This window comes from Candidatus Avelusimicrobium sp. (genome assembly GCF_051874775.1).
Lineage (GTDB): Bacteria > Elusimicrobiota > Elusimicrobia > Elusimicrobiales > Elusimicrobiaceae > Avelusimicrobium.
Genome location: NZ_JBJEGE010000008.1, coordinates 1 through 57,671 on the forward strand (window position 1 = coordinate 1; position 57,671 = coordinate 57,671).

A 57,671-nucleotide genomic window follows, 5' to 3' on the forward strand; every position below is an offset into this window, starting at 1 on the left:
GGTCAGCGCGTCTTTAACAGCTTTAAACGAGTTCAAATTTTTGATTTCCGCACGCGTGCCAAATTTTTCCTGTCCGACGGGGCGCAGCGACACGTTTACATCTACACGCAGTTCGCCTTTTTCCATATCGCAGTTGGACGCTCCCACCCAACGCATCAACCGTTTGATTTCGGTCAGATACGCGTATGCTTCGTCCGGAGAACGCAAGTCCGGCCTAGACACGATTTCCAGAAGAGGGCTTCCGGCGCGGTTATAGTCCACCAGCGAATAGTCCGCAAAGTGCGAGGATTTCGCCGCATCTTCTTCCAAATGGGCGTGGTGAATGCCGATTTTCTTTTTCTGCAAGTTATCCTTCGGTCCAAAAGTAATTTCAATATATCCCGCGCCGTTAATCGGTTCGTCATACTGGGTAATCTGGTAGCCTTTAGGCAAATCCGGATAGAAATAATGCTTGCGCGAAAAAGTGGAACGGGTATTGACGGCGCAGTTCATACTGAGCCCTGCACGCACGGCAAGCGCCAGCGCACCCTCGGTTAACACCGGCATTACGCCGGGGTGTCCCGTGCAAACGGGGCAGACGGCGGTATTGGGCTTGGTATCCTCGCCCACACCGTTGGGACAAGAGCAAAACAATTTAGTTTTGCTGGCGAGCTGGACGTGTATCTCCAGCCCGATAACGGGTTCAAATTGGGTTGTCACGATATTCTTCTCCTAAATTATTATAATATCAAATATGGTTCATCTTTTTAAGCCCACTTCGTACCGCGGCGGCGCGGCAATGGCCGTAGGCGCCACGCTGGCGTGGAAAATAGTATCGTTCGCCAACGCCCTCTTGGTGGCGTTGTATTTCGGCGCGGACCGAGCAACGGACGTCTACTTTTACCTAATTATGGCAACAGGCTTCGGGCTGACGTTTCTACAGCGTATGAATGCGGCGGCGGTCATTCCCGAAGCAATGACGCTAGACGCCCAAACAACCGGCGGAGGACGCCCCCTCCTAAACGGATTTTTATATTTTTATTTACTGATTACACTTGCGTTAGGAGCGGCGGGAATTTTCTTTCCCGTGAAAGTAATGGAAGCGCTTTCTCTTTTCAGTATAGAGGAATTGGTGCGGGAACGGAATTTGCTGACGTGGAGCTTTTGGATGTTCGGCCTGCAGCTGCTGACAGCATATTTAATCGCAGTGTTGGAAATGTACCGCAGGTTTGCCTCCTCGCTTTTTACACCGCTTAACGCCCTGTTGCCGCTAGCGTGTCTGGTGCTGTTAGGCCGGACGGAGGGAATCGTCAGTATGGTATACGGTTTTGTGGCGGCAAACGCCGTTCAAATCATCGTATTTTTATGGATTTTAAAAAAAGAACTGTCGTGGAATTTTTTCCTGCAGCCGAAACGGCCCTCACACGTATTTGTCAAAAACCTCATCAGCAACCAGCTCATTGAGTTAGCCAATATCGCTGCCGGTGTACTGCCGCTATATTTGTTAAGCGGACTTTCGGCGGGACTTGTCAGCGCGCTCAACTATGCCAAACAACTGGCAGAATCCCCCACCGAAATTTTAACGCTGCGCGTAACCAACGTATCAAAAATCCAACTGACCGAAAGCGCCGCTAAAAACGACACGAACCAACTAAATGCGGACTTTTTGTCCACATTGCACTTTTTGCTTTTTCTCTTAACCCCGCTGGCGGTTTTCACGGCATTTTATGCACCGGAAATCGTCACGCTGTTTTTTAAACGCGGCGAATTTGATGCGCAAGACGTCCGTCAGGCCGCCGCTTTCCTGCGCCCGCTGTTGGGACTAATGCTGTTCATGGGACCAATCCTGATGCAAAACAATGTTGTGGCGGCGGGACGGAAACTGAAAGAATTTCTGCCGTATGCGCTCTCGGGCATTGTACTGTTTATTGTGCTGACGCCGCCTAGTGTGCGCGCGTGGGGCGCATTTGCGTTTCCGTATGTACAAGTAGGGTGCTGTTTTGTGGGGCTGTATTTGAATTATTTATTCTTTAGCAAGTATTGCCCGTATATATCTTACGGGCCGTCCCTGCGCCGGGCGGCGCGGCTGCTGGCAGTCAACGTGATTGCGCTGTTTCCGTCGGCCGTGTACGCGTTTTTCGGGGCGGGTACAAATCCGTTTGTAACCGTACTCATCGGCGGAGTAATCTTTTTGGCGGGGCTGTTTTGGCTGACGCGCCGCAGCGGCGATTGGGACGATTTCCTCCGCCAGCTATTTGAGCGGGTTTAACGGAAACAACACAAGCGGCGCAGGAATTTTACCGCTTTGTCATATGGCAAGCCGCACCGCAAACATAAGGATAGAAAACTAACCCGCAGGCGCAGCTTCCAAGGCCAATTCCGGCGGGCGAAAAGAGGAACTTTCAAATCGTCTTTATGCGCTTTCAGCAAAGCCCGCTGCGTTTTGTTTAAACCGAATTTTTCCATAAAACTCGTCAAACAAATAAACCGTACGCGTTCAAAGCCGGGGGCCAGCTCGTTATATCGGCACGTGTTTACCAGGTGTTTTTTGGCTTGCAAAAAACCTTCGAATAACCCTTCAAAACGATTGACTCCAGACGAGCTTTGCGACAGAGGTCGCGCCTGGCGGTAGTAATATTTGGCTCCCGGCGCAAGGGCGAGCGTTTGGGCTCCGGCCAGTAATTGTATAGACGGTAAAATATCATCGCCCGTGCGCAAAGAAGGAAAAGTAAGCCCGGCTTTATTTGCCAAATCCCGGCTGAAAAGTTTACCGCATAACGCAAGAGCAGCTGAAAAGTTTTCAAACACCCGGGCGCGCGTAACTCCCGCTAAAACGCGTTCATTCCAAAAAGTTCCTTCCGGCCCAAAAGAGTTTTCCTTATCTTCCGTAAAGCGGCACATCGGCGCGATAACCAAGTCCGCCACCGTTTGTTCCCGCACCACCCATAAAGAGGAAAAATACTCGGGAGATAACACATCATCCGAATCCACAAACGCAAGATATTCCCCCTGGGCGCGTTCCAATCCGTTTTTCCGCGCCGCGGCGACACCTTGATTGGATTGTTTCACATACAGCCAATTCGGGTACCGTTCTAGAAATGATTTACAAATATCGCCGCTGGCGTCCGAAGAACCGTCATTTACTACAATAACTTCTAACGGCGCAAAGGTTTGCGCCGCAACACTTTGGAGGCATTCTTCCAAATACGCTTCCACATTGTAAACGGGAATAATTACGCTGATTTGCGGGCGTTTAGACATAAATTTTCATACGCGTCGATATAGTCTTTCAGCGAAAAACGCTTTATCACCTGCCGCGCATTTTTGGCAAATTGGGCGCGGAGCGGTTCGTTTGTCATCAGTTCGGCTAATTTTTCGGCAAGCTCATCGGTATTGTCCGGCGTAACTAAAAAACCGTCTACCCCGTCGCGGATAATTACATCTGGCCCCGTACAGGAAAAACTAACGGCGGGCACCCCCGCGGCCATTGCTTCCAAAAGCACCATCGGAAAACCTTCCGCACGGGAGGACATTGCATAAACCTGTGCGTGGCGGTAGACTGCATTCACTTCCTTTACGGGCGGAACAAACTGCACACAATGCTGTATATCCAACGTATCAGCCAAGCTTTTTAAATTGTTCTCTTCCGGACCCGTACCGATGATAAGCAGTTTCCAGTTTGAAAATCCGCTGCATACGCGCCGCCACGCTTTAAGCAAGCGGTCAAACCCTTTTTGGTGCGCCAAACGCCCTACCGCTACCACATATTGATACCGTGCCGGCATAAACTCCGGTCGTGGCAAAAAACATTGTTTGATCGGTAATGCGGGATTATAAATCACCTGCGGTTTCCATTTGGGATGAGAACGCGTAATAAATTTACGGTCCCGCTCCGATAAAACTGTAACAGCGTGTGCACGGGCAAGCAAAAAATTACGCAAAATTTGCCATTTACGGGAATAAGTTAAATAGCGCACGTCCAAATGATCGGCATAAATGTACGGTGTGCGTAAAAGAAGGCACGCAGCTAACACGCTAACCGTCATAAAGCTGATTACAACGTCCGGTCGTGTTTGACGCAAAGCACACGTCATTTTCCACAGACGCACAACCCCGCCCAAAAAACCCGCTTTTTTAAACGTAGGTAAATTTACGCGTGCCCGGGTTACACCTTCGGGTACATCATAAAAATCCGGCACCGAATCGTCTAACGTAAGAAGCGTTACCGCGTGGCCGCACAGGACAAGTCCGCCGGACAAATACGTCATCACACGTTCTGCCCCGCCTCCGCCCAACGTTCCAATTACACACGTGATGCGCACGCAAGGTCTCCCGTGTTAAATGAAATTTAAAAACGCGCGGACAAACTCCGCAAATGGGAATTTATCTTTCAGTTTCCCAGCTTCCACTGCAATACCTACGCGGCGGCCCCAGTTAACCATCATTTCGTCCAACGCGATAGTAAACGGTTCTTCTTCGCCCGCGTTGACGATGACGCCGTTTACGCCGTTAATAATCAGTTCCGTAACAGGGGTTGATTCACACGCCACACACGGCAGTTTGCTGGCCATAGCGTCCAGCAAAATATCTGTACGAGAGGGGTTTACCGCCGGATAGGCGAAAATGTCGGCGTTACGCAACAAACTGTACGCGTCGGCGGATTCCGGCACGATTTCCGTACTGGCTTCCAACCCGTGCTTTGCGATAAATTTTTTAAGTGCGGTTTTAGCCGTTCCGTCACCCACAATGGTTAAATGCCAAGACGTATGGGCCGGAGCCAACCGCGCCCATGTTTTTAACAGCATGTCAAAACCGCTATCTTTGGCCAGCTTGCCGACGGCCACAATGTTGTTTTCTTTTTTAAAGCAGGCGGGTTTGTTGTAGTTGTAATGCTCCACCCACACGGCGGGCCCGGCCACTTCGGTTACTTTTAAACCCGTGTAATTTTTCTTGTTGAGAGGTTTATCCGTCGTTTTAATAACAAGCACTTGTTTGGCTTTTTTCAGCAGGGCTTTTTTGGTTTTAACGGCTTTGTCCTCTTTAAAATTCTCTTCTTCCGCATAGACGAACGGGATTTTAGCTTCCGCAGCACATTCACACGCGGCTAAATTCATCAGCGAGATAACAAACTCCACGCCCTCTTTTACAAGCGTTGCGGCCAATGTTTTGGGTTTGGCCGCTGCGGCATATTCTTTGAGCGTTACGCCGGACGCGCATTTTACTTTCCCTTTCACGGCGCGCACAGTTACTTCGTGCCCTGCGTGTTGCAATTCTTCGGCCAGTTTTACGCCCAGGCGCGAAGCGGTAAATTCTTTATTTCCCCCGATAAATACTGCTATTTTCATCCTCTTATCCTCCCTGATCGGACGTTCCCGTCCGCTATATGGTATTGTACATAATAATACGCCGTCTCCCAAGTGCAAAGGCATAAAAAAACCGCCCGTTCGGGCGGTAAGTATTAAAATCTTGCGGGGACTGGATTTGAACCAGTGATCTCAAGGTTATGGGCCTTGCGAGATACCAGGCTTCTCTACCCCGCACTTTATTATAGCAGTTTGGACAAGCAAATGCAATGATTTTCCGCGCAACACCCAAAATCGGACTCTTAAAATAATGAAATAAGGGCAAAAGGTAAAAACACTTTCCCCGTTCCCGTTTTGTATACGGCTAAATCATTGTCAAAATTTCACGCGCGGTATCCGCAATAAAATCCGGACGGAAACTTTCTAATAGTTCCCGCGAGCGGAATCCCCACGTAACCGCACACACGCGCACGCCGGCGTTTTTTGCCGTTTGCATATCCACATCCGAATCTCCGACATATAAAACCTCTTCTTTGCGCGCGCCGGCAGAAAGCAGAATTTCGTTCACAATATCCGGATCCGGCTTGACGGGAAATCCTTGGCGTTGGCCCAGCACTTCCAGAAATTTAATTTGCGGGAAAAAATATTTTACAAGCCGCTGCGTTGCGCTCTGGTATTTGTTGGACGCCACGGCCAGTAAAACGCCGCGGGCCTGCAACGCTTCCAACAGTTCTGTCACACCGGCGTAAATGTACGTCTTATCCCATAAATGTTCATCATAATACTCAAAAAACGCGTCACGCATACGCTCCACATTATCGGCGGTTTTGGCACCGTCCGGCAAGGCGCGTTCCAGCAATTTGGTCACGCCGTTGCCCACAAATTGCACACACTCTTCTTCCGCGCGGCGGGGGAAGCCCAACGCTCCCAACGCGTGGTTGGCCGCGGCGGCCAAATCGGCAATGGTATTTAAAAGCGTACCGTCTAAATCAAAAATGACAACCTTCATATCTCTCCTAAAAACGCCCACGGCGGCGCATGGACACAGCTTATAAATTCTGCCGGAAAAAATCCGCCAACCGTTGTTTGTATTCAAATCCGCCCACTTCGGCACATTTATTGTGTTTAGCCCCAGGCACCAACCAGATATTCTTGGGTTTTCCGGCATTCTTATAAAGCAGTTTTGCCTGTGCGGCTGGCACTAAATTATCATACCGTCCGTGAATAATAAACACCGGACGCGGAGCAATTTTGGGAATATTGTATTTGGGACTGTAACGTTCGGGATTCACGCCCAAATATTTGCGAATATAGTGCAGGATAATCGGAATCAGCGGGAAATACGGCACGTGATGATGCACCCACGCCCAACGCGATACAACGCGCCTAAACGAATAATACGACGCTTCCGCCGCTACACACGAAATTTCCGGATTGCGCGCGGCTTCGCAAATAGCCACCATCCCCCCCATAGAAAGACCGTACAGACCGATTTTTTCGCAAAATTGCGGACGCGTTTCTTTTAAAAAACGCACAGCAGCCGCCACGTCTTTGAGTTCCAAATATCCTATCGAACTCGTCTTTCCGCCGCTTTCGCCGAGCGCGCGGAAATCAAAGTAAAACAAGTTAAAACCCAAATCGCGCAAGAAATGCGTATTCTTTAAAATATCGGCGCGGTTCATTCCCCAGCCGTGCATCAGAATAATCGTTTTATTTGAGTCTGATTCACTGGTGATAAACCAACCTTTCAGCTGAACCTTATCCTCGGTTTTAAAACATACATTTTCGTAAGGCAGGCCAAACTGGTCCGGCCACGCGTCAAGCGGCTTGCGTTTGGAAACGGGGTGAAGTACATTCTTGGCTGCGCGCATACAAAACCATACAACCAATAAAGAAACAATTCCCAGCGTACCCAGTCCACCCAGTACGGCGTAAAGCAGCGAATTCATACTTTCTCCTTACAAAATTAATTTAAAATTTCTTTGGCGGCATACGGAAGATGTTCAGCCACGTCTGTGGCCAGTACCCCTCCGTCCGTTAATTTCCGCGCAGCTAAATCGCCCGCAAGCCCGTGGACGTAGACGCCGCACACCGCCGCGGAAAATGCAGACTGTAAATCAAATCCATCCGCCCTTCCAAGCTGTGCCCACAAACCGGCAATCACGCCCGCCAGTACGTCTCCCGTTCCGGCCTTGGCAAGAGCGGGTCCTCCGGTAGTGTTTTGACGCATTTCAAAAGACTCATTTGACAAACTCCTGCACACCAACGTTCCCGCACCTTTTAAAAGGCATACGCCGCCCGTTTGACGGGATAAGGTTTGCACTTGTTGCTCGCGCGATTTTTCATCCCGCGCAATATCCGTTTTCAAAAGCCGCGCCATTTCCCCCGCGTGAGGCGTATAAATGACGGGCTGCCTGTGCAACGAAAGCCTATTTTGTGCGGCCAAGCAATTAAGAGCGTCTGCATCCGCCACCAATGGCAAATCCAGTTCTGCAAGCAAGCGGGAAAGGAGCGGACTCGTTCCCATACCGGATCCGGTCACGGCCAAAGACAGTTTCCGCTTGGAACAAAACGACTGCAGTTCATCAAACGCTTCCACAGCCAGCTCGCCAGAATCCGTTTCAGCTAGCGGCAGTGTAATGACTTCCGGCAAAGCAGCAGCAAAAGACGGCTGCATACTTTTGGGAAGCGCCCAAAACACAAGCCCCGCCCCGGATAGCAGCGCGCTTTTGGCACATAAAAAACCCGCACCGCACATCGTGCGCGAGCCCGCCACCACCAATACGCGGCCAAACGAACCTTTGTTGGCGTCCTGCGGACGAACGGGCCAGAGAGAGCGGACTTCTTCACACGTTATTTTTTTAATCACGGTACACCACCGCCGAAGCCATCGCATAATATTCGGTATGCGACAGCGAAATTAAAACACAAAGACCGTCAAAACGGCGGTCGTTTACGTACACCTTGGGACGGCCGCTTTCCAAATTGACAACAGAAATACTTTTTAACGTAACACCACCAAAAGGAAGTGCTTTATAAACAGCTTCTTTGGCCGCGAACCGGACTGCCAAATGTTGGTACCGGTTTTTGCGCGCCAAACAGTATGCAATTTCTTCTTCCGAAAAAATGCGTGCAAGCGCGGCTGGCTTTTCGGCAAACGCTTTAATACGTTCCACTTCTATTAAATCCGTTCCCAAGCCGATGATTTCCATATTATTCCACCGTTACGCTCTTGGCCAGGTTACGCGGCTGGTCAATATCGCACCCCAGCCGTTTGGCAATCCAATACGCCAAAAATTGCAAGGGCACCACGTTAAGTACGGGCTGTAAAAAATCGCTCGCCTGCGGGACGAGGATAACTTTATCCGCCACATCTTTGGCCTGCTTGGCTCCTTGCTCTGTGGTAACGGCCACCACAAACGCGCCGCGGGCGCGGCATTCCTGGCAGGCGGAAAGCATTTTTTCAAACAGGCTGTCGTACGGCATGAGCATAAACACAGGGGTGCCTTTATCGATAATCGAAATCGGCCCGTGTTTGATTTCTCCCGCCGCAAAACCTTCCGCACTGCGGTAAGAAACTTCTTTTAATTTAAGCGCGCCTTCCAACGCGATTGGGAAGTTTACGTTGCGGCCCAAGAATATAAAGCGGTCCGCTTTGTAAATTTTGCGCGTTAAGTGGCGGACGGTATATTCGTCTTTTACCGCTTCGCTCATGGCTTTGGGCAGCGCCATCAGCTCTTTATAAAGTTTGTCAAATACGTTTTGGCTGAGGTTCCCGTTGGCGTTGCCCAGGAAAATCGCCAGCGCGTACATCGACGTAATCTGGCTGGTAAACGCCTTGGTGGACGCCACGCTGATTTCCGGCCCGCAGTGGGTAAAGAATGTGCTGTCGCACGTGCGCGTAAGCGTAGAACCCAGCACGTTGCAAATGGCAAGCGTACGAAACCCGAGCGACTTGGCTTTTTTTAACGCGCCGATGGTATCGGCCGTTTCGCCCGACTGGCTGATGGCAATTGCCAACGTATCCACGCGGTGCGGAACAGTGCGGTATTTGTATTCGCTCGCCAGGTCCACGCTGACGGGGATTCCGGCAAACTGTTCGATATAATACTTGCCGACAAGCCCCGCATGATACGCCGTACCGCAGGCAATAATATGGATGTTCTGAAGCCCGCGCAGCGCTTCCGTATTCAGCCCCAGAATTTTGCCAAAGTCGGCCCGCGCGGTGCGCAGGGTGTCTTCAATGGCTTGGGGCTGGTCGTAAATTTCTTTCAGCATAAAATGCGGATATCCGCCTTTTTCGGCGGTTTGCTGATCCCAAGAAATTTTAACGGGTTTTGGCTTTTTGACTTTGCCGTCCTTGCCAAGCACCGTTGCGCCGTCCACGCGCAGCACGGCGATTTCGCCGTCTTCCAGGAACAACACTTTGTTCGTATGTTTTAAGAAAGCGGGAACATCGGAGGCTAAAAAATTCTCATTCTCACCAAGACCCACCACCATTGGGCTTTGGTTTTTTACGCCTACCAAAAGCCCCGGGGTACGCGCCCACAAGACACCGTATGCAAATGCACCGGAAATTTCCGCATTTGTTTTTTGCACGGCTTTAATAAGCAGTTCCGCGTCGGTTTCGGCGGAAACGTGTTTTAAATTTTCTTCAATTAAATGTGCGATGACCTCGGTATCCGTTTCGCTTTTAAAACGGTGGCCAAGCGAATGCAGCTTGTCTCGCAAGGTAAGATAATTTTCAATGATTCCGTTATGTACAACGACGATGTCTCCCGAGCAGTCGGTATGCGGGTGTGAGTTTTCCTCGCTCGGTTTGCCGTGTGTGGCCCAGCGCGTGTGGCCGATACCCGTAGAACCTTTGGGGTTAGCCAAAAGTGCGGCTTTTTCCAATTCCGCCACTTTGCCTACCGCACGGACCGTTACAAGACTTCCGTTTTGCAAAATGGAAATACCGGCAGAATCGTACCCGCGGTATTCCAATTTTTTAAGACCGTCTATGATGTAAGGAACACTATTATTGTTCCCCACATATCCGATAATTCCACACATAGACGCCCCTTATAAAAGCTCTTTCATTTCGCTTACGGCCGCGGGCAGCCCCGCAAACACCGATCGCGTGATGATAGAAAATCCGATATTCATACACGCTATACCGCCAATGTCCGCCACCGCCAGCACGTTGTGATAATCAAGCCCGTGCCCTGCGTGAACTTCAAGCCCCAGCTCTTTAGCGAGCAAAGTTGACAGTGCCAAATCCTGCAAGAGTTTACGGGAGGCTTTGGCCGTCACCGCTTCGCTGTAGTCGCGCGTACAGAGTTCTACAATATCCGCCCCCAGTTTGGCCGCCGTGCGGATATCCGCCGCCGCCGGGCTGACAAACAAACTAACTAAAATTTTCTTTTTATGGAGTTTTTCAATCATCTCCATCAACCGTTTTTGCACTTTAGGTGTAAATTTCAGACCGCCAGTAGTAGTTATTTCACCGGCTTCTTCCGGCACAATACAAACAGAAAACGGTTTGTATTTAAGCGCGGCTTTCTCCATTTCCGGCGTATAGGAACATTCCAGATGAATTTGTTGGGGAAAAGTTTTGCACAAACGAGCCACGTCTTTTTCGTTAATGTGGCGCTGGTCTTTACGCAAATGGACAACAATGTAATCCGCCCCCGTATCCAAACACACCGCTGCGGCATCCACCGGATCCGGATACGACGCACGGCGCGCTTGGCGCAAGGTTGCAATATGGTCAATGTTAACGCCTAATTTTAAAGTCATTTAAAAACCTCCGTTTTTTCCCGGTACAAAGTCTCCACTTCCGTCATTACGAGGTCCACCAGTTTTTCTTCTTCCCCTTCCACTAAAATACGCAGTTTAGGTTCAGTACCGCTGTAGCGCACAATGACGCGGCCTTTACCGTTCATCTGCTTTTCAATTTTCGCTACCCCGGGCAAAAAACCATCCAACGATTCAAGCGGCGGCTTTTGGGAAACGGTAATAGCTTTTAATTTGCTCGGATAACGCGTCCATTGGTCAAAAAACCAGCTGACGGGTTTGCCCGAACGTTTAATAAATTGCAAAAATTGCAAGGCGGACAGCACACCGTCGCCCGTATTGGCAAATTCCCGAAAAATAATATGGCCGGATGTTTCCCCCCCCACGCAGAGGCCGCCTTTTTCAAGCGCTTCGGAAACATACTTGTCACCCACGGTAGTCAGTTCCACATCCACCCCGTGTTCTTTTAAATAATTGATGCAGCCTAGATTGGCCATAATGGTCAGCACCGCTTTATTGCCGCGCAAACGGCCGGATTCTTTCATACACAACGCGGAAGAAGCGATAATGTTATCTCCGTCTAATTGGCGGCCTTTTTCATCGGATGCTATTACGCGGTCCGCATCGCCGTCAAAACTAAACCCGACAAACGCGTTCTCTTTTACCGTCAGCTGCCGCATAAATTCGGTATGCAATGCACCGACGTTTTTATTGATATTCGTGCCGTCCGGCTTGGCTGCAGTAACGGTCACATTCATTCCCAGCCCCGCAAACACGTTAACGGCCACGCTGTAACTGGCGCCGTTGGCGCAATCCAACACTACTTTGGTGCCTTTTAACAAGTCCGCGTCCACAGTGGACATTAAAAATTGTTCGTACAATTTGATGAGAGACTTATCTGTGGAAAAAGTTCCCTTGGGTTCGGGAACAGAGGTTAACGATTCAATTTCAGATTCAATGGAATTTTCCAATTCTTCCGGCAATTTGGTACCGGTGTTGGTAAAGAACTTGATGCCGTTAAATTCGGCAGGATTATGGCTGGCGGAAATAACAACGCCGCACAAACTGCCCGTTTGTTTCACAAGGTACGCCACTGCCGGAGTGGGAGCAATCCCCACACTGATGACGTTTGCACCGCTGGCGCGGATACCTTTTTCAAGCGCCGCCAAAATGACAGGGCCGGACGCGCGGGAATCCTGCGCGATGATAACTTGGGGTTTTAGATGCTCGCTTTGGGCGTATTTTTGCAGTTGCTTTAATGCGGCATACCCCAATTTTTGGATGAAATCATCCACCAACGGAAACTCGCCTGCTACGGCGCGTACGCCGTCAGTTCCGAAGTATTTTCCCATAATACACTTCCTTTTGCGCGCGGGTTTGGCAAAACGACCCCAAACGGGCGTGCGGTAGTTTCCCGCAAGAGCGGTGAAACTCAGTCAAAAAGTTCCGCTTGTTTAGCTTCCGGACGGACGTCCTTCGGCGCCTTCGGTTCCTCTTTGGCGGGTTCTGCCGTTTCGGGCTCGGGCGAAGCGTCCTCTTTCACCGCGGGTTTTAAGCCCAAAATGTCGTTAATTTCGGCAGCGTCCACTACTTCTTTCTCAAGCAGTACGGCCACCAATTTATCGAACGCGGCGCGGTGGGAAACAATAATTTCCTTTGCGCGTGCGTAGGACGACTTAATCAAATTCATAATTTCTTCGTCAATCGTGCGGGCGAGTTCTTCCGAATACGTGGTGTGGCGGGATAAATCGCGCCCCAAAAACACTTCGCTTTCTTCGCCGCTGGGCAGTGCAATCGGCCCGAGTTTTTCACTCATTCCAAGCTCCACCACCATCTTGCGGGCGTAAGCCATGGTTTTGTTCAAATCGTCGCTCGCGCCGGAGGTAATTTCCCCGAACACGATTTCTTCCGCCGCGCGGCCCGCCAAAAGAATACACAATTTGTCCAACAGTTCGGATTTGCTCGTTAAAAATTTATCTTCAAGCGGCAGCTGAAGCGTATAACCGAGCGCCTGCCCGCGGGGAATAATGGTTACTTTATGCACCGGATCCGAATGGTTCGTCATCCGCGCGACTACGGTATGGCCCACTTCGTGCGCGGCGATGACTTCGCGCTCGTGCTTGGAAATAATGCGGCTTTTTTTCTGCGGCCCCGCGATAACGCGTTCTACCGCTTCGTCCATATCAATTTTCTCCACCGCTTCTTTATCGGCGCGGGCAGCCAAAATGGCGGCTTCATTGATCACGTTGGCAAGGTCTGCCCCTACAAACCCGGGGGTGCCTTTAGCAACCACTTTCAAATCTACATCATCCGCCAGTTTTACTTTTTTGGCGTGCACTTTCAAAATATCTTCGCGGCCCTTTAAATCCGGCGCAGGTACGGAAATGTGACGGTCAAAACGGCCCGGGCGGATTAACGCGGGGTCTAATACATCAGGGCGGTTGGTGGACGCCATCAAAATAATGCCTTGTTTACTTTCAAAACCGTCCAGTTCAATCAGCAGCTGGTTTAAGGTTTGTTCGCGTTCGTCATGCCCGCCGCCGATACCGGCAAAGCGGCGTCTGCCGACGGCGTCTAATTCATCAATAAAAATAATGGCGGGAGAATTCTTTTTGGCTTGGTCGAACAAGTCGCGCACGCGCGCCGCGCCCACGCCCACGAACATTTCCACAAACTCGGAAGCGGAAGCCGAGAAAAACGCCACTCCGGCTTCGCCCGCTACAGCTTTGGCCAAAAGGGTTTTACCCGTCCCGGGGGCGCCGTACAACAGCACGCCTTTGGGCAGCTTGCCGCCGAGCTTTTGAAATTTTTTCGGATTTTTCAAGAATTTGATAACATCCTGCAGTTCTTCTTTGGCTTCTTCGCAGCCGGCCACATCTTTAAACGTAACGGTGTTTTTAGACGGGTCCTGCATTTTGGCCTTGGAACGGGCAAAATTCATTGCACTTTTGCCGTCGCTTCGCTGCGGACGCAAAAAGATGAACCACCACAACCCGATGAGCAGTACAATCCACAGAATATTAAATAAGATATTGCCAATCCAACTTTTATCCGCTTCGGCTTTGTAAGCAATTTTGGCCGCAGAGAGTTCCTGCACCAAAGAAGGGTCCTCCATCCGTACGGTTTTGAACGGGACAAACTGGCCCTGCTCGTTTTTGTACATACCGGAGATGACTCCCGACGACACCGTCAAATCCGATACCTCTGCTGATGCCACTTTCTGTTTAAAAGCGGAATAATCCAATACGGCTTGTTTTGCCGACGGCTTATTAAATAAAAACACGGCCACCGCAAACACCGCAATCCACGCGGCGATTTGGCCAAAAGAAATGATTCTGCGGCTGTTCGGATTCTTGTTCTTCATTATTTTCTAAATACTCCGATATAAGGAAGGTTGCGGTAAAGCTCGTTATAATCCAAGCCGTACCCGATAACAAATTCGTTCTCCACGGTAAAACCGACGTATTTGGGATGCACTTCGGCTTTACGGTTGCAGGGTTTGTCCAACAGACAGCAAATTTCGATACTGGCCGCTCCGCGGTTTCTTAAATTACCCAGCAGATACTCAAGCGTCAGCCCCGTATCCACAATATCCTCCACCACCACAACGTGGCGGCCTTTAATGCTCTCGCGCAAATCGAGCATGGTGCGCACCTGGCCGGTGCTGGACGTGCCGGAATAAGACGACAAACACATAAAATCCATATTGCAGTCCACGCTGATGTTTTTCATTAAGTCAGAATAAAACAAAATACATCCGCGCAAAATACCGACAAACAGCGGCTGTTTTCCGCGGTAATCGGCAGAAATTTGGCGGCCCAGTTCGGCCACTCTTTTAGCGAGTTGTTCTTCAGAAAATAATACACGTTCTAAAACCGGATTTTCAGGCATAAGCCCTCCAATGGAGAATATATATAATAGGATAGCTTATTTTAGGCCGGAAATAAAGCGAAAAGGTGCCGCTGCGGGGCTTACCCTTTTTCCCAACCCGCTGTTACCACTTCTTAATTTAGATATACTCCCGCACTGTACCACACCGTATGAAAAATGAAACTCCCCCTGCGCAGCAGGAGGAGTCGTAAGATGAAAAGCATTCTGAGAATTTACCTAAATAATCTGAGTACATTTTTGAGTACATTTACATGATAAAAAATACTATGGTTGCAAATATACGGATTGTTGTCGGGATAGGTCAAAAACTCCTCATAATGGAAATGTTGGAAAGGATCATTCGTCTGTTTTTTATCAAATTTCCTCTCCTGCTCGTTCCAACGGTATTGGTTGTTTCGTTCGTGAGCGCCGCGGCGAAAGCGGCTGTAGCGCTTATTCACGTTAACGATTGTCAGACTATCAGCCAGTAGCATCAATACAGAATCCTTTAATTCGTCTACAAACATAAGAAAAAGATCCTCTCCATCAAACTTGATACCAATTTCCGCTTCCGGAATCCAACTGCCTTCGTCGCTAATCTCGCCGCCGCCCAGAAATTTCATATTCTTCTGAAAAACAGCTCTGGTAAATAATGGTTCATTGGTATTCGTCGAATAAAAGGAGGAAGCCACATCATTTACACGCTTTAATTGCCGGATATCACGCTGGCAAGTACCCTCAATATTCTTCAACGGCATGTTTTGGCAGCCAGCAAAAAGGGACGCGTTGGGCACCCTATTTCTAGGGCACAAGGAGCCATATCGGCCTAAACAGTCGCGGAGAGATTCTGCCTGTCTTGCCGACACAGGATCTCCTGTATTTAGATAGATGTCCAAATCGGACAAGGTCCAATCACGTTTCACGGACGATCTAGCGCTGTACTGGCATGTGGCCCTCGGGGAGGACTTAGCGATAGACAACGCTCGGGCTCCTATTTTTGCTAGACTTTCCGTCCAGGTAGTTACAAAACCCATAGTTTGGAGATCAATATCTATAGCACGCTGGGTATCCACAATATCATATCCTTTCGGTACGTCTCCCGAAAATACTTTGTCCCAGAAGTTCCTTTTGTACTCTACCCAATTATTCGCAAGCATCGGCGCCAAAGAGTTATTCAGCTCATAAACACATACAATTCCCACTCCCAGGAACACGCCAAGGTATGTTCCGAGAGCCGCTGCACTCGAACTACCGATTGCAGCCACACTCTCGGCAGCAGACACGGCTATAGCCCGAAGCTCTGCCGCTGTAAACTGCAGCCCTGCTTTTGCAAGCATTGAGGAGGAAAATACCAAGGAGGCGGCCGCACTTGGGGCATACTCAAGACACAGTGCAACTTGCCGGATTTCAGACGGGTGCAACACAAATTTTGGTGCGGCAAGCGCAACCGAAGCAGACATGTATGTCGAAGTATGAGTTGCTCCGGTAGACGCAGTTTCTTCTGATTTATTATCTATGTTGGCATACGATTCAAGGGCATTCGCCGCAGCGAACGCCACCCAGCCCCGTTTGTCGTACAAGTATTTTGTGATCAATCCTTTTTCTGTCGGTTCCACTTTGTCTGCCAAAAACATAAAGGCCGAGTTTATAATGGCCGGATGAATATACGCTGATTTCTTAGGGTCATCACTTCCCTTTGCGGCCATTACCTCAATAGCAGCAATTAAACTTTTCTTATCCAGTTGAGATAAAGAATAGATCTTTGCTTCCATGTCAGCAGTCTTTGTGATCACATGGAAATATTCACTAAAATCTGGCATATCAGTAGAATCAGTCCCCTTAATCTTTATACTGGACTTAGAATCTTCTTTTTTCTCTTTTTCCGCTCTTTCCCGTTTGCTCTGTTTTTCTTTCTCCATCTGTTTTTCTTTCTTAAGTGTTTCACAAGAAATAGGCTTTCCATATATGTTAACACACAGACTTCTTGCTATCGGCACATCCGGAATCAGGTCGCCAAGCTGATTAACAGCAGATTCGAACTGCAGGGCTTCCTCTACCTTACCGTCGCGCAAGAGGGCTAGAGCCTTGTTTGTCAAACGGTCGGTAACTTGTGCTATGGTTCTGACTACTTTTTTGTCTTTCTGATATTCTCCGTTAGCATTCCTCACAGCATCAATAACGCGAAAGATGCAGTCTAGATCAACCCATTGGCTAGCAGTTGCATCATGAAGCATTTTTTCGATGGGACATTTTCTTTGCATCGCACGTTCGATATCAGCAGCTGACTGTGCAAAAGCAGGCGAAACCGTCTGAAACAACAAACTACAAATAAGACTAAGAGCGATAACTCTTTTCATAAGTTCTCCTTTGAGATATATTTTGGCCTATATTTTGGATATTTCTTTGGTAGTTTAACAATATCATACAAATTTTTCAAGGGAACAATAGACCCACCGGCACAATAGGTCTTAAGGCTATTGTTCTTTTGTGCCTTACCTATCTGCCCATTATAACAATCATTTCCAAAAGGCCCTCGGCTTCGGCGGCGGAAATTTGGCGGCCCAGTTCGGCCGCTCTTTTAGCGAGTTGTTCTTCAGAAAATAATACACGTTCTAAAACCGGATTTTCAGGCATAAGCCCTCCAATGGAGAATATATATAATAGGATGGCTTATTTTAGGCCGTCTGGGAAGAGGAAAAAACCGACTTACAATTTAGGAAGGAGCATTGTCTTAGAATCCCCTGTTCCTATAATTAATACAACCACTAACAAGTCTATTAAGGTAAAACCCAATTTATTGGATCCTGAAATACTATAACCAGACTCCGGATTACGGCCTTCTGGAGTGACGCTAAGCGCAAAAAGCGTCAGTTTATAATGAGACCAACGCGTAAAACCAAGAGTTTGATACCTAGCAATATCCCCCGTATGCGTCGTCATTCCGTGAGGACGTAACACGGAATCTGCCGTTTAAAACAACAGATCCCGTATTACAACCCCGTATAACTACCTTACGGGGCAGGCTCTTACGGGGTAACAATCGGAATTATCCCCATGTTATCAAAACAAGGTCAAGCCCTTCCAAGCCGCTGTGGAGGACGCCCCTCTTTCCAAACGGTCTATTACTCCGCCTAAAAGGCAGCGTTTCTCCCAAACATCGCATCCGGCAAAAGGAGCTAACGTCTTCACGACGAAAAGACCTATTTCCCTTTCGGCACAAAGACCCGTGGTTTTCCGAACAAAACTTGATATAATACAAAGAATATCAAGGAGATAAAGATGAAATTATTATCATTTATTTTAGCCCTTTTGTTCAGCGCCGCGCCCGTGTTCGCCATCCGGCCGCACGTAACCATTCCGCCGGAATCCATAAAACTTCCGCCGATCCCTATAAACCTTTCCGCACCAAAAAAAAGAGTGCAACCTCCCCAAAAAGACACGACATGGGAACAAGCGCTGCAGAAACTGGCCGAACGCCAGAACCCCAAAAACTGGAAAGAAATTTCCTGGCAGGATTTTTTACAGCAAAACAAACACACCAAAGGAGTGGAAACCGTTTCCACCCACTTGGATATTAAATGCACGGAAAACATCTGCCAGCTGCTCCCTGCTGCCATTCCCATCGACCTGCTGCAACAAACCGGCAACAGCGAAGTGGATTATAAAAAAATACTGGAGGGACACAATTTAATCTTTGTGGCGGAAGGGATGAACCATAACACCAAACGCGCACCGCAGGAAATGGCAAAAATTCTGCGGGCGGTACGGGAAAAAAATCCCAGCGCCAAAATTTTGTTTGCCGCGGAATTTTTGGAGTGGCAGAATTACGATAACCTGCCCGCTCTCACACAAGCACTTGCGCAAATACCGGAAGTGGACGAACAAATCCAAGACGCTCAAACAGCATTAGAGGATTTGAACTCAAGCTATCAACTTTTGTCCGACGAAGGCAAAACCCTATTAAAAAAGCAGTATGACCAACAAACACAAGAACTTGCCGCCGTACGGCAGCTGGAAAAAGAGTGGGAAAGAGAACTAATCTCCCTCCAAATAGCAGCCGATTTGGAACGGGAACCGTTACTTAAAAAGGCGGGCGAGAAATCCGAGCTATATTTCCCCGAAGAGTATGCCCCTGCCTTCAAAGCCGCAGACGAATTGGGCATAGACCAACTGGCGCTTGACGATGATATACCCGGCATTATAGAAAATCAAGTTGCCGCGAAAGTAGGTGAATTTGTGGTATGGACAACGCCGAAAGACAAGGTTCCAACCTGGAGATACATTACAAAAAGACGTGAATCTGCGGAGATAAAACGTTTCTATGCTTTACAGCAAGTATTAAGCGTATCCCCCTGGGGGATACGGGAACGGAACCGTGAATGGGCACGCCGCATTAAAGCGGTATTGCCTGCGTACGACATTCTCCTCGTATACGCCGGGAATGGTCATTTAGCCAACACCTACTATATGGATTTGCAGCCCATGCTGGAACAGAAAATATTTATGAACATTACGCTCTACCCCATGGAAGAATTGCCGCAAGAGCTGGCGCAAGCCTACGCCCAACGCCATCACGCCACGGAAAGGCACGGAATTACGCAAGACCAACAATTGTGGAATACAAAGAAAAACGGCTTGAGCAACATCCATGCAGAAGATCTGATAGATGAAAGTCATTCCACCCAGTCCCAATGGAATGATGCCGCAAAACCCTTTTGGATTTGGGAGAACGGAAACGATCAAGAAATAGTAACGCGGTGCAACCCCGAAAAGGCAGAACTGTTGAACGCGGAAATAGAACGGCAAATGCAGGAATTTCCATACAAATGTGCCGCAAGCACTTTAGCAGTTTACCTTCCGGCCGAATAATTGACAAACGTAAAAGCCCTCCGGCGGGAGGGTTTTTTATTCCTTCGTCTACCCCCTCTGCTGTGCCGAAGGCATGACATAAATTATCCGAATATAACTAGAAGCCTTTTTATTCTTCGTCGTATTCTTGGCCGGATTGAATACTATACTCACAGATATATCAACAACAATATCATACAAATTTTTCAAGGGAACAATAGACCCACCGGCACAATAGGTCTTAAGGCTATTGTTCTTTTGTGCCTTACCTATCTGCCCATTATAACAATAATTTCCAAAAGGCAAAGCGCCGCAATAACGCCGTACTGCAGTATAAGAAATGATACAGCAGTGTAACGCTGAAAGCTAAACGCGTTGGCAAAACCCATACCGGACGCCTAGCGGCCGAACAGCTTGTCTACTTCCTTCATTTTCAGCTGCGCCACGCAAGGGCGGCCGTGCGGACAGTGCATACCGTCTTTGCACTTCTTCATATTTTCCAAAAGGCCCTCGGCTTCGGCGGCGGAAATTTGGTCGTGCGCTTTAATGGCCTTTTTGCACGCCAGCATTGCCACCATTTTACGTTTTAAACTTTCGGTGGATTTGGCGGGGTCGCCTATTACCTGCGCCAGCGAAACGATAAACGCCTTCATATCGTCCTCTTTAAACCGTATGATGTGCGGCATGGAACGCACGAGTACGGTGCGCGCGGAAAAAGACTCCAGTTCAAATCCGGCCGTCTTTAGCCACTCCGCCCAAGATAATAAAGTTTCGGCATTGGACGGCATCAAATCCACGTGAATAGGGAAAAGCAATTTTTGTACCTGAATATCATGATGTTCAAACGCGTCCAGATAATGCTCAAAAAGAACGCGCTCCTGCGCGGCGTGCTGGTCAATCAGCACGAGGCCAAGCGGGTTTTCAAACAGCAAATAACTTTTTTGAAGCTGCCCTAAATAATGGTACGGCCCCTGATACCAAGACGGGTCTCCCTCCGCGCAAATTTCCGTTTGCACGGAAGACTCGGGCCTTGTTTGGCTCACAGCTTGCTCCGCGCGGTTCTCCTCCGCTGCTGGAGGACGGGCCACATAATCTGCGGGTTCTTCGGTTTCCCGAATAAAACAGACGGGTTTTACAAAGTCCGGCCGGACAGCTCCATCAACGGAAGCTACTTCGTCAGGCAAGGAAGAAGAAACGGGAGCAAACGCCTCTTCGGATAAAAACGTATTTCCCGTTTGAACCTCCGGCTGCGGCTTGGGCGTACGGACGGAAAACAACCGTTCCGCCGCCGCAGAAACATTAGAAGGCAGTTCAATGCGCGGCGCAGCCGCCGGAACATCCACGGGACGCGCGTTTTGAAAAATGGTTTCCCCCGCCGCGTGCATTACAAAGCCGAACACTTTATTTTCGTTTACAAAGCGGATGTCGCGTTTTTGCGGGTGGATGTTTACGTCAAAATCGGCGGGAGAAAGCGTCATATATACGATAAATGCCGGATGACGGTCTTTCGGGCGGACGTTTTGGTAAGCCTTATAAACGGCCTGTTGGACGGTTTTGGAATCAATCGGACGGCGGTTTACGAATACAAACTGCATATCGCGCACGGAAACCAACTTATCCGCCGGAGTAAGAAACAACTTTAGCCCCATTTCGTCAAACTCTTGAAATACCAGACTTTGGCTGACTTCTTCCCCCAAAATGGCGTTGGCGCGCGCGGGTACGGCTTCTTCCAGCGGCCCCGCATGGGCGGGCAGATTATATACTTCGCGCCCGTTTACCGTTACGCGGTACGACACCCCCAAATTGGCAAGTGCGCTCTCTTCAATTACCTTTAACAGACAGGCGCGCTCGTATGAATCGCTTTTTAAAAACTTAAGGCGGGCGGGCGTATTGTAAAATAGACTACGGATTTCCACCGTCGTTCCTTTAATAGAAGGTGCCGGACTTTTTAATACCACTTTGCCGCCGTGCAGTTCAAGACGGTTTCCGCTAGCCCCTTCTTGACAGCTGGTCAGCGTCATCTTTGAAACAGCTGCCACGGAATAGAGCGCCTCACCGCGAAACCCGAACGTATGCAGGTTTGCCAAATCGTCAAACGCGCGGATTTTGCTGGTTGCGTGACGCAAAACGCTCAACTCCAAATCTTCCGCGCTCATTCCACAGCCATTGTCGTTAATGCGGATAAGGTCTTTACCCGAACCTTGAATATCCACATTAATGCACGTGGCCCCTGCGTCCACCGCGTTTTCAAGCAGCTCTTTAAGCACTCCCGCGGGACGCTCAATCACTTCTCCGGCAGCAATTTTTCCGGCAGTTCTTTCATCCAATACGCGTATGTTATTCATTGATGCGTTTCTTCCATTCACAAATTAACTGCAGGGCGGCCAGCGGAGTCAGCTTATCCGGATCTGCCATTTTAATTTCTTCCACAATGGGCGAAGAAAACAAATCTTTAACCATATCCTGTTCTTTGGCGGAAATTTTTACACCTTGTTTGGCTTCCAAATCTTTCAGCACTTTTTTGGCGCGCAGCGTACACGCCGCCGGAAGCCCTGCAATTTCGGCTACATGAATTCCATACGAACGGTCGGCCGCACCGGCTAAAATTTGGTACAAAAACGCCAAACGGCTTTCGCCGGATACATCCTTGTATTCCTTGGCGTCCACGTGCCAGTTACTCACACTTTCGTATTTGTTTGCCAAATCCACCAATTCAAAATAATGCGTGGCAAACAGCACCTTCGGTCCGCCAGACGGTTTATATAAGTATTCCACAATTGCCCAAGCAATGGAAATACCGTCAAAGGTAGAGGTTCCGCGGCCAACTTCGTCAAGCAAAATTAAGCTGCGCGGCGTCATAGAAACTAAAATGTGCGCGGTTTCGTTCATTTCCACCATAAAAGTGGAATTTCCTCTACTAAGAGCATCGTGCGCACCGATACGCGTCATAATTTTATCCACCACACCTACGCGCGCCGCAGACGCCGGCACAAAAGCTCCCATTTGCGCCATAATAACGATAATGGCCGTCTGTTTTAAAAATACGCTCTTGCCGCCCATATTGGGGCCGGTAATCAGCATAATCTGATTCTTCGGCGTACCGATTTTCAGTCCGTTGGCTACAAAACTGCCGGAGGGGAGCGTCGCCTCCACCAGCGGGTGACGTCCGTTTTCGTAATGCAATTCGGTACCGTGATCCACTACCGGACGGGTATAATTGCCTTTCATCGCGCACAGCGCAAGCGACATATATACATCCAGCTCCGACACAATCTGCGCAAACGCTTTAACGTGGTTAATCCGTGCCGCACACGCCTTACGTACTTCATCAAAAAGAGAACTTTCCAAGCGGTTGATTTTCTGTTCCGCGTTTAAAATTCGGTCTTCTAGATTTTTTAATTCTTCGGTAATAAACCGCTCCGCATTTACGAGCGTCTGCTTGCGTACCCAGTTAAACGGCACTTTGGTGATATGACTTTTGGTGACTTCAAAATAAAAGCCAAATACGGAATTAACCCCTACTTTCATAGTGGGAATACCCGTTTTTTCGCGTTCGCGCGCGCACATTTCTTCCATTGTGTGTCTGCCGTTTTGTTTTAGCGATCGCAGTTCGTCCAATTCAGCATTGTACCCCGCACGAATAACGTTCCCATCTGAAAGTTTTAACGGCGGATTTTCGTCTATCGCGTCATAAAGGACACGGGACATTTCCCGCAGTACGGGCAGATTTTCTTCAAACAGCGCGCGCAAATGCGGTGCAATAGCACCGTACGTTTCAAACCAGCGCGCCAGCGAATCCACATTCAAGAGAGACTGCCTAAGCCCCGACAAATCACGCGGGGAGGCCGTACCGGTGGCAGTGCGCGTCATAATGCGTTCCACATCGGATATATTTTCCAATAGTGCCGATAAATCCGCTAATGCGGACGGGTCTTTTACAAATCCTTCCACACAGTCCTGCCGCTGGGAAATTTCCGCCGGATCCATCAGCGGATGCAAAATCCATTCCTTAAGTTTGCGGCTGCCCACAGCGGTGCGGGTACGGTCCAACAAAGCCCACAGGCTGCCGCGGCGGCTGCCTTCCTGACTTTTGACAAGTTCCAATGAAACCACGGCGTTCTCGTCAATTTGCAAGCTATCCTTAAGCTCCCGATAAGATGGAATTAAAACGGTTTTAAAACTGGGCTCCGTTATATTTAAATACTTCATTGTTTGCAGTGCGCAGGCAAGAGCTTTCTTCTTATCTCCCCACGCGCTCAAAGCGGGCCAGTTGGAAGGCAAGTCAAAATTTCCGTCAAAGGGGGGTTGTTCGGTCAGAGTCAGGCTGGCGGGCAGAACAACTTTATTTTTAAGTTGTTCAAGCGAGGCTTTATCTCCCACCACTTCGGACGGATTAATCGCCGCCAAAGCGGCGGCTAAATTGGTGAGCGTGGAATCTTTATCGTTCTGGTTGACCCAAAATTCGCCGGTGGAAACCTCCACACACGACAAGGCCCATCCCCGCGCATGGACAGAAAGACAAACCAAATAGTTCGCTTGATTTGCATCCAACAGAGAGTCCTCCATCAGCGTCCCGGGGGTAATCACACGCGTGACTTTACGTTCAAACAGTTTGGTATTTTTATCCATTACCGAGCTGGTTTGTTCGCAAATTCCAATTTTCTTTCCGGCATTAAGAAGCCGTACAATGTAGTTGTTCGCAGCGTGGAAAGGAATTCCGCACATCGGCACCCCGTGACGTGCCGTGAGCGTAAGCCCCAACAGAGCACTTACTTCGCGGGCTTGCTCATCAAACATTTCGTAAAAATCACCTAACCGGAAGAACAAAATAATACCAGGATACTTAGCCCGAATATCATAGTATTGTTTCATTAAAGGGGTAGAATTCGTCTTTTGCATAGGGATATTCTAGCAATTTTAGCCCGATATTGTACGACCGCGCAAGGATAACAGACGGATATGGAGCCAACAAAAATTTTTCAACAAAATAAAAATGAAAAAATGACACGAAACATTTTTTTTGTTATAATATTTGTACCTAGTTGTTTAAGTAATAATTAGGACCGGAGGCCGCAAGGTTTCCGGCTTTTGATGCGATTTAGGTAGGATGGCTGAGCGGTCAAAAGCAACGGTCTGTAAAACCGTCGGGCTACGCCCTACATAGGTTCGAATCCTATTCCTACCACCATTTAAACCACCCGAAAGGGTGGTTTTTTTACGGCTTAGAATGCAGGCAAACTGCTTTGCCCGCGTTAGGATTTGAAAGATGGAGCGACATTTTTGTTTGAAAGCTACGCCCGAAAAGCAAAAACCGCGAGTCCGTCTGACAGAAAAATACCGCCAAGTATTTTACCGGAAGGCAAATCCTATTCCTACCAGTATTTTTCTTACTCACACACTTTCTTTCATTGTTCTTGGCTTTTTCGGGTACCCCGGACGCGCCCATTAACAGTACACGATCAGCCGCCAACACCTAGAAAAAAACTGTTTTATGTTAAAAAAATTTACCGCAGTCTGCCCAATCACACTGTCAGAAACTTTACCGGAAAGCAGATTCTCAACACTCCCAATGGAAAAATCTCTCGGGCCGTGTTTCCTTAAAACTACAGAGAGCGCACCACACACGGATCTTCCATACACAAATACACGTACGCTTTGGGAAAGTTGTTTTGTAAGAGCGGCACCAAAAAGCGGTACGCTTCCAGACGCTGTCCGTCTCCGTAACGCATTTTTCCGTCAAAATCCAAAAGGAATTCGCCGTCCAGCATAAAATTGTCTGGAAAGCGCGACTCCGCCACCTTTTTCAGTTCGCGGCTAAAACGCAGCGTGCCTACGCTGATCCACGCAATTTTATCGTGCGGCAAGGTATCGGCCATTTCCTGCACCGTGCGGGCGTAATCTTGTTGGTAGCCGTCATAAATAACCACGGGATCAAAATGAAAACCAATGCGGTAACCTGCTTTGGCTGTTTCGCAAGCCGCAGCCAACCGCTCGGTTAAATTAGGCGTAAAATGTTCGGCCTCATTTGTGATTCTAGACGAATTGACCGACCACGAAGCCACCACATTTTCGGTTCCGCCAGCTTCCAAAAGACCGCCGATATTCACGCTTTTGGTTTTAAATTCACACTGCAAATGCGGACGCGCACGGAAGAACGGCACAATTTTTTGGGAGTAACGCGTTAAATCGTCAAAAACGAGGGAATCGGTAAATTCCCCGCTGCCGATGCGCGGACGGTCAAACGGTCCTTTGTTAAACTTTGCCCCGTCAATTTTCTCCAAAAAATCATCCACATTGGCTGGCAGCAAAACAGCGTGTAAATTTTGGTACTGTTGCAAGAAACAGTATTCACATTCAAAACGACAGCCGAACCCCAAATTAATCAAATTGTAACCACAACCCACAGCCGAACAGCTGCACGGACAGGGCTTTAAAAAATCGTATTTTTCGTTGTGAACGAGCAGCGTTTCCGTACGGCGGGAAAAATTAGGGCTGCCCACTTGGGTCTTGCCGTCGGTTTCTTTAAATTCCGCCTTCGGAAACGCATCGCGCACGCGGGCAGCGAGTTCGCTGTCTTTGGCGGAAGTTTCGATATAAACGGTTTTGGGGTAAAACGGGCGGGGCGTTAAATCGGCTTTTAACGTTTCGTCCAAATCCAGTTTAGGCAGATAAAAACGGCTCTTTTCCGCCGTCTTAAAATTGACGGGATAACGGCGCGCTAAAAGCGTTTTTTTAGCGGATTCAAACGTCAAATTTTTAGCGGGAACGAGCACGTTTTTCGGTGTACAATGTTCGCGCTTGCAAATCTCGTACACCAGCCGCGCCAACTCGCGCAATTTGTTGACGCCCAGTTTGGGAAGTACGGATAAAATATAAGATTCTATTTCGTGCACGTGCATTGTCTGCCCTCCAAAAAAGCCAAATCTTTCGGGGATAACATCAGGTCCGCTCCGGCCGCGTTTTGCAAAATTTGTTCCGCCGTCCGCGCACCCGTCAGCGCGCAGGAAACCGTTTGGTTTGAAAGCGCCCACGCTACGGCCACCGCCGCCGGAGAAACCTGTAAATGCGCCGCCAATTTTTTGATGCGGTTTACTGTTTTCTGCGCTTGTAAAAATGCGCCAGCGCGGTAACATTTGTAAAAATAATTGCGTGCATCGGCGCGGCGCAGATTGGGTGCCGTTTTATATTTTCCGCTTAAAATGCCGCCGCAAAGCGTTCCGTAAGAAATAAAAGATGTCCCTGTTTGCCGGCACGCGCAAAATACATCTTCGCCTTTTTGCGGATGAAGAAGGGAATACTCGTTCTGCACGGAGGCAGTTTCAGTTATGCCAGACGCGCGCACAACTTCCTCCGCGGTCACGTTACACAGCCCGATATATCGGATTTTTCCCACTTGTTTTTGGCGTGCAAGTTCCAAAAGCGCTTCTTCCAACGGAACATTAGGATCGGGATAATGGATTTGATATAAGTCAATATAATCCGTCTGCAGACGGGATAACGATTCGTCCAGCTGGCGGCGAATCGTTTGCGGACGCAAATCGTGATCCGTCCACGATCCGTTTTTTACAAGGCCGCATTTCCCCGCCAAAACAACTTGACTCCGGCGTCCCTTTAGAAGGCGTCCCAAAAACGCTTCGCTTTCTCCATACACGGGTGCGGTGTCAATCAGATTGATTCCCGCATCAAGCGCGGCCGACACGGTTTTTGCGGCTTGTGCCGCATCTACCGGTCCCCAGTCATAACCGCCGCCAAACGGCCAACCGCCCAGACCTACGGCGGAAATGTACAAATCCGTACGGCCCAGACGGCGCATTTTCATAAAACTACCATAATCCGTTATCAGCCATAAAACAGGAATTTACAGCTGTAATTCCGGCGGTTTCGGCCAAGTCGAACGCATCGCCTGACTGTGCCCCTGGCTGGAACCAAATTTCCTTTACCCCCGCATCAATGCACTGCTGCACAGCGGGAACAAGCACAGCGGGCGGAATAACCATTACCGCCACATCCGCGCGCGCGGGCACATCGGCCAAACGCATAAAAACGGGATGTCCCGCCACTTCACCGCCTTTGGGGTTAATGCCGTACACGCGCATATTTCTTTTTAGAAGCGCAGTAAAAATCTTATATCCGTATTTGGACGGATCAGCCGATACGCCAAATACCGCAATCGTTTTATTTTGATACATACTTACGCCTGCGGCATACCGAAGTTGCCCATCGCCTGCGCAGCCATACCTTGGCTGTCGCGTACGGCTTTGTTAAAGACGGCTTTGATGTCGTCGGAAATTTCAGCCGCGCCGAAATTTTTAACAAGCGCTTCGTCTACAGTCACTTCCTTTACTTCCTGCGATCCGGAAATTGTCAGCTGAAAAATATGGCGCGGGCTGTCCACCTTAATTACCATATTATCCAAACGCTTTTTAATTTCTTCCATTTGGCTTTTGAGTTTCCACAAATCTTTGAGCTGACCTAATTTATCAAACATATACGTCCCCCTAAATGATATTTTTTATATTTTATCTTTTATAAGTTCCGCGCCGCAACGAGACGCAGCAATACGACAGAACACGTCACACATTCTCCCGCAAAAATTTTTTCGGCCGCACGCTTGTAAACTTCCAGCTGCGGACGGTACTTTGCAAGCAGTTGATCCGCTTCTGCCGCACGGGCGCGGTCCGTCTTAAAATCCACCACCCAAACCGTTCCATCCGTACGACGCAGAACAGCGTCTATCACGCCCGATTTTACGCCGTCCGGTTCCGCCAGCGTAAACGGCATTTCGCACGCCAAGATTTGGGATTTCATCAACTCTGCAAACAACGTGCTTTGGCAAAACGGTTCCAAAACACGAAGCGCATCCTGTGCGCGCAGAGATAACCCTGCCGACTCCGCCGCCTGCCGTACGGCTGCGGCCGCGTCCTGCGCGCGGCGTGTTAACAACAGTTCCATCGCTTGATGGCAAATGGTTCCCACCTCGGCCCCGGCACGCTGTTCTTCCGTCAACAAGTCCGGCGACTGCACCAGTGCGCTGGGAGAAAGTGCAGGGTCCTGCAGCATCTTTTCATACCGCGCTCGGCGTGCGGCCCAGGCGTTCTTCCACGCGTTCATTTCCCGTGCGGGAACGGACGAAATTCGCTTCTTTATATGACGAAAAATAAAGGTTTCCGGCTCTTCATACGGTACATTGATAACGGGCACGGAAAGCGCTGCGTGATGAAGCGTCCGCTCTTTCCCATCAGGAAACAGACCCGCTCCCAAGAATGCTCCCGCGGCTTTTTCGGCACCCGCGCGGCCATCTGCCACCAACACCAAATGTTCTTTGGCACGCGTAAGCCCCACGTACAACACGCGGACTTCTTCGCACCGTTCGTGTTTTTTCTGTTCTTCTTCCAAGAAAGCCAATTTCACATCGCAAATTTTTCCGGCGCGAAGCCCGTGCATATTGTACTGCCACGAAAAAATATGAGCGGCAGGATTACCGGCAGAAGCGGAATCTTTCTTGGAAAGATCTGCCAAAATGACTACCGGAAACCCAAGTCCCTTGGATTTATGCACCGTCATAACGGACACGGCATCCAACGCATCATCGGTAGGCGACGCGCCCAACCGTTCCGGCTCGTTTTCCAGCAGTTCCGGCACCTCAGCTAAAAACCGGCCCAAAGACGCGGGAACTTCACCGGCATAGCCTTCGGCCAAACGGATCAAACGGTTTAAGCTGGCAAGCGTCTGCTCACCCTCGTAAGCGGCGGCGCAAGCTTCAGGCAGAAAGGTTTCTTGAATAACATCTTCCAAAAAATCTTTCAGCGGCGTACGGCCTGCGCGGCGGCCGAAAGAACGGATCATTTCATACAAGTCCGCCAATTTTTTATCTTGCGGCTTGGCAGACAGCGTGAGCTCACCCCGACGGGCAATTCGGTAAATTTCCTCGTCTGTAAATCCGCCCAGAGGGCTTCTTAAAACACCCGCCAGCGCGGTGCGATCCGCCGGATCCGCCGCCGCACGCAAGAAGTTTAAGAAATCGTTTACTTCTTGTTTGCGATAAAAATCTTTGTCCGTTTCCACATTAAACGGAATATCCCTGCGGCGAAGTGCGTCCGTATAGGGAGCGGAAGTGGTGGAAGCACGAGATAGAAGCGTAATGTCTTTATAGGCTAGTTTTTGTCCGTTTGAAAGCGTCAGCCGCCCTACGTTGTTTTCAATCCAGTCGGCAATCCGTTCGGCTTGATTAGCACGAAAATCGTCGGCCCTTGGTGTATCGTCCCGTCCGGCGATAAAAATCCACTTAACGGCAGGAGAAGGCAGTTCTTTGGCCGGAAAAATCGGCACATAAGCCGGTTGGAAAGAACTCTCCTGCACCATCGCACGTGCACAGACGGCGTTGGCCGCGGATACAATATCCGGCGCACTGCGGAAATTTTGCTGTAAAAAGCATTTCTCTCCGCCCTGTTTTAAAATCAAATCAGTAAAGAGTTCATACGCTGTAATATCCGCGCCGCGAAAGCGGTAAATGGATTGTTTTGGGTCGCCCACCACAAACAGTTTTCCGGCCTCCAAAACAACGTCTTGCCAACGCGAAGCGCAGGAGGATTTTTCTTCCGCCAAAAACAAAAACAGTTCCCCCTGTACGGGGTCAGTGTCTTGAAATTCGTCAATAAAAAGCGCATCGTATTTTTCTTTTAAAAGACGGCGGACATAAAAATCTTTTTGCAAAAGATTACGCGTTTTAACGATTAGATCGTCAAAACTTAAAATGCCTTCCCGTTCATACGATGCGCGGATTTCCCGCGCAACGGGTTGCACCAACTGAAAAGCAGAAAGAAAAATTTGCTGTTTTTCCGGTGAGGTTTTAACGGAAAAATGCACGAGCGCGCGGGCCTCTTCGTACGTTTCTTCTTCCCACCCTTGCGGGGCCGAGGACGAAAGAAGCTCCGGCAGTTCCTGCGGCGCGGACGGCAGCGGTTCCCCGCGCAAAAAAGCGGCCGTGCGGCGCAAGGATTTGGCCGCTGAGGCCAACATTTTTTCGGCTTTACGCGGTTTTTTCCCGTCTAAAAAAGCTTTGCTTAACGCTTCCGCGCGCGCAGCTTTTTCCAAACAAACGCCAGCCAACATCGGCGCGTGGGAAAAATAATTATACTCGTCAATCTTACCGCTGCACAGTTCCCGCGCAAATTCTTTTAAATCGGGAAGCGAAATTTCCGGAAGCACCTTTTTCCACTCTTCCGCGCGCGCCGAACCGACGCCCAGTTCCGTATCCAAAAACGCATTCCAGCGCGCGTCAAATAACTGCGCCGCACGACGGCCGGAATCAATTTCCGAGTTAGGAGACAACCCCGATTCCAGCGGAAAAGTTTTTAAAATCTCGGCGCAAAAACCGTGAATAGTCCCCACGCACGCGCGATCCAGCCGCGCCAGCGCGTTTTCGGCGCGCGAAACCAGTTTATCGTCCGGCACGCCAAACCGCTCCCGTAAAAGCGTCAGCACGGGATGTTCTCTACGCTCCTGCGCGGCAGCCAATACTTCGTGCAGAGCGGTAATCAAGCGGGTTTTAATTTCGGCAGCAGCTTTTTCGGTAAACGTCAGCGCAACAAGTTTTTCCACACTCGTTCCGCGTGCTAACACTGCCAAACAAAGCCGCGTGATGAGCAGCGTAGTTTTGCCCGTTCCGGCACCGGCTTCCACCACCATATTTGCATCTAAAATAGTTTGAATTTTCTCGCGGTTACTTTGCACGCTGCGCCTCCTCCAGTTTGCGGCTCTGCACGCTTTTGCTGGCGCGCATCAAGCTCTTAAAAGAGTCCCTCCTGCAGATGGACGCATACGGACAATACGCACACAAATCCGTCTTATGCAAAAAGAAAGTTCCTTCTTGAATATACGCTGAAAGAAGCGTCAAAAACGCTTCCGCGCGCGGACGCAACGCTTCAAACGCGGAGGGTTCCAAAGTGCGCCGCACATACTTTTTGTTAATGGATAAAAGACACGATCCCGCCGAAGAATACCCCGTCAGTTCCGGCAGTTTTTCCGCCGCCAGCACGTACAAGAACGGCTGAAAAATCAAGTAGGCAAAAAAGTCCGATGATAAATCCTTCGTCCCTTTTTTGGAAGATTTATAATCCGCCACGATAAAGGTTTTGTGTTCCGCATCCACATCCACGCGGTCGATTACGCCGCGAAGTTTAAACGGTAGGCCGGAAACGGACAAACGCGTAAATTCTTTTTCAAAATAAGACGGCGTAAACGGCCCCAGATTTTTTAAATCTTCCGTTACAAATTCCGCCAGCCGCGTGCGGATTTCCTCCAAAATAAGTTCCCACACGACGGGATAAATACCAAACGCTTTATAACTTTCTTTCGTATAACGACCCGCTACGGCGCGGTTTAAATACTCAACCGCAGCGGAATCAAATACGTTATGCGTAAGGCCTAGGCGGAAAAGCTCGGCATAAAAATCCTGTAAAATTTCGTGATAGGCGGTGCCGCGTTTGTCGGGCGACAGTTCGCGGCGGCTTAACGCGTCGTCCTTTTCTTCCAGATTAAGTCCCTTGTCAAAAAAGTATTTCATCGGGCAGGCGGCCAGTTCCTCAAGTGCGGAAGGCGAAAATCCGGCCCCGTCATTAGTGCGCGCGAAAATTTCTTTTCCGCTTGAGACAAACCCGTCAAACGCGTTGGGCGCACCCGTCTCGTTCAACGCGCGCGCCGATAAAAGGGATTGGGAAATTGCGTCCGTCAGCATACCGGCGCGCCCGTAATTTTCGCGCGCTGATTCCGGCTGCAAAATAATGGACAAAGACAATTCTTTGGGCGTTAAAAACTCCGGTGCGACAGAAGAAATTTGCTCCGAAATCCGCCCGCTCACGCGCGTCGTTGCGTCCGCGCTCCACGGCAACTGCGCCGCGCGCGCCAGTTCGGTCAAATAGACGGACGGTACGGCTTCTTTTCCATCTGTACCCGTACGGGCATACAATACGTACAACTTTTCCCGCGCCGCTGTGACCGCCGCAAAAAACAGCAACCGTTCCTCATCCGCGCGTTCCAGTTTTTGATTAATCCAATAGCCCAACACGTCGCGCAGCAAATAGCGGTAGCGGTCCCGAAATACCGGATCTTCGGGAATGATTTGCGGGAACAATTTTTCGTTTACGCCAAGCAGGAACACCGCTTTAAACTGAAGTCCGCGCGCGCGAACCGCATCCGTAAACGTTACCCCTCCGCGTACATTTTCGGATTCACCGAAAGAAAGCGAATTCAGGGCATCTGCCAATTCCTCCACCATTTCTCCCTCGCGGCTTTGGGAACGGACGGAAGCATTCTTTTGGAGGGAATCAATTTTATCACACACCGCGCGGTAAATTTCCGCGTCTTTTCCGCGGCAGGCAGATTCGTCGGTATTTTCCGCTAAATACGCGCGCGACAAGGCAACTGCGTCCGCCCACGCGCGCGGCGCATTTAAGGCTTCCAAACGGCTTGCACACGTTTCCAGCCACAACAAAAAATCGGGATCGTAATTTTTGGTTTGCGGCAATAAATCTTTCCATTGGCTTAAATCGCGACTGACGAGCGAGTCCGCCGCTAACGTGCGCCAGCGATACTTTTGCACCGGCTTAAAATAAGGAGATGATACAACAGCCAGTACGGTGTCTTTATCAAATCCGCGCGCAGCCAGCGAAAATAAATTCAAACAAAATATGCCGAGCGGAAATTTATGCAGCGGATATGTAAACGACGCATCCAGCGGAATGCAATTCTGTTTAAATACGCGACGAATTTCATCTTGATACGGGGCAACAGAACGTGCGATAAGCGCAATATCGCCAAACGCATATCCTTCTTTTTCTGTCAAACGCAAAATTTCTTTGGCGGTAAAAAACACCTCGCCGCGCGGATCCGCCGCCGATACAATGTGTACTTTGCCGGCTGTTGCCGCGCCTTGCGCTTCAAACACAAACCCACCACAGGGACCAAGAACGCCGAAATCGTTTTCGTCAACATCCTCCGCCGACGGAGAACTCCCTAGCCAATTGGTTTCAAAAAATTTCTTTGCAAAACGGTAGGCGGCGTGTTTTTTATACGGAGCAAACACCGCCGACGGGTACGCTTTATAAATACGGCTGATGAGTTCCAGCTGACGGCCGGTCATATCGTAAAAACCATAAAATACGATTTGCTTAAACCCGTGCAAAAACGCGGATTTTTCCACGCCGTTAAGCGCACGCTCAAACATTTCCTGATACGGACGGTACCCCGCCACTTGCGCTTCTCGTTCTTTAAAACGCCGGTACACGCGCACCAGCCAGCCGAACCGCTCGGCCTCTTGCAACAAAACGGGATCCGCAGAGGTTTGCAGGTGTTCCTCCAACACGTCCGGATCCGCCAGTGCATCCGCCAAGTCCCGAAGCGATGCTTTAAGCGCGTGCACAAATCCGCGCGAAACGGGATAGCGGTCCATTCCACGTTCAGCCAAAATGTCTTTCAGCAGGAAATCGCGCAGATTGTCTTGCGGAAACACGGGCAGAGCCGGCCCCTGTTCCGCATCCAGTGCACCTAACAAAGAAGATCCCGTTAAAAAGTGAATGTTCGCCACCGCTCCGTTTTCACGCGCTAAGAGAGCGGACAACCGCTTGGATAAAAACGACGACGCACACACGACCAGCCACGGCTCCAACGGGACGCGGCGGCGGGTGCGGACAAAGCGCACAAACGATTTTTCCAGCGACGGATAATGCGCGTAAAATAGTTCCATAGGGGTCCGATAAATAGTAAAATAGAAACTACTTTATTATTGCATTTTTGGACACATATTCAAATACTATGAAAACGCTCGTCATTGTCCGTCACGCACACGCCTTACCCGCCTATGTGGCTGGCGTAGATTCGGATGCGCAACGCCCCCTTTCTAATGAAGGACGGCAAAAAGCCGCCCTTACGGCTGAGCGCCTTAATACGCTTGGTATAAAACCCGCAAGGATTCTTTCCAGCCCGCTCTTGCGCGCACAACAAACCGCCGCCGTTTTAGCCGAAGTGTTACACGCACCTGCGGAAGAAGCGGCGGAACTCAACGGCTTAAAAGACGAGCAGGATGTCTGCGATTTTCTACGGGAGCAAATGGAACACGCGGACTGCATACTGGCCGTAGGCCACAATCCCAACGTAACCTATGTTACCCATCTTCTGGCCGGACAGGTGCGCACATTTTACCCCGCTTCGTTCGCCGTACTTGATATGACGGGTACGTCCCCGCGGATGACTTATTTTGGAGAATGACTATGACCGTTTTTGACGCCGTTTTACTCGGCCTTTTACAAGCCTTAGGCGAATTTTTGCCGATATCCAGTTCCGCCCATTTGGCGCTTCTGCCGTATTTGCGCGGAATGGAATACCAAGGAATCGCGTTCGACATTATGCTCCACGCGGCCACACTCTTGGCCGTACTTTTATACTTTGCAAAAGACTGGTTTATCCTGATTAAAAACGGACTGACAAAACCTTTTGAACCGCAAGGCCGTATGCTGTGGTATTTGGCGGCGGCCACCGCGCCGGCGGGAATTGCGGGACTATTTTTAAAAGATACTGCCGAACACGCTTTTAGAAATCCCTTGATGATGGCGGGTTGTTTAATGGCGTTTGCGGGCCTTTTATGGTGGGCGGACCGCCGCGGAAACGGCAACAAAGAAAGCGATATTTTTTCCGTTCCGTTTAAAACGGTATTTTTAATCGGCTGCGCACAGGCGCTAGCCATTATGCCCGGGGTATCGCGCAGCGGAATTACGATTACGGCTGCGCTGCTCTTGGGCCTCACACGCGGGGCGGGTGCGCGGATTTCATTTCTGCTTTCTGCACCGATTATTGCAGGAGCGGCCGCTGTGGAAGTTACGCATTTGTCTGCCGGAGATTTTAACACCGCGTTAGTATGGGGATTTGTCAGCGCGTTTTTAGGCGCATTATTCGTCATCGGCGGCCTGATGAAATACATCAAAACGCACAGCTTTGACGTGTTTGTTTACTACCGCATTTTGCTGGGGCTTTTTATTACCGGATTTTATTTTTGGAAATAGAATTACGGAATAACATAAAAAGTATAATGCGAAGCAGAATAAGGGTTTTTCCCACCTTCGGCTAGACAAACGCGGTGCGCGTATGTTTTATTATTATATGCATAACAAAGTGTGTGCGGCGCCGCCGGATCTCTATCCAGCCAAACCTCCCAACCGCTAACTAAAGATCCTGCGGACGTATTTACGCAGTAAATGCTCCGCGGAATAAATGCCAAAGAGCAAGTGATATACGTTTTCGGAGCCCAATACGTCCCATTGGCAGAACCGGGTAAGGAGATGTCTAAATTTTCAAACTCTTCCGTATATTCCCCATTTGCCATATAATATAATTCTTCGGCCTTTTTAATGGAAGATACCAACGACTTCAATTCAGTCAACCGCGCTTTGGTGACCGCCGTTTGATACTGAGGCAAGGCAACCGAAACCAATATACCGATAATTAACACCACAATCAACAACTCTATCAGCGTAAATCCCGCTTCTTGATACATGGGACACATCCCCCTTACACAAAAGTCATTCCGTAGCGTTTCTATACGCAATCCAATTCCTTTTATAACAACAGATTCCCGATAGAAACATTCGGGAATGACGTATGTATAGTAAGCTGTCACTATCCCTATGGTATCAAAAAAAAAAAACGGGTCAAGGCCCCTTTAACGAACCGCAAAAAAGGCGGATAAACACAAGGTTTATCCGCCGGATTTTAATTACCAAGCAAAAACTATTTGCTGTATTCCGTCGCTTTCTTTTCCGTTGCGCTCAGCGTGTTGGCCACTACTTTTTTTACGTCTGACGCGGCCAATACGTCCATTCCCGCCGCTGTGCAACCGCCGGGCGTAGCCACCTTGCGCGCGAGTTCGGCCGGAGGCAAATTTTCCCGCTCCACCATTTTGGCCGCGCCGATAACCGTCTGCACCGCCAGTTTGACGGCATCTTCCTGCGGCAAACCTTTATCCGCCGCAGCCGAAGCCAGTGCATCGATAAAATAATACACAAACGCGGGACCGGATCCGGATAAGGCCGTCGCCGCGTCAAACACGGAAAGCGAAATCTCAAACGTTTTGCCCATACCGTCAAAAAGGCCCATCACTTCGCGCCGCGTGCGTTTGGGCGTTTCGGCCGCAAAATGGAAAAGCGTTACGCCCTCGCCAACCGCAAGCGGCGTATTGGGCATAATGCGGATAACGGGCCACGCAGGAAGAACACGCTGGATTTTCTCCACCGTCCACCCCAACGCCATACAGATAAGCGGCTTGGCCGGAACGCCGGACGCGGCGATTTCGTTCAGTACGCTTTCCACCTGCGCGGGCTTAACGGCCACAAACAGCCAGCCCGATTCCCGAATGACGCGGAGGTTGTCCGTCACCGCTTCGATACCGATCTCCTTTTGAATCCGCTCCGCCGATTCCATCGTATGGACGGACGCCAAAATATCTTCTTTCGGCCACCCCTGCGAGAGTAACCCGCGGATAATTGCTCCGCCCATTTCGCCTGCGCCGATAAAACCTAATTTCATTTGTTCCCCCCTATTTTTTTATGCGTAAACGGTTTTGCGTCGGGGCCGACGTATTCGGCCACCGTTTGCCCGTTTCCGTACAGTTTGTATTTATAAATCGTCAGTCCCTCAAGCCCCACAGGGCCGCGCGCGTGCGTTTTGCCCGTGCTGATACCCACTTCCGCGCCGAAGCCGTAGCGGTAGCCGTCGGCAAAGCGGGTGGACGCATTATGATAAACCCCCGCAGAATCCGTTAAATCCATAAAAATTTGCGCTTCATCGTGTTCGGCAGTAATAATTGCGTCCGTATGGTGCGAACCATAGACGTTAATGTGTTCCACCGCGGCCAACACATTCGGCACGAATTTGACGGAGAGTTTTTTCTCCCCGTATTCCGTATGCCAGTTTGTTACCGTACCCGACACAGGAGCCAGCTCACTGACACACGCGTCTCCGTACAATTCCACTCCTGCCGCAGTCAGCGACGCAAGCAACTTGCGTTTGTTCTCCTCCGGCCACGCTTCGTCAATTAAAAGCGTTTCCATTGTATTACACGCCGCAGGATACTGTGTTTTAGCATCCACACAAATCTTCTGTGCCATATCCAAACGGGCTGAACGCGCCACGTAAATATGGCATACGCCGTCCGCGTGACCGAGCACAGGGATTTTAGTATTGGCTTTCACATACGCAATCAGCGCGTTTCCGCCGCGCGGAATAATTAAATCAAACAGCTCATCAAGTGCCAACATCTGCGCCGCTTCTTCACGCGTGTGAATCAACTGCAACGCTTCCGCCGGATACCCATCTACAGATGACAGCGCATTTTTTAACACGCGCACCATCGCTCCGTTTGTGTGCAGCGTTTCGCGCCCGCCTTTAAGCACCACGGCATTGCCGGATTTTACGGCCAACGCAGCAATTTGCGGGGCTACATCGGGACGCGCTTCAAAAATCACGCCGATAAGCCCAATCGGACACGAAATTTTATACAGCGTTAAATTTTCGTCCAGTTCTGTGGCGGATAAAATCTTGCCTACAGGATCCGGAAGCGCAATCATTTCTTCCACGCCTTTAATGACAGTTTCTAATTTTTCGCGCGTGAGTTTTAACCGTTCGTATAAAGCGGGCTTTATTTCGCCCGCCAAAACGGCGCGTTCAGCTAAAGATAAATCTACTTGGTTGGCTTCTAAAATTTCGTCCGCGTGTACGCGAAGTGCGCACGCCATAGCGGACAGTGCGCGGTCCTTTACGTCGGATGGCAAAGCGGCCAATACGTAAGAAGCGGCCTTGGCCTTGGAAGCGATTTCAGCTACGTTCATAAGTCCTCACAGTAAAACGATATTGTCGCGGTGGACGGCCTCGTCATAATTCTTAAAGCCGAGTTTCTTAGCGATTTCCGCTGACTTCAGCCCCGCTATTTTGCGGCAGTCTTTGGAAGAATAATTGGCGAGCCCGCGCGCAAATTCTTTGCCGGACTCGTCCGAAATATACACGGCGTCGCCGGCTTCAAACTCACCTTCTACAGCGGTAATTCCGGCGGGAAGAAGAGAAGAACCTTTTTCGCACAACGCTTTTTCAGCCCCCGCGTTAACGCGCACGCCCCCCGTCACATTAGTGGCATAAGCCAACCACAATTTCTTTCCCGACAGGTTTTCCACCGGCTCAAACAGCGTACCCTTAAATTCCGGCCCGAACACCGCTCCCACCGCGCCGTGGCGTTTGCCGTACGCAATTACCATCGCCGCGCCGGCGCGCGTAACCACTTTGGCGGCTTCCAACTTGGTTTTCATACCGCCGCGGCCGCGCGACGAGGCGCAAAAACCAAGCGCTTCCACCTCTTCCGTCACGCCTTTGATACGGGAAATCAGTTGGGCGTTTTTATCTTTGCGCGGGTCGCCGTTATAGAGACCTTCCACATCACTCATAATACACAAAAGATCCGCGTCCAGTCCGCTTGCTACAAGGGCGGAAAGTTTGTCGTTATCGCCAAAGCAGACTTTTACGCCTTTGTCCTTATATCCGCGCAGCTCGTTGGTAGACACGGTATCGTTCTGGTTGATAACGGCAATACAGTTGAGTTCCAATAACTGGCTGAGCGTATCGCGCAAACTTAAATAGCGCGCGCGGTTGGCAAAATCGTCCTCGGTCAGTAAAACCTGCGCCGCCGTAATGCCCAAACGTTTAAAACCGTCCTCGTAAATTTTCATCAGACTCGTCTGCCCCACTGCCGCACACGCCTGTTTTAACGAAACCCCTTCGTCCTCTTGTGTAAGACCCAAAATACGCCGTCCAACACCTACCGCTCCTGATGTTACCACCAAAATTTCTTTTCCCCGGCGGTGCAGGGCGGCGATGTCTTCCAAAAACGAATACAGGCGGGAAAGGGACAAATCCCCATCGTCCGCGCTAAGCGCGTTGGTGCCGAATTTAATAACAATTCTTTTTGCGTTTTTAATAATGTCTTTCATAACTCCCCAAATATAAAAAACCCGCCCTAAGGCGGGCTTATAAAAACATACGGAACTATTCCGCCGCGGCCGGAGCCGGGGGCGGAACCGCGCACGATTTTTCGCACCGCGTGTTAAACGGGCAAACGGCGCAGTGTGCTAAGTTCGGCTCAAAATCTCCGGCTTCTATTTTCTTGCCGATACTGATAAACGTATCCAAAATTTTCTTTTCGTCAAACGCTTCAAACGGCGCGCTGACCGTTTTGTCAAACGCTACGAAATAGAAGGTGGCCTTGCCTTTTTGCATATTCCACGCGCGGCGCGCGCCGACGGCGTAAATTCCCATTTGCAAAGAATCCGTTACCGCCAAAGATAAATCTACATCCGTTCCCGTTTTGTAATCAATCACTTCCCAAGAGCCGTCGGGGTGTTTGTCGATACGGTCGATTTTGCCGCGCAGCGTCCACTGTCCTTCCTGAAAGATAAATTCGCGTTCCGAGCTGTCCACTGTCGTTTTGCGTTCGTATTCGCGTTCGGCGTACGTTTCCAGCATTTTTTTCCCTTTCAAATACCACTCCATCTGCTCGCCGGCAGATGAATATCCCGCGCCGAGCCAGCAGTCATCGTAATAAGCAAGCAGTTCGGACGGATCGTTGGAGTTGCGGTGGTATTCTTCCAGCGCGCGGTGAATGGATACGCCCAAGGACGAAGCCGGCACCAAGCCTTCCCGCTTGTTTTCCATATACTTATATTTATACAGCAGCGGGCACTCCATATACGTTTTGATTTTGGAGTAGTTGAGTTCGTACACATCGCTATACATGGGAAGCATCCTTTTCGTCTTTTTGGGCAGCGCGCATAAAATGCACTAACGTATCGCCGTATTTTTCCACGCGGTAGACTTCCAGCGAATCGGGAACAGCAAACGCTTCCGTCTTGTGGTTTTGCAAGACGATAATCCCGTTGGGAGAAAGCAGGCGCGAGTCAGCCACGTTTTTTAACGCAGGTTCCGAAAACGAGAGCATTTTGTTGTTAATATCGCGGTAGGGCGGGCCCATAAAAATAATGTCATAGCCTTCGTTATCGCTGTAGGGCATCAGCCAGTCGAGCGGCTTTAATACATCGCCGCGCAGCACCTTGGCACGGTCTGCAAACCCCAAGTGTTCTAAATTACGATGAATGTTTTTAATACACGCGGGTTCACGGTCCACCATCACGGTTTTAAGCGCCCCGCGCGACAGTGCCTCCAAAGACACGTTCCCCGTTCCGGCGAACAAATCCAGCATGATGGCCCCGGTAATGCGCGGGCGCAAAATATCAAACAGCGATTGTTTGATACGGTCCGAAATCGGCTTTACCGGCAGATTTTTAGACACGGAAAAAATTCTCCGCCCGCGGGCGGTTCCGGCGATAATACGCATAAGAATCCTTTATTACAGTTGCGCGATGCCTTCTTTAATGGCATAGCGCACCAGTTCGGCCTGTTTATGGATGCCGAGCTTTTTCATAATGTTGTTACGGTGCACGTGAATGGTGTTAAGCGACAAGTTAAACGTTTTGGCGATTTGCTTGCTGCTGTACCCTTCAGCGATGAGCTGCAATACTTCTTTTTCTTTAGGCGTAAGGCCCGTAGCATCACGTTTGCGCGAAGAAGTTTTGCCCAAGAAACCCTGTACAATGTATTTTGAAACTTTACTGCACAGATAAAACCGTCCGGCGGCCACTTCTTCTACCGCATCCACAATTTCATCGGCGGCGGAGACTTTTACAATATACCCTTTTGCCCCCGCTTTGAGCGATTTTTCCACTGATACGCGATCGTCATACATACTAAGCATAACGACTTTGGTTTCCGGATTATTCTTCACCATCCGCTCCACAGCTTCAATTCCATTGAGCACCGGCATAGAAACATCCACCACGTATACGTCGGCGGAATTGTGTTGGGCATATTCCACCAGATCTTTTCCGTTGGAAACTTCGGCTACGATTTCCAAATCCTTGCCCAAGGTTTCCAGTACGGCGCGGACACCGTTTCGCACAATTGCGTGATCGTCCGCCAATACTATTTTTCTTTTCATTATTCTTTTCCCCCATAAACCACGCTCGGGCAGCGCACCGAAATACGGGTGCCTTTCCCCTGCGCACTTTTAATAGTAATCGTTCCGCCCAAAAGTTTCACGCTGTCCTTCATAGCCAAAAGCCCCACGTGACGGAGGGAACGCTGTTTGGAAGGTTGGAAACCGACACCGTCATCTTCTACCACCAAACGTACTTCCCCGTCTTTACGCTCCAACAGCACATAAATGTGCTTCGCATTTGCGTGCTTCACGATGTTGTTAAGCGCTTCTTGTACAATACGGTACAACATAATTTTTACGCTGTCAGACACGCCGCCATCCCCTGTAATGGGTTTATAGTCAAACGTGTACGGAATATGGACTAACGCACTAACATTTTCCAGCATATCGCGTACCGCACCGCCCAATGCGCCGTCATTTTCCAAACTTGGCGGACGCAGCGAAACCACAATATTTTTTACGCGTTCCACGCTTTCTTTAATTTGTCCGTCCAATTTGGAAATGTCTAAAAGAGCTTGTTTCTGGTCGCCCTTTTTTACGCTGGCCTTAACAATGCCCAAGAGGGCAGTAAGAATCACGGCCATAGAGCCGATTTCATCGTGCAGTGCTTTAGAGATAGCCTTCTTTTCCGTTTCGCGCGCGGCCAGTAAAATTTGCGAAAAAGTACGCGGGGAAGACCAATCCTTCAGCAATTGTCCGCCCACGGCGCTCCAGTCCGAAATATCCCGAACCAAAGCGAGCACGCGCTTTATACTGCCTTTCGCACCCAGAGGCACAAAGGTTGTTTGATAATAATAGCGGGTCCCGTCTTTTTCGGTACTCCACTCGTAATGATATATGCCGTCTTTGAGCGCCGCCTGCAATGCCTGTACGTGCAACTCGCGGCCTTCTTCTAAATCTTTTCTCTGCAAATGGCCGGAGATATTGCTCAGCGTAAACACCTTAAGCGTTTTCGGATTTACCAGCGCAACCACGTCATACCCCTCTATACCGTGTTTTTTAAGATGTTCCAAACCGGTAACCTGCGGGCAGGAAGCGCTGTCTAAACATAGAGAAGCCCCTGTTGCTTTACAATCGCCGCAAGCAGAATAATCCTCATCCTTTTTCTGTTTTTTTATCATAATCAAATCCTTGTTACTCTATTTTATTATTTTACTATAGTTTATATTCATTTTACTATTGCAAAAGGGTAAGAAAATGTGCTTGCCGTTGCGGTTACGGTATTTTTGATATAATTTTAAAATATGGTCCGTAAATTTAAAAAAATCGTAACCTCCAAACCTTTTATCTTCTCCGCGTTGGCGGGGCTGTTCGTGCTGATTCTTTTGTGCGCCGTATTTATGCGCTACATTTTTTCCGGCCTGCCTCCGGTGTACGAGATGGAAGAATACACACCGTCCCTTACCACCAAAGTATTTGACCGCAACAATACCCTTATTCACGAATTTTCCATTGAAAAACGCAGTATGGTACCACTCGAAGATATCCCCGTTGACCTGCAAAATGCCGTAGTGGCAATGGAGGACCGAGATTTTTTCAAACACGCAGGCTTCTCTCTCCGCGGTATCGTCCGCGCGCTCTTGCACGACCTAATCAGCGGACGCGCCAAACAGGGGGCTTCCACACTTACCCAACAGCTTTCACGCGGTGTATTTTTGACACAGGAGAAAAAACTCATCCGCAAAATCCGCGAAATTATCTTGGCGATTCAAATTGAACACCAATTCAGCAAAACCGAAATTTTACAGCTTTATTTAAACGAAATTTATCTGGGCAGCGGCGCGTATGGCGTAAAATCAGCCACTAAAAAATACTTTGATAAAGAACTTTCCGAGATAACCACCGGCGAAGCCGCGCTCATTGTGGGGCTTATTCCGGCCCCGGGCCGTTATAACCCGTTTGCCAACCCGCAGCTTGCACGCCAGCGGCGCAACTTGGTGCTTGACGTAATGTACCAGCAAAATTATATTTCTAAAGAAGAACTGGAAAAAGCTAAAGCCGAACCGCTGCCTGAAAAACAACCTGTACCCGAAGAAAAACCCGGTCAATACTTTATTGAACACATCCGCCGCATTTTGGAACCCAAGTACGGAATGGACGTTCTGTGGAAAGCGGGCCTGAATATTTATACGACTATTGACATCGAACAACAAGCTTTAGCCGAAAAAGTGATGAACCAAAAACTACAGGAATACGACGAACAAGTCGCCAAAGGCCTAGGCATTGAAATTGATCCCAATGATTCCGAAGCGGAGGCCGCCTCCCCTAATACGGAAAAAACAGAGCAAGACCCCCAAGCCGATTATCCCCGCCTGCAAGGTGCGTTTATGGTGCGCGACGTAAAAAGCGGAGCCGTGCGCGTGATGGTGGGCGGACGCGGATTTGACGAAAGCAAATTCAACCGCGCCACGCAAGCCAAACGCCAACCGGGGTCTTCGTTCAAACCGTATGTGTGGATGGCTGCGCTGCACAAGGGCTACACGCCGGCCACGCTGGTTAAAGATTTGCCAACAATGTTTTATTACGACGGACGCAACTGGCGGACGTTTAATGAAAACGCCGATCTGTATTCGCTTGATTTGGCCAAACAAAATTTTATTGCGTCTAAAGATTTCAATGTGTGGGTACCGCAAAACTATGGCGGGCGCAACGAAGGATGGATTACGCTTAGAAAAGCGCTTGAAAAATCAAAAAATCTGGTAGCCGTCAACTTAATTGACGCGGTAGGTATACCTCAAGTGGTGCGCGTCGCGCGCAAGGCGGGCATTACGGCTGCACTGCCGCGCGTGCCAGCACTGGCGCTGGGTGTAAGCGTAGTGCAAATGGACGAACATCTGGCCGCTTTGTCTACCTTTGCCAACGGCGGAATCCACACCGACAACTATTACATTGAACGTGTGGAGGATGCCAACGGACGCATTTTGGAACAACATATTCCATTGGAATCGGCCGAGTTTTCCCCACAGCATTCCTATTTACTAATCAATATGATGAAGGGGGTTACCCAACGCGGAAGCGGCGCCTACGTCGCGCGTTTGGGACGTAACATTGCGGGCAAAACGGGAACCACCCAAAGCCACCGCGATATGTGGTTCGTCGGAATGACACCGCGCACCGCGGCCGCCGCCTGGATGGGCTACGATGACGATGCTTCCCACGAAAACGGGGCGCGTTTTACTGGCAGTACCACCGCCCGCTGGTGGACGGAAATTATGCAGGAAATTTTGAAAGACGAGCCGAACGACGATTTTACCGTCCCCGAAGGCATTTCGTTTGCCTATGTCAATCCCGCTACCGGAAAACTGGCTATGCCGATGGAACGGAACAAATTTTTAGAAGCGTTTATTACCGGAACGGAACCCCAAAGCTTTTAACGCTTCTTCGTCCGGCACCCGGCAGCGGTATCTATGAGTGAGAAAAAAGAAACATCTCCGTATTACTTCTACGGTCTGCCCAACAGCGCCGCAAAGGCATATTTCGTTTGCCGAAATTACCTCAAAAAACACCCGAAAATTTTGTTTGTATCAGATAAAAACCCGGAGGATTTTGCCCAAGCCGCGCAGGAATTTGCCCCGCAACACACCTTTATTCTTTCCTTTCCGGAATACGAAGCAGGGCGTCTGGCCGCACTGTACCGGTTGTTACACGCACCGGAAGGAGAGTCCGTTCTTCTCTGTGTACCTGATAGTGCGCTCTGTGCGCCGCTCCCCGCACCGCAGGATTTTTTAAATGGGACATTTACCGTTAAACACGGCGACAGGCTGCGCCGCCAAGAACTCTTGGACAAACTGGAAACTGCCGGATATACGCGCGAGGAATACGCCGAAACAGCCGGACAGTATGCCGCCCGCGGCAGCGTGGTGGATGTTTTTTCCCCCTTGCAGGACGAACCGCTGCGCCTCTACTTTGCGGGCAACCGCGTAGATCTCATCAGCGTGTTTGACTTGGACACCCAAAACACCAAACGGCACGCAGACGAAGCCGTTATCATTCCTCTTTCGTTTAAAAATACTCCCGCCGTTCTAACCGATTTCCTTACGGATTACGCCTTTATTTTTGACGAACCGGAAAAAGACTTTTCGCCGGACGCTTACCCCGCCGTAGCTATTATCCGCGCACTGCCCTGCGCCAACGCGCAGGACGGCGGACTAAAATCAAACCTGCCCTTTAACGCCAATCTGGGACTGGTGGACAGAGAAGTCGCCAATTTACAAAAACAAGGATTTGCCGTAAACATTACCTGTTTAAACCGCGGAGAACTGGACCGTATGACGGAGCTGTCCGCTGATTATCCGCATTTTAAAACAGCGCGTTTTTCCATTTCTCCGCTGACGGAGGGCTTTTACAGTCCGCAAGATAAAACCGCCTTCATTACCACCAACGAAATTTTGAACAGACGGTTTAATGCGGCCAAAGTCGTTAAAAATTTTGACGTAGAAGGTGCTAAGCGCGTACGGTTTAAAGAACTGCAGGCAGGCGATTACGTCGTCCATCAGGAACACGGCGTAGGCCGTTACTTGGGCCTTCAAGTGCTGGATCCCGATGATAACCCCACCGATTGTTTAATCATTGAATATCGCCGCGGCAGCCGTTTATACGTTCCGATGTACGATTTTAAAAAAGTACAAAAATATATTGGTGCAGGCGGTAAAAAACCTGCTTTATCCGTACTGGGCGGAATCACGTGGAAAGAAGTAAAAAAGCGCGTCAAAGAAGAGGCACAAAAAACCGCCAAAGAAATTTTAAAACTTGAAGCGCTGCGCCAAGCCACCCCCGCACCCGAAGTGACGGGCGACGCGCGAATTGAAGAAGAATTCGCAGATTCTTTTCCTTATACGCTTACCGCAGGGCAGGAACAAGCCATCCGTGATACACTGCACGATTTAGATTTGCCCAAGCCAATGGACCGCGTTCTTGTGGGAGATGTGGGATTTGGTAAAACAGAAGTGGCAATGCGCGCCGCGTTGCGCGTGGTGCTGTCGGGTAAACAAGTAATGCTTGTGGTACCCACTACCATTTTAGCCGCACAGCATTACAAAACTTTTTCCAAACGCTTGGCAGGATTTCCCGTTAACGTACGGATGTTGTGCCGTTTTCAAACAGCCAAAGAACAAAAAACCGTCGTTCAAGAACTTAAAAGCGGCGTGTGCGACGTTATTATCGGCACGCACCGCCTGATGAGTAAAGATATCGTATTTAAAGATTTAGGGCTTGTCATTATTGACGAAGAACACCGTTTCGGCGTCAGACAAAAGGAAAAAATCCGCGCCAAAAGTACCGGAGTACATTCGTTGATGTTAAGTGCCACGCCTATTCCGCGCACCCTAAACCAATCGCTTTCCTCCCTGCGCGACATTTCGCTTATTGATACACCGCCGCGGGGCCGCACGCCGATTAAAACTGTCGTTACTGCGTGGAACGATGAATTAGCCGCCGCTGCCATCACACAGGAACTGGCGCGGGGCGGGCAGGTATATTACGTATACAACAGCGTGCAGAGTATGGAGTCGCGCCTGCTGCTGCTAAAAAAACTTGTTCCGCAGGCGCGGATTTGTATGGCACACGGACAAATGGACGAAAAAGCACTGGAACAAACGCTATGGGATTTCAACGCCGGAAAATATGATGTACTTTTGGCGTCCACTATTATTGAATCGGGCATCGACATTACAAACGCCAACACGCTTATCGTAGAAAACGCCCACAATTTCGGGCTTGCCCAACTCTATCAACTGCGCGGACGGATCGGCCGCGGAGACCAAAAGGCGTTTTGTTATTTATTTCATCCCGACTGGCTATTCAAAAAAACCGAACAAACAGAAGATAATTTTTCCGACTTAGCCGCCGTTTACTGGAAACCCAAAGAAGAAAAAGATCCGACCGAAGAAGCCAAACAGCGTTTAGCCGCGCTTATGGAATTTGGCGACCTCGGCAGCGGGTTTCGTCTGGCGCTGCGCGATATGGAAATACGCGGCGCAGGAGAACTGCTGGGGGTCAAACAACACGGCTACGTAAACGAAGTTGGGCTTAGTTTGTATTGCGATTTGGTATCGGCTGAAGTAAAAAAACTGCGCGGGGAACGGCCGGAGCCAAACCGCCGTGCCACCGTTAGTCTGCCGCTGGCCGCTTATATCCCGCCCGACTACCTGCCGGACGAAGCCGAACGATTAAAATACTATAAAATGCTGATGGATGCGGACGAAACCAAAACAAAAGAAATTTTGGCAAAACTGGCCGACTTGTGCGGCCCCGTCCCGACAGAGATTTTAAACTTAACCCGTTTATTTGCGCTTTCCGCCCGCGCGGGAAAATTGGAAATTTACCATCTTGACCGGATTGAGGGAAAACTGGAGCTTTTGTTCACACGCCGCTTCCAAATGCCGCCGCAAATGCCCGCCGAACTTTTTAACCGTTTTGGAGCGGAAAATTTGGAATTTATTAAATCCAAAAACGGCGATGGTCTGCATCTTACACTGCCCGCAGGGAAAGATCCCGTTGCGTTTGCAGAAGAAGCACTGACTTTTTTCGAACGCCTTACCGCACCGGAAAAATGATATAGTATATAGTATGAAAAAGGGTTTTATTTTCTGTTTACTCGTCTTGGCTATATGTGGATGCCAAAAACAAGCCGCAGAACAGACTACCGCGCCCGAAGTGGCCGCGCGCGTGGGAGACAATACCGTCACGCAAAACGATGTGGATGCGCGAATGTGGCTGCTATCGGAAGAGGACCGCAAATTCGCCCAAACCCCTATCGGACGGCGGAATTTGCTCAGTATTATCGCGCGGGAAAAACTGATTGCGCTCGCGGCGCAGGACGACAAAATAGACCAAAGCGACGTCTATCTTTCGCTGCTCGAGGACAAACGCCGCCAACTGAAAGAAATCTACGACGAATACGCAGCCCAAATGCTGGAACAGCTGTGGTACGACAAATTAAAAGAAAACGGCCAATTAGAAGTATCAGACGACGAAATCTCCGAATACTACAAAAAATATCCGTATGAAATGACCGTGCGCCAAATTATTTTAGACAACGCCCAAACCGCCGACCAAGTGCTGCGCACGCTAAAATCATCTCCTTCCCGCTGGAAGGAAATGGCCCGCCAGTACAGCGTAGCGCCGGAAATCATCCGCAGCAACAAATTCTCCTTTATGCCGGGGGAATTTATTCCCGAACTTGAAGTCATCGCTGCCACTTCCGCAAACGGCAGCGTACAGGGGTTTATCAAAACGCCGCAAGGATTTCATATAATAATGAAGACGGGTGAAAAACGCCTCTCGCGCAAAGAGGCCGAACCGCGCATCCGCGCCGTTTTAGAAAATAAAAAGTTAGACGATGTACTTGATTCGCTCCAAAATAAATACGAGGTTGTAATCTATGATAAAAATGAATAAATTAGCAATAACCGTTTTACTAGCCGCCGCGGGCGTTTGCGCCTATGCCGCCAAGATTGACTCTTCCGTTGCCACCGTTAACGGCCGCCCTGTATTGGCCTCAGAGTATGACAACTATCTCGAAGGCGTTGTGGAACAATATCAGGCCGCCGCACCGGAATTTTTGCAGCAGCCCTACGCCAAAGATATGTTGGGCAGAGAAGTGCTTAAAGAACTTATCTCCAAAGAATTGCTCTATCAAGCCGCCGAAGAAGAAAAAGTACAAGTAAAAGATTCCGAAACCGATGCCGGCGTCAATGAAATCAAAATGCGTTTTATTATCGATGAAGTTACCGGCAAAGAGGATCCCAAAGGCGCGGACAAACGCTTTAATGAGGCGCTTAAAAAACAAGGAATGACGCTGAAACGCTTTAAAGAAAAAATCAAAAAAGACGTGGCCGTACGCAAACTAATGGAAACAAAACTGAAAGAAACTGTCACTCCCGTGGAAGAGGCCGACGCCAAAGCCCTCTACGCCAATGTGGAAGCGGTAATGAAAAACAATACAAAAAAAATCAAAGCGCTTGAAAAAGAAGATCCGATGAAACTCAAAGAAGCGCAACTGATTGCCGCTAAACTTCACCAGCTGACTGCGGAACAAGTCCGTATCGGGCATATCTTTTTGGCCGCCCCAAAAGATATGAAACCCGAAGACGCCAAGAAAAAAGAAGAACTCGCCAACCAAATTAAAAAAGAAATTGACGGCGGGCTCGATTTTTCCGCCGCCGTTAAAAAATACACCGAGGACACAAATGCCCTCGCTTCTGGCGGAGATATGATTTTAATTAAAGGCGTCGCTCCGAAAGAAATCGACGCGCAGGCTTTTACGCTGTCCGTCGGTAAAGTAAGCAAACCCATTAAGAGCGAACTAGGCTACCACATCATTAAAATTAAAGAAAAACGGGCCGAAAAATCTATATCCTACGATGACATCTCCCGTGATTTGGCCCAATATCTTGCCCAACAGCGCGTACAGCTGGCTATGGCCCAGTACATTGAACAGCTGTACAATAAGGCCGATGTAAAAATTACAAAGACCTTTGAGTCCGACAAGCTGCTTGAAGAACAGGCCGCCGCCAAAGCGGATGCCGAAAAAACGGAACCGGACGCCGCGGACAAGACGAAAAAATAAAAGGATAAAACGAGGTTTGTTCATTAGCAAGGCTGAAAAAGCCAAGAGCCCGCTTTTCCTTTTTCGCATAACGGACGAATTATGAAACCCCTCGTATTTATATCAACCGGAGATCCCTTGGGGATCGGACCGGAAGTGACTGTTAAGGCGTTGCAAAACCCCCTCGTCCAACAAGCTTGCCAACCGGTCCTTTTGGGGGAGCCGTGTTCCCTGGTGCGCGCCGGATTTACCGACCGCTTAGCCAGACTTATCAGTATGGACGCGTGTGAGTGTTTGCAAGACGCCACCCCTGGCCCCACGCCTGTGGGAGGGTTGATTTCTTTCAAAGCGTTTGAACTGGCTTGCCGGCTGGCAAGCAAAACCGGCTGTTCGCTGGTTACCGCCCCCATCTCCAAACAAAGTTGGGCTTTGGCCAACATCCCTTATACCGGACATACCGAGTTTTTGCGCGAAAAAGCCGGCAAAAATGCCCTGATGATGTTTGTCAGCGGACGGCTGCGCTGTGCGCTGGTCACGGAACATTTTGCCCTTAAAGAGGTATCCTCTTTGCTCACCAAACCCCGCGTTTTGCACGCGGCAAGAGAATTTATCGGCGCGCTTGAAAAACTAAATATTCAAAATCCGCAGATTGCGGTCTGCGCGCTTAATCCGCACGCGGGCGATAATGGGAAATTCGGCTCGGAAGAACAGAATTGTTTGGCGCCCGTCGTAAAAATGTTAAACCGGAAAAAGGTTTGTGCGCACGGCCCGTTGCCGGCCGACAGCCTGTGGCTGGCCCATGCGCGCGGGCGGTATGACGGCGTGCTCTGTATGTACCACGACCAGGCGCTTATGCCGCTTAAAATTGCCGCCAAAGAGCCTATCGTGCACATAACGGCAGGGCTGAAATTTACGCGTACATCTCCTACGCACGGCACAGCTTTTGATATTGCAGGCAAAAACCAGGCGGACGAATCAAGTATGATTTCGGCAATTCTGTTTGCCGCAGAGCGCAGCAAACAGCAGCAGATATGAAGTAAAATTCACAAAAATCCCCAGCATACAACTGGGGATTTTTAAAATTCATAAGGAGAAGCCGTCTTTCCTGTAAGCATTTTACATAGGTTGCTTCCTTCAGTAGTATCCGGTATGCAAGCTAATTTTAAACTGTTTTTAGGATAAGCAATTGAATACGGTTTTCTATTATGACGGCAGACAGCCAGATACAAAAAAGAATAAGAACTTTTGCCAGAATCAATAGCCCTGCACGAAAAATTTTTAGTATTTTTAGAAGGAGTACCCTCAAATATCGCAGACTCGCCCTGAATGCTAAAATCTAATTCATTTAAATCATCCGCATAACGCCCGTTAGCCATATAATACGCCTCTTGGGCTTGGAAAATAGCGCGGCTGAGTATAACACCTTCCGCTGCACGGCTTTTCTCCACCGCTTTTTGATACTGCGGCAACGCCACAGCCGACAAAATACCGATAATTAGAACGACTACCAACAATTCTATAAGCGTAAAACCTTTCATTTCGTTTTCTCCATTACAAAAGCTATCACGAGTCGCTTCTGCCCGGAATCTACCAATTTTAACGAAATAAACCCCAATTGGGATATCCCACACAGAAATCCTGCGGAATAACCCTATCGTATCAAAAAAAAAAAACGGGTCAAGGCCCAGAGCCCGGGCTCCCTAGTTATCCGTCTGGTAAGGATCTGCCCTCCTCTAATTAGTTTAGACTGCGCTGTTTTAGATATACGGCAAACAAACGAGCCTGCAACTCTGAAAAAATTCAAAAATTCATCTTAACCCTTTTATCCCTTTATTTTGTTACAATAAAGATATGCAGCCGCCTATTCATTTTGAGGAGCTGGACTCCACCAACACCTACCTGAAAAACAACCGCGCTTTATTGCCGCCCGGCACCGCTGTATACACCGACAGGCAAACCGCCGGACGCGGACGTTTTAACCGCAAGTGGGTATCACAGGAAGGCGGCCTCTATTTTTCCATTTTACTCAAACCCAAAGATACCCGTTTTCTAGCCAACCTTACGCAGCTGATGGCCGTTTCCGTCTGCCGTGCACTAGAAGAACTGGGCGCGGATCCAAAAATCAAATGGCCTAATGACGTACAAATAAACGCGCAGAAAATCTGCGGAATTTTAAGCGAAGCCGTTACCGACAAAGACCGCGTAGAAGCCGTGGTGATAGGCGTGGGAATAAACGTGGCACAAGAAGGACTTAATAAAATCGACCAACCCGCCACCTCACTTAAAGAACTGGGTATCAATACTACTAAAGAACGCGTGTTGGACCTTGTATTGGAAGCTTTTTGGCAAGGTTATCCCTCCTTAACGGAAAACGGATTTAAAACTGTCCGCGCGGACTTTTTAAAACGCTTTGCCGCGCTTGGCAAAGAAGTAACCGTCAAAAACGGCGAAAAAACGATTTCCGGCACGGCGCAGGATGTATCTGCTAAAGGAACGCTTATCCTGCGCACCGCTTCCGGCACAGAAGAAATCTATATAGGAGACTTGATTGTATGATTGCAGACAACTTACTGATGCAGTCCGTCAACATTACCGTAATCGGGATGACAATCGTGTTTACGTTTCTGCTGATATTGGTATGCATTGTATTTATACTGGGGATACTAAACCGGTGGGCGGAAAAATATTTTCCGCAGGAAACAGAGGCAGACGGCGCCGCGTTGGCCGTGGCGATTGCCGCCGCTAAAAGATTTCAAGGCAGATAATTTATTTAAGGGAATAACATTATGAAAAAAATTAACTTTATGCTGACTGCGTTCCGCGACGGCTTTCAGTCCGTCTACGGTGCGCGCGTACTTACCAAAGATTTTATGCCGGCGGTGGAAGCCGCGCGGCACGCCGGAATCACCCATATGGAATTTGGCGGCGGTGCGCGTTTTCAGGCGCTTTTCTTTTATTGCAACGAAAATGCGTTTGATATGATGGACACTTTCCGCAAAACCGCAGGGCCGGACGCCAACTTGCAGACGCTCGCCCGCGGCGTAAATGTGGTGGGATTGGAAAGCCAGTCCTCGGACGTTATCAAAGCCCACGCCCAGCTGTTTAAAAAACACGGCACCACCACCATCCGCAACTTTGACGCGCTTAACGACGTCAATAACCTCATTTACTCCGGTCAGTGTATTCACGACGCGGGCCTAAAACACGAAGTCTGCGTGACAATGATGTCCTTGGCCCCGGGTTGGGATTCCACCGGCAAAATCCATACCGAAGAATTTTATGAAAAAGTCCTACGCGACATTTTAAAATCCGGCGTTCCGTTCGACTCCGTCTGCTTCAAAGACGCCTCCGGCACCTCTACGCCGCATACCGTAGGCAAAACGATTGCTATGGCACGCCGCGTATTGCCCGAAGGCACCAAAATCGTTTTCCACACACACGAAACGGCGGGCAACGCCATCGCCTGCTGCTTGGAAGCCATTAAAGCGGGTGCGGACTCGCTTGATTTGTCTATGCAGCCTACCTCCGGCGGCACCTGTCAGCCCGATATTTTAACAATGTGGCACGCCTTGCGCGGAACCGAATACACCTTGGATATTGACCCCAAGAAAATTCAGGAAGCTGAAAACGTGTTCCAAGATTGTATGAGCAAGTACTTCCTTCCGCCCGAGGCCACCGCTGTCAACCCGATTATTCCGTTCTCCCCTCTCCCTGGCGGCGCGCTGACGGCAAATACCCAAATGATGCGCGATAACGGCACCTTTAACAAATTCCCCGAAGTAGTAAAAGCGATGGGCGAATGCGTTAAACTTGGCGGTTTCGGTACGTCCGTTACGCCCGTTTCCCAGTTTTATTTCCAACAGGCGTACAGCAACGTAATGTCCGGCCCATGGAAAAAAATTACCCCCGGTTACGGCAAAATGGTGTTGGGTTATTTTGGCAAAACACCGGTGGAACCTGATCCGGAAGTGGTAAAAATCGCCAGCGAACAGCTAGGGTTGGAACCCACTACAAAAACACCGCTTGAACTCAACGACGCAGACCCGAAAAAAGGCCTTAAAGTAGCCGAAGCAAAATTGAAAGAAGCAGGTCTGCCGGTAACGGATGAAAATACTTTCATCGTGGCCACCTGCGCCGACAAAGGGATTTTGTTTCTAAAAGGCGAAGCCAAAGTAAACGGAATCCGCTGGGCAGCCGACCTGAAGAAAACCGAATGTGCAAAAGCGGCCAACGGCCCCGTCAAAGTAACCGTGGACGGCAAAACGTATGAAGTATCGTTTGAAAACGACAATACCGCCGTCGTCAACGGTAAACGCTATACCGTGGGAACTGCCGCAAGCGAAGCCAAAGCCGCCGCGCCGGCTCCTGCCGCTAACGGCGCGGGCGCGACAGTAGCCTCTCCTATGCCAGGTGCCGTATTGCGCCTAAGCGTAAAAGAAGGCGACCGCGTAAACGAAGGACAGGAAATCGTCGTACTGGAAGCGATGAAGATGGAAACTCCCGTTTCCGCGCCCGCGTCCGGCGTGATTCACTTCCTTGTCAAACAAGGCGATCAAGTGCAAACGGGTCATACGCTTGCGGAAATCAAATAGGAGTTTTTGATTATGGAAATCTTAGATTCTTTAACAAGAGTGGCTCAATCCACCGCGCTATACACGATTACGTGGCAGCAGCTGGTGATGATGGCTGTGTGCTGCTTCCTGTTGTGGCTGGGCATCAAAAAGCAGTTTGAACCGCTTTTGCTGGTGCCGATTGCGTTTGGCGGCCTGTTAGCCAATATCCCTATGCCCCCGGGCGAAGCGATTGCCGGCCCTGCGGGTTTTTTGGGCATTGTGTTTAACTTTGGTATCAATACCGGCCTCTTCCCGCTGTTTATCTTTATGGCTGTTGGCGCAATGACGGATTTCGGTCCGCTGATTGCCAACCCCAAAATGGCCCTTTTGGGAGGCGCGGCGCAGTTTGGTATCTTCGCCACGCTCATCGGTGCGATTGGACTTTCGTACATCCACTTTGGGGACGTACAGCCTTTTGCGTTCGGCTTAAAAGAGGCTGCCTCAATCGGTATTATCGGCGGAGCGGACGGCCCGACCTCCATTTATTTAACGTCACGTCTGGCGCCCGATTTGCTGGGAGCCATCGCCGTGGCGGCATATTCGTATATGGCCTTGGTACCGATTATCCAACCGCCTATTATGAAGTTCCTAACCACGGATGCGGAACGCAAAATCCGAATGACGCAGGCGCGCCCCGTTTCCAAACGCGAGAAAATTCTGTTCCCGATTGTGATTCTTCTGCTCTGTGCGCTGCTATTGCCGTCCGCCGCGCCCTTAATCGGCGCGCTGACATTTGGCAACTTAATTAAAGAATCCGGTGTAGCGGAACGCTTGTCCAAAACCCTTCAAAATGAGTTTTGCAACATCGTTACCATTTTACTTGGCTTGTCCGTAGGATCCAAATTGCAGGCCGATCACTTTTTGGTAACGGAAACGCTGGGTATTTTGGTGCTCGGTATTATTGCGTTCTCTATCGCTACGGCTTCCGGCGTACTGCTCGCTAAGCTGATGAATGTATTCAGCAAAACGAAGATCAATCCGCTTATCGGATCGGCAGGAGTGTCGGCAGTACCGATGGCTGCGCGCGTGTCCAATAAAGTAGGGTTGGAATACGATAAACAGAACTATCTGCTGATGCACGCAATGGGCCCGAACGTAGCCGGTGTCATCGGCAGTGCGGTGGCGGCGGGCGTACTGCTTTCACTGCTTGGCAAATAAGTTTTAGCAAAGTAAAAAACCCCGCCCAAACGAGCGGGGTTTTTTGATCGGAGGGCAAATCGGTGCCAAGCCGAAAGATTAGTCCTTTTCGGCGGACGGCAGCGCCCATTGGTTGGCGTGCAAGAGAGACGTAACACTTTTATCAATCGCCAACGCTTGATGCGTTAAACGGCGTTTCAACGCCTCGTCCGCCGCTGAGGAAGATTCCACCAGACGCGCCCTATCGTGACGGACAAACCCCTCCTGCATAATAAAAGCAATGTTTGTTCCCTCTGTAATAAACGCAAAATGAGGAGCGGACGCATCCAACGCGTCGTTTCCTATAGCAGAAAAAGAATTATTTAATCCCAGCAGATGAAATAAAGTGGGAATTAAATCCAGCTGCGACACGGGATAATCCACTTCCCGCGCCTTCAGAACGCCTTTGCCTTCCGGCGCATAAATCACAAACGGAATACGGAATTTGGTATACAGTTCATCATCCTGTTGTGCAAGACTGATGGTATGGTCCGACATAAACACAAACACTGTATCCTTCAGCCAGCCTTCTTGCCGTGCTTTTTCCAACAGCGTACCAATGGCATAATCCGCATAAGCAAGCGTATTTAAATATTTATTCTCATCGGATGTTCGGGGATACTTATCAAACGCGGATGTAGTAGACGCAAACGGTGTATGAGTGGTGCCCGTAAATGTAAAAATAAAGAACGGTTTACCCTGTTTGGCAACGGCAGATGCTTTATCGGCAGCAAAACTTAACAAATCATAATCCCAGCCAAAGCCTTGGGGAGCGGTATAATCCATTAAACGGGGAAAATCCTCCATTCCGTAGCTTTCTTCAAAACCAAAGATATGAGTAGCCATACTGCACATCTGATACGAGCTTCGTTTTGAACTTTGCATAAATGCCGTATAATACCCTTTTTGCCGCAGCAGACGCGCCAAATACGTAACATTATTCAATTCTAATCCGTCCGAAAATTGAGTCAGCCCCGATACAAGGGGAATTCCCGCAAAAGTGGAGGTCAATCCGAAAATGCTCCGCACGCCCACGGCAAAAGCCTGCGTAAACCGCACGCCGCCGGAAGCTATCCTGTCAAAATTAGGGGTTACCCCGTATTTGCGGCCATTGAGATTGAAAGAATCTATATACTTGGGCGTCCAACTCTCCAGTAAAACGATAAATACATTTTTCACGGCAGCGGGCCTTGGATTTTTAATTTTGCGGGACAGCGGATAACTATCGTTTGTCCACTTTTCGTTGGAAGAAGAAAGGATCTCCCGTGCCGTTTGCCACGCTTCTTCTTCCGGCATTGGGTTTGACGTAACGGACTGCGTCTTACGAGTAGAATGATAAAGTGAAAATACGCCGTTCATCATTAATACCGCTTGTGGCCCGCTGGTGGAAAAAAGATTTAAAGAACGAATAGAGAGCGGCTTGCCGCGCCCCAAATGGCCGCGTATACCCAAAAACAAAAGTCCCGCCGCAA

At 49.5% G+C, this 57,671-nt stretch carries 47 protein-coding genes and 2 tRNA genes (1 of these 49 running past the window's edge); 14 read left to right on the plus strand and 35 right to left on the minus strand.

Annotated elements, in window-relative coordinates:
* Positions 1–699, minus strand: a 699-nt coding sequence (gatB, locus tag ACI351_RS00985; RefSeq protein WP_439733392.1) for an Asp-tRNA(Asn)/Glu-tRNA(Gln) amidotransferase subunit GatB, incomplete at its 3' end; no start/stop codon positions are given.
* Positions 700–733: 34 nt separating this feature from the next.
* On the opposite strand from gatB, the gene ACI351_RS00990 reads away from it, so the two are divergent.
* A complete protein-coding gene (locus tag ACI351_RS00990; protein WP_439733393.1) occupies positions 734–2,248 on the plus strand; it encodes a lipid II flippase MurJ in 1,515 nt (504 codons plus the stop codon).
* On the opposite strand, the gene ACI351_RS00995 is transcribed toward ACI351_RS00990, so the two are convergent.
* The 16 genes from ACI351_RS00995 to ACI351_RS01070 all read right to left on the minus strand — a co-directional run bounded on the left by ACI351_RS00995 (position 2,245) and on the right by ACI351_RS01070 (position 17,870).
* Entirely contained in the window at positions 2,245–3,240 is a 996-nt protein-coding gene (locus tag ACI351_RS00995; RefSeq protein WP_439733394.1) for a glycosyltransferase family 2 protein, read from the minus strand. The two genes, ACI351_RS00990 and ACI351_RS00995, sit on opposite strands and share 4 nt — an antisense overlap.
* The gene (locus ACI351_RS01000; protein WP_439733395.1) at positions 3,213–4,301 is read right to left on the minus strand and encodes a glycosyltransferase family 4 protein; all 1,089 of its coding nucleotides are present in this window, start codon (positions 4,299–4,301) and stop codon (positions 3,213–3,215) included. The genes ACI351_RS00995 and ACI351_RS01000 overlap by 28 nt, the downstream gene beginning before the upstream one ends.
* A gap of 15 nt (positions 4,302–4,316) precedes the next feature.
* Positions 4,317–5,324: a glycosyltransferase gene (locus ACI351_RS01005; RefSeq protein WP_439733396.1), complete on the minus strand. Its 1,008-nt coding sequence runs from the start codon at positions 5,322–5,324 to the stop codon at positions 4,317–4,319.
* A 121-nt stretch (positions 5,325–5,445) separates the two neighbouring features.
* Positions 5,446–5,519: transfer RNA gene (locus ACI351_RS01010), tRNA-Met, on the minus strand.
* A 127-nt stretch (positions 5,520–5,646) separates the two neighbouring features.
* Complete coding sequence (locus ACI351_RS01015) at positions 5,647–6,291, minus strand: HAD family hydrolase (protein ID WP_439733397.1); 645 nt, start codon at positions 6,289–6,291, stop codon at positions 5,647–5,649.
* A 40-nt stretch (positions 6,292–6,331) separates the two neighbouring features.
* Entirely contained in the window at positions 6,332–7,231 is a 900-nt protein-coding gene (locus ACI351_RS01020; RefSeq protein WP_439733398.1) for an alpha/beta hydrolase, read from the minus strand.
* 17 nt (positions 7,232–7,248) lie between these two features.
* Entirely contained in the window at positions 7,249–8,151 is a 903-nt protein-coding gene (locus ACI351_RS01025; RefSeq protein WP_439733399.1) for an NAD(P)H-hydrate dehydratase, read from the minus strand.
* The gene (gene acpS, locus ACI351_RS01030) at positions 8,144–8,494 is read right to left on the minus strand and encodes a holo-ACP synthase (protein ID WP_439733400.1); all 351 of its coding nucleotides are present in this window, start codon (positions 8,492–8,494) and stop codon (positions 8,144–8,146) included. Before acpS ends, ACI351_RS01025 begins: the two co-directional genes overlap by 8 nt.
* A gap of 1 nt (position 8,495) precedes the next feature.
* On the minus strand, positions 8,496–10,337 hold the full coding sequence (gene glmS, locus ACI351_RS01035; protein ID WP_439733401.1) for a glutamine--fructose-6-phosphate transaminase (isomerizing): 1,842 nt from the start codon (positions 10,335–10,337) through the stop codon (positions 8,496–8,498).
* A 9-nt stretch (positions 10,338–10,346) separates the two neighbouring features.
* Complete coding sequence (locus ACI351_RS01040) at positions 10,347–11,063, minus strand: pyridoxine 5'-phosphate synthase (RefSeq protein ID WP_439733402.1); 717 nt, start codon at positions 11,061–11,063, stop codon at positions 10,347–10,349.
* The gene (glmM, locus tag ACI351_RS01045; protein ID WP_439733403.1) at positions 11,060–12,412 is read right to left on the minus strand and encodes a phosphoglucosamine mutase; all 1,353 of its coding nucleotides are present in this window, start codon (positions 12,410–12,412) and stop codon (positions 11,060–11,062) included. The genes ACI351_RS01040 and glmM overlap by 4 nt, the downstream gene beginning before the upstream one ends.
* An 80-nt stretch (positions 12,413–12,492) precedes the next feature.
* Positions 12,493–14,424, minus strand: coding sequence for an ATP-dependent zinc metalloprotease FtsH (gene ftsH / locus ACI351_RS01050; RefSeq protein ID WP_439733404.1), 1,932 nt, complete (start codon positions 14,422–14,424; stop codon positions 12,493–12,495).
* Positions 14,424–14,951: a hypoxanthine phosphoribosyltransferase gene (gene hpt / locus ACI351_RS01055; RefSeq protein WP_439733405.1), complete on the minus strand. Its 528-nt coding sequence runs from the start codon at positions 14,949–14,951 to the stop codon at positions 14,424–14,426. Before hpt ends, ftsH begins: the two co-directional genes overlap by 1 nt.
* A 212-nt stretch (positions 14,952–15,163) precedes the next feature.
* Positions 15,164–17,287, minus strand: coding sequence for a hypothetical protein (locus ACI351_RS01060; RefSeq protein ID WP_439733406.1), 2,124 nt, complete (start codon positions 17,285–17,287; stop codon positions 15,164–15,166).
* Between the two features lie 139 nt (positions 17,288–17,426).
* Positions 17,427–17,564 carry a hypothetical protein gene (locus ACI351_RS01065; RefSeq protein WP_439733407.1) on the minus strand — a complete coding sequence of 46 codons (138 nt, stop codon included), beginning with the start codon at positions 17,562–17,564 and terminating at the stop codon, positions 17,427–17,429.
* A 72-nt stretch (positions 17,565–17,636) separates the two neighbouring features.
* Positions 17,637–17,870 (minus strand): hypothetical protein, encoded by a 234-nt coding sequence (locus ACI351_RS01070; protein ID WP_439733408.1) that lies wholly within the window; start codon positions 17,868–17,870, stop codon positions 17,637–17,639.
* Positions 17,871–18,209: 339 nt separating this feature from the next.
* Here ACI351_RS01070 and ACI351_RS01075 point away from each other — a divergent pair, with 339 nt between their 5' ends.
* Positions 18,210–19,799 (plus strand): hypothetical protein, encoded by a 1,590-nt coding sequence (locus ACI351_RS01075; protein ID WP_439733409.1) that lies wholly within the window; start codon positions 18,210–18,212, stop codon positions 19,797–19,799.
* A 377-nt stretch (positions 19,800–20,176) separates the two neighbouring features.
* Here ACI351_RS01075 and mutL read toward each other — a convergent pair whose 3' ends face one another.
* Both mutL and mutS read right to left on the minus strand, forming a co-directional pair.
* Complete coding sequence (gene mutL, locus ACI351_RS01080; protein WP_439733410.1) at positions 20,177–22,123, minus strand: DNA mismatch repair endonuclease MutL; 1,947 nt, start codon at positions 22,121–22,123, stop codon at positions 20,177–20,179.
* Positions 22,116–24,677 (minus strand): DNA mismatch repair protein MutS, encoded by a 2,562-nt coding sequence (mutS, locus tag ACI351_RS01085; RefSeq protein ID WP_439733411.1) that lies wholly within the window; start codon positions 24,675–24,677, stop codon positions 22,116–22,118. Before mutS ends, mutL begins: the two co-directional genes overlap by 8 nt.
* 202 nt (positions 24,678–24,879) lie before the next feature.
* Between mutS and ACI351_RS01090 the strand changes: the two genes are divergently transcribed.
* Positions 24,880–24,966: transfer RNA gene (locus tag ACI351_RS01090), tRNA-Tyr, on the plus strand.
* 415 nt (positions 24,967–25,381) lie between these two features.
* Here the strand turns inward: ACI351_RS01090 and ACI351_RS01095 are convergent.
* The 6 genes from ACI351_RS01095 to ACI351_RS01120 are packed head-to-tail and all read right to left on the minus strand — an operon-like array spanning position 25,382 to position 34,521.
* The gene (locus tag ACI351_RS01095; RefSeq protein ID WP_439733412.1) at positions 25,382–26,677 is read right to left on the minus strand and encodes an SPL family radical SAM protein; all 1,296 of its coding nucleotides are present in this window, start codon (positions 26,675–26,677) and stop codon (positions 25,382–25,384) included.
* A complete protein-coding gene (locus ACI351_RS01100; RefSeq protein WP_439733413.1) occupies positions 26,659–27,597 on the minus strand; it encodes an aldo/keto reductase in 939 nt (312 codons plus the stop codon). Before ACI351_RS01100 ends, ACI351_RS01095 begins: the two co-directional genes overlap by 19 nt.
* Positions 27,598–27,601: 4 nt before the next feature.
* A complete protein-coding gene (locus ACI351_RS01105; protein ID WP_439733414.1) occupies positions 27,602–27,967 on the minus strand; it encodes a CoA-binding protein in 366 nt (121 codons plus the stop codon).
* Between the two features lie 2 nt (positions 27,968–27,969).
* Complete coding sequence (locus ACI351_RS01110; protein WP_439733415.1) at positions 27,970–28,266, minus strand: YbaB/EbfC family nucleoid-associated protein; 297 nt, start codon at positions 28,264–28,266, stop codon at positions 27,970–27,972.
* 38 nt (positions 28,267–28,304) lie between these two features.
* Positions 28,305–31,511 (minus strand): UvrD-helicase domain-containing protein, encoded by a 3,207-nt coding sequence (locus ACI351_RS01115; RefSeq protein WP_439733416.1) that lies wholly within the window; start codon positions 31,509–31,511, stop codon positions 28,305–28,307.
* Positions 31,501–34,521 carry a PD-(D/E)XK nuclease family protein gene (locus ACI351_RS01120; protein WP_439733417.1) on the minus strand — a complete coding sequence of 1,007 codons (3,021 nt, stop codon included), beginning with the start codon at positions 34,519–34,521 and terminating at the stop codon, positions 31,501–31,503. The genes ACI351_RS01115 and ACI351_RS01120 overlap by 11 nt, the downstream gene beginning before the upstream one ends.
* A gap of 68 nt (positions 34,522–34,589) precedes the next feature.
* Here ACI351_RS01120 and ACI351_RS01125 point away from each other — a divergent pair, with 68 nt between their 5' ends.
* Positions 34,590–35,042 (plus strand): SixA phosphatase family protein, encoded by a 453-nt coding sequence (locus tag ACI351_RS01125; RefSeq protein ID WP_439733418.1) that lies wholly within the window; start codon positions 34,590–34,592, stop codon positions 35,040–35,042.
* A gap of 2 nt (positions 35,043–35,044) precedes the next feature.
* On the plus strand, positions 35,045–35,833 hold the full coding sequence (locus tag ACI351_RS01130) for an undecaprenyl-diphosphate phosphatase (protein ID WP_439733419.1): 789 nt from the start codon (positions 35,045–35,047) through the stop codon (positions 35,831–35,833).
* A gap of 2 nt (positions 35,834–35,835) precedes the next feature.
* Here ACI351_RS01130 and ACI351_RS01135 read toward each other — a convergent pair whose 3' ends face one another.
* The 8 genes from ACI351_RS01135 to ACI351_RS01170 all read right to left on the minus strand — a co-directional run bounded on the left by ACI351_RS01135 (position 35,836) and on the right by ACI351_RS01170 (position 42,983).
* The gene (locus ACI351_RS01135) at positions 35,836–36,324 is read right to left on the minus strand and encodes a type IV pilin protein (protein ID WP_439733420.1); all 489 of its coding nucleotides are present in this window, start codon (positions 36,322–36,324) and stop codon (positions 35,836–35,838) included.
* Between the two features lie 233 nt (positions 36,325–36,557).
* Positions 36,558–37,352 carry a pyrroline-5-carboxylate reductase gene (gene proC / locus ACI351_RS01140; RefSeq protein WP_439733421.1) on the minus strand — a complete coding sequence of 265 codons (795 nt, stop codon included), beginning with the start codon at positions 37,350–37,352 and terminating at the stop codon, positions 36,558–36,560.
* Positions 37,349–38,653 (minus strand): glutamate-5-semialdehyde dehydrogenase, encoded by a 1,305-nt coding sequence (locus tag ACI351_RS01145; RefSeq protein ID WP_439733422.1) that lies wholly within the window; start codon positions 38,651–38,653, stop codon positions 37,349–37,351. Before ACI351_RS01145 ends, proC begins: the two co-directional genes overlap by 4 nt.
* Before the next feature lie 6 nt (positions 38,654–38,659).
* Positions 38,660–39,802, minus strand: a complete 1,143-nt coding sequence (proB, locus tag ACI351_RS01150; protein WP_439733423.1) for a glutamate 5-kinase — start codon at positions 39,800–39,802, stop codon at positions 38,660–38,662.
* 55 nt (positions 39,803–39,857) lie between these two features.
* Positions 39,858–40,613: a RecB family exonuclease gene (locus ACI351_RS01155; protein WP_439733424.1), complete on the minus strand. Its 756-nt coding sequence runs from the start codon at positions 40,611–40,613 to the stop codon at positions 39,858–39,860.
* Entirely contained in the window at positions 40,597–41,202 is a 606-nt protein-coding gene (gene rsmD / locus ACI351_RS01160; protein WP_439733425.1) for a 16S rRNA (guanine(966)-N(2))-methyltransferase RsmD, read from the minus strand. The genes ACI351_RS01155 and rsmD overlap by 17 nt, the downstream gene beginning before the upstream one ends.
* Before the next feature lie 12 nt (positions 41,203–41,214).
* On the minus strand, positions 41,215–41,862 hold the full coding sequence (locus tag ACI351_RS01165) for a response regulator (RefSeq protein ID WP_439733426.1): 648 nt from the start codon (positions 41,860–41,862) through the stop codon (positions 41,215–41,217).
* Positions 41,862–42,983, minus strand: a complete 1,122-nt coding sequence (locus ACI351_RS01170) for an ATP-binding protein (protein WP_439733427.1) — start codon at positions 42,981–42,983, stop codon at positions 41,862–41,864. Before ACI351_RS01170 ends, ACI351_RS01165 begins: the two co-directional genes overlap by 1 nt.
* Positions 42,984–43,106: 123 nt before the next feature.
* Here ACI351_RS01170 and ACI351_RS01175 point away from each other — a divergent pair, with 123 nt between their 5' ends.
* The 5 genes from ACI351_RS01175 to pdxA all read left to right on the plus strand — a co-directional run bounded on the left by ACI351_RS01175 (position 43,107) and on the right by pdxA (position 51,445).
* Positions 43,107–45,236, plus strand: coding sequence for a penicillin-binding protein 1A (locus ACI351_RS01175; protein ID WP_439733428.1), 2,130 nt, complete (start codon positions 43,107–43,109; stop codon positions 45,234–45,236).
* 33 nt (positions 45,237–45,269) lie between these two features.
* Entirely contained in the window at positions 45,270–48,416 is a 3,147-nt protein-coding gene (locus ACI351_RS01180) for a DEAD/DEAH box helicase (RefSeq protein ID WP_439733429.1), read from the plus strand.
* Positions 48,417–48,429: 13 nt separating this feature from the next.
* Positions 48,430–49,260 (plus strand): foldase protein PrsA, encoded by an 831-nt coding sequence (locus tag ACI351_RS01185; protein WP_439733430.1) that lies wholly within the window; start codon positions 48,430–48,432, stop codon positions 49,258–49,260.
* Positions 49,253–50,431: a peptidylprolyl isomerase gene (locus ACI351_RS01190; protein ID WP_439733431.1), complete on the plus strand. Its 1,179-nt coding sequence runs from the start codon at positions 49,253–49,255 to the stop codon at positions 50,429–50,431. The genes ACI351_RS01185 and ACI351_RS01190 overlap by 8 nt, the downstream gene beginning before the upstream one ends.
* Before the next feature lie 81 nt (positions 50,432–50,512).
* Positions 50,513–51,445 (plus strand): 4-hydroxythreonine-4-phosphate dehydrogenase PdxA, encoded by a 933-nt coding sequence (pdxA, locus tag ACI351_RS01195; RefSeq protein ID WP_439733432.1) that lies wholly within the window; start codon positions 50,513–50,515, stop codon positions 51,443–51,445.
* Positions 51,446–51,486: 41 nt separating this feature from the next.
* Here the strand turns inward: pdxA and ACI351_RS01200 are convergent, their stop codons facing one another.
* A complete protein-coding gene (locus ACI351_RS01200) occupies positions 51,487–51,948 on the minus strand; it encodes a type IV pilin protein (RefSeq protein WP_439733433.1) in 462 nt (153 codons plus the stop codon).
* Between the two features lie 313 nt (positions 51,949–52,261).
* Here ACI351_RS01200 and ACI351_RS01205 point away from each other — a divergent pair, with 313 nt between their 5' ends.
* The 4 genes from ACI351_RS01205 to ACI351_RS01220 are packed head-to-tail and all read left to right on the plus strand — an operon-like array spanning position 52,262 to position 56,181.
* Positions 52,262–52,966: a biotin--[acetyl-CoA-carboxylase] ligase gene (locus ACI351_RS01205; RefSeq protein ID WP_439733434.1), complete on the plus strand. Its 705-nt coding sequence runs from the start codon at positions 52,262–52,264 to the stop codon at positions 52,964–52,966.
* Positions 52,963–53,175 carry an OadG family protein gene (locus ACI351_RS01210; RefSeq protein ID WP_439733435.1) on the plus strand — a complete coding sequence of 71 codons (213 nt, stop codon included), beginning with the start codon at positions 52,963–52,965 and terminating at the stop codon, positions 53,173–53,175. The genes ACI351_RS01205 and ACI351_RS01210 overlap by 4 nt, the downstream gene beginning before the upstream one ends.
* 21 nt (positions 53,176–53,196) lie before the next feature.
* Positions 53,197–55,002 carry a biotin/lipoyl-containing protein gene (locus ACI351_RS01215; protein ID WP_439733436.1) on the plus strand — a complete coding sequence of 602 codons (1,806 nt, stop codon included), beginning with the start codon at positions 53,197–53,199 and terminating at the stop codon, positions 55,000–55,002.
* 12 nt (positions 55,003–55,014) lie between these two features.
* Entirely contained in the window at positions 55,015–56,181 is a 1,167-nt protein-coding gene (locus ACI351_RS01220) for a sodium ion-translocating decarboxylase subunit beta (protein WP_439733437.1), read from the plus strand.
* Between the two features lie 78 nt (positions 56,182–56,259).
* Here ACI351_RS01220 and ACI351_RS01225 read toward each other — a convergent pair whose 3' ends face one another.
* On the minus strand, positions 56,260–57,671 hold the 3' portion of the coding sequence (locus ACI351_RS01225) for an LTA synthase family protein (protein ID WP_439733438.1). Its footprint extends 562 nt past the window's final position; the window shows 1,412 of its 1,974 coding nt (coding positions 563–1,974); its start codon lies beyond the right edge, outside the window; it ends in the stop codon at positions 56,260–56,262.

Coding starts and splice junctions, on each gene's coding strand:
- proB (WP_439733423.1), bottom strand. CDS start 39,802: ATGAAAGACATTATTAAAAACGCAAAAAGAATTGTTATTAAATTCGGC.
- ACI351_RS01105 (WP_439733414.1), bottom strand. CDS start 27,967: ATGTATCAAAATAAAACGATTGCGGTATTTGGCGTATCGGCTGATCCG.
- ACI351_RS01075 (WP_439733409.1), top strand. CDS start 18,210: ATGAAATTATTATCATTTATTTTAGCCCTTTTGTTCAGCGCCGCGCCC.
- ACI351_RS01095 (WP_439733412.1), bottom strand. CDS start 26,677: ATGCACGTGCACGAAATAGAATCTTATATTTTATCCGTACTTCCCAAA.
- acpS (WP_439733400.1), bottom strand. CDS start 8,494: ATGGAAATCATCGGCTTGGGAACGGATTTAATAGAAGTGGAACGTATT.
- ACI351_RS01120 (WP_439733417.1), bottom strand. CDS start 34,521: ATGGAACTATTTTACGCGCATTATCCGTCGCTGGAAAAATCGTTTGTG.
- mutS (WP_439733411.1), bottom strand. CDS start 24,677: ATGCAAAAGACGAATTCTACCCCTTTAATGAAACAATACTATGATATT.
- glmM (WP_439733403.1), bottom strand. CDS start 12,412: ATGGGAAAATACTTCGGAACTGACGGCGTACGCGCCGTAGCAGGCGAG.
- ACI351_RS01200 (WP_439733433.1), bottom strand. CDS start 51,948: ATGAAAGGTTTTACGCTTATAGAATTGTTGGTAGTCGTTCTAATTATC.
- ACI351_RS01110 (WP_439733415.1), bottom strand. CDS start 28,266: ATGTTTGATAAATTAGGTCAGCTCAAAGATTTGTGGAAACTCAAAAGC.
- ACI351_RS01060 (WP_439733406.1), bottom strand. CDS start 17,287: ATGAAAAGAGTTATCGCTCTTAGTCTTATTTGTAGTTTGTTGTTTCAG.
- ACI351_RS01130 (WP_439733419.1), top strand. CDS start 35,045: ATGACCGTTTTTGACGCCGTTTTACTCGGCCTTTTACAAGCCTTAGGC.
- hpt (WP_439733405.1), bottom strand. CDS start 14,951: ATGCCTGAAAATCCGGTTTTAGAACGTGTATTATTTTCTGAAGAACAA.
- proC (WP_439733421.1), bottom strand. CDS start 37,352: ATGAAATTAGGTTTTATCGGCGCAGGCGAAATGGGCGGAGCAATTATC.
- mutL (WP_439733410.1), bottom strand. CDS start 22,123: ATGAATAACATACGCGTATTGGATGAAAGAACTGCCGGAAAAATTGCT.
- pdxA (WP_439733432.1), top strand. CDS start 50,513: ATGAAACCCCTCGTATTTATATCAACCGGAGATCCCTTGGGGATCGGA.
- ACI351_RS01155 (WP_439733424.1), bottom strand. CDS start 40,613: ATGCTTCCCATGTATAGCGATGTGTACGAACTCAACTACTCCAAAATC.
- ACI351_RS00995 (WP_439733394.1), bottom strand. CDS start 3,240: ATGTCTAAACGCCCGCAAATCAGCGTAATTATTCCCGTTTACAATGTG.
- ACI351_RS01175 (WP_439733428.1), top strand. CDS start 43,107: ATGGTCCGTAAATTTAAAAAAATCGTAACCTCCAAACCTTTTATCTTC.
- ACI351_RS01205 (WP_439733434.1), top strand. CDS start 52,262: ATGCAGCCGCCTATTCATTTTGAGGAGCTGGACTCCACCAACACCTAC.
- ACI351_RS01170 (WP_439733427.1), bottom strand. CDS start 42,983: ATGATAAAAAAACAGAAAAAGGATGAGGATTATTCTGCTTGCGGCGAT.
- ACI351_RS01180 (WP_439733429.1), top strand. CDS start 45,270: ATGAGTGAGAAAAAAGAAACATCTCCGTATTACTTCTACGGTCTGCCC.
- ACI351_RS01100 (WP_439733413.1), bottom strand. CDS start 27,597: ATGAAAATGCGCCGTCTGGGCCGTACGGATTTGTACATTTCCGCCGTA.
- ACI351_RS01070 (WP_439733408.1), bottom strand. CDS start 17,870: ATGACGACGCATACGGGGGATATTGCTAGGTATCAAACTCTTGGTTTT.
- ftsH (WP_439733404.1), bottom strand. CDS start 14,424: ATGAAGAACAAGAATCCGAACAGCCGCAGAATCATTTCTTTTGGCCAA.
- ACI351_RS01190 (WP_439733431.1), top strand. CDS start 49,253: ATGAATAAATTAGCAATAACCGTTTTACTAGCCGCCGCGGGCGTTTGC.
- ACI351_RS01005 (WP_439733396.1), bottom strand. CDS start 5,324: ATGAAAATAGCAGTATTTATCGGGGGAAATAAAGAATTTACCGCTTCG.
- ACI351_RS01040 (WP_439733402.1), bottom strand. CDS start 11,063: ATGACTTTAAAATTAGGCGTTAACATTGACCATATTGCAACCTTGCGC.
- rsmD (WP_439733425.1), bottom strand. CDS start 41,202: ATGCGTATTATCGCCGGAACCGCCCGCGGGCGGAGAATTTTTTCCGTG.
- ACI351_RS01215 (WP_439733436.1), top strand. CDS start 53,197: ATGAAAAAAATTAACTTTATGCTGACTGCGTTCCGCGACGGCTTTCAG.
- ACI351_RS01185 (WP_439733430.1), top strand. CDS start 48,430: ATGAAAAAGGGTTTTATTTTCTGTTTACTCGTCTTGGCTATATGTGGA.
- ACI351_RS01065 (WP_439733407.1), bottom strand. CDS start 17,564: ATGCCTGAAAATCCGGTTTTAGAACGTGTATTATTTTCTGAAGAACAA.
- glmS (WP_439733401.1), bottom strand. CDS start 10,337: ATGTGTGGAATTATCGGATATGTGGGGAACAATAATAGTGTTCCTTAC.
- ACI351_RS01165 (WP_439733426.1), bottom strand. CDS start 41,862: ATGAAAAGAAAAATAGTATTGGCGGACGATCACGCAATTGTGCGAAAC.
- ACI351_RS01125 (WP_439733418.1), top strand. CDS start 34,590: ATGAAAACGCTCGTCATTGTCCGTCACGCACACGCCTTACCCGCCTAT.
- ACI351_RS00990 (WP_439733393.1), top strand. CDS start 734: ATGGTTCATCTTTTTAAGCCCACTTCGTACCGCGGCGGCGCGGCAATG.
- ACI351_RS01015 (WP_439733397.1), bottom strand. CDS start 6,291: ATGAAGGTTGTCATTTTTGATTTAGACGGTACGCTTTTAAATACCATT.
- ACI351_RS01020 (WP_439733398.1), bottom strand. CDS start 7,231: ATGAATTCGCTGCTTTACGCCGTACTGGGTGGACTGGGTACGCTGGGA.
- ACI351_RS01210 (WP_439733435.1), top strand. CDS start 52,963: ATGATTGCAGACAACTTACTGATGCAGTCCGTCAACATTACCGTAATC.
- ACI351_RS01145 (WP_439733422.1), bottom strand. CDS start 38,653: ATGAACGTAGCTGAAATCGCTTCCAAGGCCAAGGCCGCTTCTTACGTA.
- ACI351_RS01220 (WP_439733437.1), top strand. CDS start 55,015: ATGGAAATCTTAGATTCTTTAACAAGAGTGGCTCAATCCACCGCGCTA.
- ACI351_RS01135 (WP_439733420.1), bottom strand. CDS start 36,324: ATGTATCAAGAAGCGGGATTTACGCTGATAGAGTTGTTGATTGTGGTG.